The following is a 56644-nucleotide window of genomic DNA, read 5'->3' on the forward strand; positions in this document are numbered from 1 at the left end:
GGAAGTCCGCGCTCCAAAGCCCCCTTGACCTTCCAATGACTGGAAGGTTTACCTATCTAGGCAATGACCTGGAAAGGGATTGCCCCATGTCTCCAACTTTGAGTTCTCCAACTTTGAGCCCCGCAACTTTCGACATCGCCATCGAGGGCATGACCTGCGCGTCCTGCGTTCGCCGCGTGGAGAAGGCCATCGCCGCGACGCCCGGCGTCGTGCAGGCCGCCGTCAATCTCGCCACCGAGCGGGCCCAGGTCGCCTTCGAAGGGCCGGTCAATTTGCCGCCCGTGCTGGCCGCCATCGCCAAGGCGGGTTATGGCGCCCATGTCATCGAGGAAGACCATGCGGAAGATCCCGAGCGCACGGCCCGCAAGGCCGAGATCGCCACGCTCCGCCGGGATCTCGCGCTTGCCGCCCTGCTGACCATACCGGTCTTTCTGGTCGAGATGGGCGGACATTTGATACCCGCTCTCCACCATGCCGTTCAGATGAATCTGGGCCGCTGGAACTGGTATGCCCAATTCGTGCTGATCAGCCTCGTCCTGTTCGGCCCGGGACTGCGCTTCTTCGTCAAGGGCATTCCCGCCCTGCTGCGCGGGGCTCCGGACATGAACGCGCTGGTCTCCCTCGGCGCCGGCGCCGCCTGGCTGTTCTCGGTGGTTGCGACCTTCCTGCCCGCGGCCCTGCCGGAGGGAACGGCCTATGTCTATTTTGAGGCCGCCGGCGTGATCGTCACGCTGATCCTGCTCGGCCGCTATCTCGAGGCACGCGCCAAGGGAGAGACCAGCGAAGCGATCCGCAAACTGGCTGGCCTGCAGGCCAAGACGGCCCTGCGGCTGCGCGATGGCTCGGAGACCGAAGTACCGATCGCCGAGCTCCGGCCGGGGGACATCATCCGGGTTCGCCCCGGCGAAAAGATCGCCGTCGACGGTGAGATCGTCGAAGGCTCCTCCTTCGTGGACGAGTCGATGATCTCCGGCGAGGCGATACCGGTTACCAAGGGTGTCGGTGCCGAGGTCATCGGCGGGACCATCAACAAAACAGGCAGCTTCTCTTTTCGGGCGACCAATGTGGGCTCGCAGACCCTCCTCGCCCAGATCATCCGCATGGTCGAGGCAGCCCAAGGCGCCAAGCTGCCGATCCAGGCGCTGGTCGACAAGGTCACGGCCTGGTTCGTGCCCGCCGTCATCGCCATCGCGACGTTGACCTTCATCGCCTGGCTGCTGTTCGGCCCGAGCCCCGCCCTTACCTTCGCTCTCGTCAATGCGGTTGCCGTGCTGATCATCGCCTGCCCCTGTGCCATGGGCCTGGCTACCCCCACCTCGATCATGGTGGCGACGGGCCGCGCGGCCGAACTCGGCGTGCTGTTCCGGCGTGGCGACGCCCTGCAGAGCCTGCGCGACGTCGAGATCGTCGCCTTCGACAAGACAGGCACCCTCACCCAGGGTGAGCCAGCGGTCACCGACATCGAGACCGCCCCCGGCTTTTCGGAAAATGAGGTTCTCGCTTTGCTGGCCTCGGTGGAGGCGCGTTCGGAGCATCCGCTGGCTACCGCCATCGTCAAGGCCGCCCGCGAGCGCAGCCTCGACATCCCCCCGGCCGCCGCTTTCGAGGCGATCCCGGGGCGCGGCGCTTCTGCCGTCGTCGATGGCCGGAAGGTCGCGATCGGCTCGGCCCGCTGGATGGTGGAGCAGGGCATCGATGCCGGAGCGCTCGCCGCCCGCGCGGAGGTCCTCGGCGAACAGGCCAAGACCCCGCTTTTCGCTGCCGTCGACGGCAGGATCGCCGCCGTCATCGCCGTCGCCGATCCAATCAAGCCCACCGCCAAGGCCGCCGTCGCAGCCCTCAAGGCGCTCGGCCTCGAGGTCGCCATGGTGACGGGTGATACCCGCCGGACGGCGCAAGCGATTGCGGCAAGGCTCGGGATCGAGACCGTCGAGGCCGAAATCCTGCCCGACGGCAAGGCCCAGATCGTGCAGCGGCTTGCGGCAAGAGTTGGCAAGATCGCCTTTGTCGGCGACGGCATCAACGATGCGCCCGCCCTCGCCACTGCCGATGTCGGTATCGCCATCGGCACGGGTACGGACGTCGCCATAGAGAGCGCGGCCGTGGTGCTGATGGCGGGCGATCCCAACGGCGTCGTCCGGGCCATCGGCCTGTCGCGGGCGACCATGCGCAATATCGGCCAGAACCTGTTCTGGGCCTTCGCCTACAACATTGCGCTGATCCCCGTTGCCGCCGGCGCCCTCTATGCCATCAACGGCACCTTGCTCTCGCCGATGCTGGCCGCCGGCGCCATGGCGCTCTCCAGTGTCTTCGTGGTGACCAACGCCCTCAGGCTCAAGGGCTACCAGCCCACAGCTTCAACCATGTCGACGATGGGCGCGCAGGTCTTGAATTCGTCTAATTGATTCAAGGTAATATCGAAGAAAGCTCATCACGATTCGAGAATCGTGATGAGCTCTTCGCAGTGAGGACGAACAGGAAGAACCGTCATGAATATCGGTGAAGCATCCGCCGCCTCCGGCGTTTCGGCCAAGATGATCCGCTACTACGAATCCATCGGACTGATGCCGAGCGCGGCCCGCACCGAAGCGGGTTATCGCGTCTATGCCGACAGCGACATCCACACGCTGCGCTTCATCCGGCGCAGTCGCGATCTCGGCTTTTCCGTCGAGCAGATGGAAACCCTGCTCGCCTTGTGGAGCGATCGCAGCCGGGCGAGTGCCGACGTCAAGAGCATCGCTGCGGCCCATATCACCGAACTCGAACGCAAGGCGCGCGAGATCGAGGGGATGGCCAAGACCTTGCGTCACCTCGTCAACAATTGCCATGGCGACAACAGGCCCAACTGTCCGATCCTGGAGGATCTCTCCCATGGCGAGGAAGCCGCGCCCCCCAAGCCCAAGCCGAAACGTCGCCAAGCGTGATGATGCCGACGAGATGAGCTAGAGGCTGTTATGGACCATGGAAAGGGTTTTGACGTGAGCGATTTTGCTTGAGGAGAAGGCGTTCGAGGACGCAAACCTTACGGTTTGCTACGAAGAAGGACGTACTCGTCGAGCAAAAGCGCCACGCCCTTTCGGGGTGAGGTGAAGACTGGCCATCTGCAGCGTCGCTTCGCTTGCCAAGACACAAGTCTTGGCAGCGCTTGCTCCTCCCATCTCGCCAGTATTGACCTCATCAAAACCCTATCCATGGTCCATAACAGCCTCTAGCCTCCCACGATGTCTGTCCGACCGATTCTGCGCTTTCCCGATCCATGCTTGCGCCAGGCGGCAAATCCTGTGACCGAATTCGGGCCCGGGCTTGCCGCCCTAGTCCAGGATCTGCTTGACACCATGCGCGCCGCGCCCGGCATCGGCATTACTGCACCGCATCTGGGCATTCTCGAAAGACTGACGGTGATCGAGCTGCCGGATGAGAAACGAGTGCGGGTCTATGTCAATCCAGCCATCGTCTGGTCTTCGCAGGATAAGCGAGAGCACGTCGAAGGCAGCGTCTCCATGCCTGGAGTGACCGAAACGGTCGAACGCCCGGCGCGCGTGCGCGTGACCTTCCAGACACTCGAAGGAACGCAGGAAACGGAAGAAGCCGATGGCCTGCTCGCCGTCTGCCTGCAACACGAAATCGACCAACTCGACGGCATCTTCTGGATCCAGCGTCTGTCGCGCCTGAAACGCGAGCGGGTCATCAAACGTTTTCAAAAGCGATCCTGACGCCGCCCCCCCTGCCGACGACAAAATCTCGCCAGGGCTGTCGGCCCGGCAGGATGTCGAACGTCCTTGGGAGATCGAAGCAGGAGGAAGCTGAAATGACCTATGTCGACGGTTTCGTTGTCGCCGTGCCCAAGCAAAACCTCGAGGCCTATGAGGAAATGGCCCGTCTCGGCGGCCAGGTCTGGATGGAACATGGCGCACTCAGCTATGTCGAATGCGTCGCCGACGATGTGCCTTATGGCGAGGTGACGTCCTTTCCGCGCGCTGTCCAGGCCAAGGAGGACGAGATAGTCATCTTCTCCTGGGTGACCTATCGCTCGCGCGAGGAGCGTGACGCCGTCATGGCCAAGGTGATGGCCGATCCCCGGCTGGAGGGCAGCATGGCAAACGCGCCCTTCGACGGCAAACGCATGATCTTTGGCGGTTTCACCAGCCTGATCGAGATGTAGGGCGCCGAAATCGCGCTGATGACCCGACTATCCGGGAGCCGGCCAAAGGGACTGGATTGCCGGGTCAAGCCCGGCAACGACAAAGCTCGTGCAAATTCGAAAGCGCCTTCAGCATCGTTTTTGCCGAAAACCGGCGTCCACTTTTCGGCGCGATGCTCTAGGCCAACTGCATTGGCACTCAGGCCAGGGCTGCGGCGTAGTTGTCGGGCTTGAAGCCGACGAGCAGCTTGCCGTTGCCGAGATCGAGGACGGGCCGCTTGATCATGGTCGGCTCGGCCAGCATGAGGTCGATCGCCTTGGCCCGGTCGATGCCCTGCTTGTCGCCCTCGGGCAAGGCGCGGAAGGTCGTGCTGGTCTTGTTCAGCAGGACTTCCCAGCCGACCTTGTCCGCCCAGGCATCGAGATGCGCGCGATCGATGCCCTCGGCCCGATAATCGTGGAAGGCATAGGCCTTGCCATGGGTCTCGAGCCAGGTACGCGCCTTCTTCATGGTATCGCAGGTCTTGATGCCGTAGATCGTCACACTCATGTCAGGTCCTGATTCCCGGGCTAACTGAAGCCCTCTTTTCCGTCGAGAAATAGAGCAGGGCAAGCACCGGCAGGGCAAAACCGAGCCAGGACGTCGCCGTCCAGCCGCCATGGGCATAGACCCAGCCGCCCAGGGCCGAGCCGAGGGCGCCGCCTGCGAAGAAGGTCGCCATATAGACACCATTGAGGCGACTGCGATATTCCGCCCCGAGATTGTAGAGCAGACGCTGGCCGAGCACGACATTGGCCGAGACGCCGAAATCGAGCGCAATCGCGGCGAACACCAAAAGGCCGAGCGACAGGCCGGATCCCGGCTCGGCGAGATGGGTGAGCAGGAAGCTGACGGCGCCGAGCGTCATGGCGAAGGCCGAGGCCGGACGGACCCAGCCGCGGTCGGCGACACGTCCGGCGATCGGGGCCGCCACCGCGCCTGCCGCCCCGGCCAGGGCGAACAGCGCAATGCCCGATTGCGTCATGCCGAAGGCTGGGCTTGCCAGCAGCAACGGGGTACAGGTCCAGAACACGCTGAAGGCACCGAACATGCAGGCCTGATAGAGGGCCCGCCGGCGCAGGATCGGCATGGTGCGCATCATGGTCGCCATCGAGAGCAGCAGCCGGCCATAGGTCGGGCCCGGCGGCGGCTGGCGCTTGGGCAGGGCGCGGGCCAGCACCACGCCCAACACCAGCATGGCAAGGATGGAGACGAGGAACACCACGTGCCAGGAGCTGAAATAGGTGATCAGGCTCGATACCGGGCGGGCCAGCATGATGCCGACCATCAGCCCGCTCATCACATTGCCGACCACCCTGCCCCGCCGCGCTTCCGGTGCCAGATGCGCGGCAAAGGGCACGAGAATCTGCACGGCCACGGAACCGAGCCCGATCAGCAAGGCCGAGACCAGGAACTGCAGGCTGCTGCGGGCCAGCATGGCCCCCGCCAGAGCGATGACGGCCAGTCCCATCACCCAGAGGATGAGCTTGCGATTTTCGATGAGATCGCCGAGCGGCACCAGGAACAGCAGGCCGGCGCCGTAGCCGATCTGGGTCATCGTCACGATCAGCCCGGCCGCGCCGGGCGTCATGCCGAGTTCAGCGCTGATCAGGCCGACCAGCGGCTGAGCATAATAGATATTCGCGGCGATGAGACCACAGGCCGCTGCGATCAGCAGGGTAATCCAGCCGGAGGCCACGGGCTCATGCGTGGCCTCGCCCGTCGTTGCAATGCGGGACATCCAATCTCACAAAAGAAAGGGCATGCAGCTACCCCGGCGGGGGAAGGCGTCATGCGGAGCTGAAAGGAATTCAGCTCCTCTTTTGTCATGGGTGATGCCGCCTTGGCCAGCCCTTGTCCGACGAAAACCCCGCGTATCAGGCCAATCTGATGCGCTCCCCGCTTGCCGGGTCGAACAGGCGCAGATCGCCGGGAGCGATGGCCAGCTTCACGACCTCGCCTGCCTTCAAGGCAGGACGCTCGGTGGTGAACAGCTTCAGCCCCTGTCCGCCGATTTCCAGATGGGCCACCGTGCCGAGACCTGTGGGCTCGACCAGATCGACGCGGGCCGGCACATTGCCTTCCGAGGAGAGTGTTGCGCGCTCCGGACGAATGCCAACCACGACCTTCTCGGGCAAGCGCTGGCTCGCCAGGACGGCAAGCACCGTATCGCCGACTCGCAGGGTCGTACCACCCTCTCCCGGCTGTGCCTGCGCGTCGAGAAAGTTCATCGCGGGCGAGCCGATGAAGCCGGCCACGAACATATTGGCGGGATCGTCATAGAGTTCGAGCGGCGCGCCGACCTGCTGGATCACGCCCCCGTTCATGGCGACGATGCGATCGGCCATGGTCATCGCCTCGATCTGGTCATGGGTGACATAGACCGAGGTCGCCCCGAGATCCCGGTGCAGCTTGCGGATCTCGAACCGCATCTGCTCGCGCAGGCGGGCATCGAGATTGGACAGGGGCTCGTCGAACAGGAAGGCCTTGGGATTGCGCACGATGGCGCGGCCCATGGCGACGCGCTGGCGTTGCCCGCCCGACAATTGGCGCGGCTTGCGGTCCTGCAGGGCCTCCAGGCCGAGTTTGGCACCGGCCTTGGTTACCGCGCTCGAGATGAAATCGGCGGCTTTCTTCCGCAGCTTGAGGGCATAGCTCATATTGTCCCGCACGCTCATATGCGGATAGAGCGCGTAGGACTGGAACACCATGGCGATGTCGCGATCCCTAGGCGGCAGGTCGTTCACCGTGGCGCCGTCGATCAGGATCTGCCCCTGGCTGGTGTCCTCCAGCCCGGCGATGAGGCGCAGCAGGGTCGACTTGCCGCAGCCAGAGGGGCCGACCAGCACCACGAATTCGCCCGACGCGATGGAGAGGTCGATACCCTTCAGGATGGGCAGCGCGCCGTAATTTTTGCGGACGGCTTTCACTTCGATATTGGCCATCGGAATAATCCTTTCAGCCCTTCACGGCGCCGGCCGTGAGGCCCTGGACCAGGTAGCGCTGGATCAGGAAGAAGAAGATGCAGACGGGGATGAGCGCGAGCACGCCGGCCGCCATCATCTGCCCGAAATCCACCGCGAACTTCGAGACGAAGTTGAGCAGCCCCACCGGGAAGGTGATGACGCTGTCCTTGGTGTTGAGCATCAGCGCGAAGAGCAGCTCGCTCCAGGCTGCGGTGAAGACGAAACCGAGGGTGGCGGCGATGCCCGGCATGGTCAGCGGCAGGATGATCTGGCGCAGCGCCCCGAAGCGTGTGGCGCCGTCGATCATCGCCGCCTCCTCCAGATCCTTCGGAATGCCGTCGAAGAAGGACTGCATCAGGAAGGCTGCGAACGGCACGTTATAGGCGGTATAGATGATGATCAGGCCGGTCAGGCTGTTGTTGAGCCCGAGCGGCTGGAACAGCTTGAAGATCGGCGCGATGATCATTACCAGCGGGAACATCTGGGTGATCAGCATCAACCCGACCAGCCAGAATTTGCCGCGGTAGACGAAGCGCGAGAAGCTGTAGCCGGCGCCGGCCGCCAGCAGCGTGGTGAACAGCGCGGTAAAACCCGAGATGATCACGCTGTTGCGGAAGAACAGCGGGAAATCGGTATGGCTGATCACCGAGACATAGTGATCGAAGCCGAAGCGCGACGGCCACAACTTCACGCCTTCGCTATAGAGCAGATCATTGGGCGTGACCGAGACCTTGAACACCCAGTAGAGCGGGAACAGGGCAAAGGCCAGGAACAGGGCGATCAGGGCGTAGTGCATGACCCAATAGGCCGAACGACGGGTGGAACGGCGCATGGTCAGGCCCTCCGGATCAGCATCTGCCGCAACGCGATCAGCGTGGCGGCATAGGCGAGCAGCAGCACCAGCAGCACCATCGAGATCGCCGAGGCATAGCCGAAATCGAGGCGCATATAGGCCTGCGTATAGATGTAGCTGGCGATGATCTGGGTCGAGTCGGCCGGGCCTCCGCGAGTCATCACCACGATGAGGTCGGCGGAATTGGCGATCCAGACCGCGCGCAGCAGCACGGTGATGGCGATCGTCGGCGCCAGGAACGGCACCGTGATCGAGGTAAAGCGCTTGAGCGCCCCGGCACCGTCGATCTCGGCCGCCTCATAGATGTCCTGCGGGATCGATTGCAGGGCAGCGAGCAGCGTGATGGCGAAGAACGGAAAGCCCCACCAGACATTGGCGACGATCGGCCCCCAGATGGCATGGGTCGGGCTGGAGAGAATGTTGTCGGGCGCCGCCATCAGGCCGAGGCCGGAGAGCCAGTGCGGCACCGGACCGACGATGGGATTGAACATCCAGGCCCAGTTGAGGCCGGAGAGAAAGCTCGGTACGGCCCAGGGCAGGAACACCAGCGCCTGCACCACGCCGCGTCCCGGGAAGGGCCGGTTGAGCAGGAGGGCCAGGATCAGGCCGAGAATGAACTGCAGGGCGACCGAGACCACCGTCCACAGCACGGTATTGGAAAGTGCATTCCAGAAATTGGCATCGCCCCACATGGTGCTGAAATGCTCGAGCCCGACATAGCCGCCGCCGAAGGGCTTCAGGAGCTGGATGTCGCGAAAGGCGTAGGACATGCCGATGGCCAGGGGTACCAGCATGATCGCCACGATCAGGATGACCGAAGGCGCGGCATAGAGCCAGGGTTCGAACGCCAGCCAGGCGCTTCGGCCGCGCCGCCTGGTCGGGATGGAAAGTTCTGCCAAAGCCATTCGGTATCCGATCGGGAATGGGCTGGGGACATCACGTCATCCCGCACGCATCGCGGCACGCAGTGATGCGATGCAGATGCGGGATCGCGTCGAAATTGCGCAGAATGGTCGTGCGGTCCCGGATCTGCGAAGCGGCACCACGCGCCGCATCGCGTCCGGGATGACGCAGTTGTGGCGCCCGACTACTTCTTCTTCGCCAGGAACTTCTGCTGGGCCTTGGTCAGATAGTCGGCCCATTGCCCGGCGAGCTGTTCGGGGGTGAGCTGGCCCAGCAGGGCCTGCTGCGTCGTCTTCACCGCGATGGAGTCGGCGAAGAACGCGAACTCCTCCAGATAGGTCGGCATCACCAGCGGCGAGACATTGGAGTCGCCGAGTTCGGCGAACCAGCCCTTGAACTTGGGGTCTGCATAGAAGGGATCGTTCGCGGCGGATTTGTAAATCGGCAGTGCGCCCGTCTTCTTGTTCCAGGCGATATTGCCTTCCGGACCGTCGAGGGCAGCGATCAGCTTCCAGGCCAGTTCTTTGTTCTCGGAATTGGCGAACATCGACCAGGAGGCATAGCCGATGGTCGGGAAGGTCTTGCCAGCCGGCCCCTTCGGCATGGGGGCGATGTCGTAATCGTCCTTGTTCATCTTGTCGGCCACGGCGATCAGGGCATCGGGATCCTGGTCGAGCATGGCGCAGGTGCCGGAATAGAAGCCGGTGACGATCTCGTTGAAGCCCCAGTTCACGCTGTCCTTGGGCGCATAGCCATTCTTGTAGAGATCGACCAGCACGGTGACGCCCTTGATCCAGCCGGGATCGGCCATGGTCGAGGTGCCGTCAGGCTTGAAGAAGGTGCCGTCTCCGGCCATGTTGGCGCCCATCATCATCCAGCCATTGAGGCCGCCGGGCCCGCCACGCAGGCAATAACCGAACTTGCCGGGAAGGGCGGAAACCTTCTTGGCCGCCTCGACGAACTCGTCCATCGTCTTGGGTGGACCGTCGACACCTGCTTCCTTGAACAGCTTCTTGTTGTAGAACATCGCCCGCAGATAGAAGCCATAGGGCAGCGCATAGGCGGTGTTGTTGACATAGCGCCCCATCTCGAGCGCGCGGTCGTTCAGCTCCTTGGTGTGCTCCCACTTGGCGAGATAGGGCTCGAGATTTTCGAGCATGCCGTTGTTGGCATAGAGCGACTGCCAGCGATCGGGCATCTCGACCACATCAGGCGTATCGCCGGCCGAGACCATGGTGGCGAACTTCTCGAAGGCCTGGCCCCAGGGCAGCGAGGTGATCTCCACCTTGACGCCCGGATTGGCGTCCTCGAACTTCTTGACGATCTCCTTGAGCGTCTGGGTGCGCTCAGGACTGGTGATGACTTCCGTCAGCTTGAGCGTGGTGTCGGCTAAAGCCGGCAAGGCCAGCGCCAACGAGGCCGTCGCGGCCAGCAGCAGTTTCTTGAACATTGAGATTCCCCTCTCTTGTTATTTGCACCCTACGTCCCAACCAGCGCCCGAACGCTCGTCCGGTGGACGGCGTCCGCACGCCGGCTATCTCTTGGCAGCGGTCAGCGCCTGCGTGATATCGGCCCATAGCGCGTCCACGCCTTCCAGGCCGACATGGAGGCGCACGATGCGCTCCGAAACCCCGAAATCCAGCGCCGAATTGGGGCCGGCATTCTGTCCGCGCGTGACCAGAGCCGGCACCACCAGACTCTCGTGGCCGCCCCAGCTCACCCCGATCTTGAACAGCTTGAGGGCGTTGCAGAAGACGGGAATGTCGATGCTGCCATCGAATTCGAAAGAGAACAGGCCGGAAGTGCCGCTGAGCCCGGGCGGCAGGCTGTTGCCGAGGCCCGGATGGTACACGGCGACCACTTCGGGTCGTTCGCCGAGCTTGCGCGCCACGGCGAGCCCCGCCGCCTCATGCGCCTTCATGCGCGTCGGCAAAGTGCGCAGCCCCCTGAGCAGCAGCCAAGCTTCGAACGGCGCCAGTTTCGCACCGAGATAGGGCGTGATGGTGCGGCGGATGACGTCGACGAGTTCCTTGCGGCCCGCCACCACGCCGGCAACCACGTCCGAATGGCCGCCGATATATTTGGAAGCCGAATGCACCACGAGGTCGACGCCGAGGCGCACCGGTTGCTGGAACACCGGTGAGGCCCAGCTGTTGTCGAGGATGGTGATGACGCCATGCCGGCGCGCCAAGGCCGTGAGCGCGGGAATGTCCTGCGTTTCCATCATCCAGCTGTTCGGGCTCTCCATGTAGAAGAGCTTGGCGCCCGGCAGTGCCGCTGCCACCGCGTCGGCATCACGACCGTCGACGTAGACGGTCTCGACCTTCCAGCGTTTCAGCAGCGTCTCGAACAGGCGATAGGCGTCGGGATAGACGTGGCGTACGCAGACGATGCGATCGCCGGGCTCGACGAAAGCCAGCACGCTGGAGGAGATCGCGCCCATTCCGCTGGCAAAGCCGATGGCATCCTCGGTGCGTTCGAGTTCGGCAATCTTCTCTTCGAACAGGCGCGTGGTCGGATTGCCGACGCGCGAATAGACCGGGCGGACCTGTTCGCCGCGATAGGTCGCAGCCATATCCTCGAAGCTCGAGAAGGTGAACAGCGACGTCTGCACGATCGGCGGCACCACGGCCTCGAAGGCGTGGGCATCGTCATGGGCGACGACGAGGCTGGCATAGTCGAGATCATCCGATGCCTGCGTCATCCGGTGGTCGGTCATTTGGACATGTCCTTGATGTCTTCTTCGACAATTTCGAGAATGGCGAGTGTCTTTTCCCGCGCCGTCTGCGGATCGCGCCGGACGATGGCGTCGAAGAGCTCGCGGTGGAAACGGAAGGAACGGCGGGCGAAATCCGGGCGGTCGAAAGGCTCATCGAAGAAGCTTTCGAAAGCCTCCCGCATCCTCTCCAGAAGTTGGCCGAACAGCGGATTGTGGCTGGCGTCATAGATGGCGAGATGGAAGGCGAGGTCCTCAGGGCCGGAGGTCCCCTTTTCCAGATGCACCGCCTCCATGATGTCGAGCTTGGCCTCGATGACGGCGATGTCCTCGGGCGTCGCCCGGAGGGCCGCGAGCGCGCTCACCTCGGTTTCGAGCCCGCGCCGCACCTCCAGTGTCTGCAGCAGGCGGTCACGCAGCAAGGCGGCATCGATCACCAGCGGCATGTGGATGGCGTCGGCCGAGAATGCCCGCTTGAGATAGGTGCCGCTGCCCTTGCGGGATTCCACCACGCCCAGGGCCTGCAGCTTGCGGATGACCTCCCGCACCGTGGAACGGCCGACCGCGAGGGTCTGCATCAGCTGCCGCTCGGTCGGCAGGCGTTCGCCCGGCTTGATGCCGGAGGTGGCGATGAAGGTACCGATCGCACGCATCACGTCATCCGCCCGGTCGGCGGATGGCAACGGAGCAAGTCCCTGGAGCGACGGCGTGCCCAACGATGGTTTCCGGATGATGAATTAGAATTGGTCTGACATCTGACTATTTTTCGAAACACGGCTCGCTGTCAAGAAAGAAGTCAGACCAATTTTGGAGGGTCGATCTCCTCAGTTCCATCGAGTGATGGAGCGGGATCGACCAACTGGCTGGCACTGCGCCTCGAAGAGGGTCGATCCGAATATCGACCCTCCAAAACACACTCCGCAATTGCATTCCGACCCATCTTGGCGCAAAGACACGCGTTTCATGAGGCAGACGGAAAGAAAGCGGACATGGCGGTGATCGAAGCAGCCCAAGAGACGGCGGAGGGCAAGACGGCCCCGACGGTCTCCTATGTCTCGCTGGGTTGCCCCAAGGCCCTGGTCGATTCCGAGCGCATCCTCACCCAGTTGAGGGCCGAGGGCTACGGTATCACCCGCAACCACAAGGGCGCCGACCTCGTCATCGTCAACACCTGCGGCTTCCTCGATTCAGCCAAGGCGGAGTCCCTCGGCGCCATCGGCGATGCCATGGCCGAGAATGGCAAGGTGATCGTCACCGGCTGCATGGGGGCCGAACCCGATCCGATTCTGGAAAAATTCCCGAACGTCTTCGCCGTCACCGGCCCGCAGCAATATGAGACAGTGGTCGAAGCGGTGCACAAGGCTGCACCGCCGGCCCATGACCCTTTCACCGACCTGGTGCCGCCACAGGGTCTCAAGCTCACGCCGCGCCACTATGCTTACTTAAAGATTTCAGAAGGTTGCAACAATCGCTGCAGCTTCTGCATCATCCCCAAGCTGCGCGGCGACCTCGTCTCCCGCCCGGCCGCCGACGTGATGCGCGAGGCCGAAAAGCTGGTGAAGGCGGGCGTCAAGGAATTGCTGGTGATCAGCCAGGACACCTCGGCCTATGGCGTCGATATCCGCTATGCCGAGAGCCCCTGGCAGGGCGAGCCCCTGAAGGCGAAATTCTACGATCTCTCCAAGGCTCTCGGTGAGCTCGGGGTCTGGGTGCGCATGCACTATGTCTACCCCTACCCGCATGTCGACGACGTCATCCCGCTGATGGCGGAACGCAAGATCCTGCCTTACCTCGACATCCCTTTCCAGCATGCCTCCCCGACGGTGCTGAAGGCGATGCGCCGTCCCGGCAACCAGGAGAAGGTGCTGGAACGCATCCATAGATGGCGCGAGATCTGCCCCGACATCACCCTGCGCTCGACCTTCATCGTCGGCTTCCCGGGCGAGACCGACGAGGATTTCGAGCTCCTGCTCGACTGGCTGCGTGAAGCCCAGCTCGATCGCGTCGGCTGCTTCGAATATGAGCCCGTGGCCGGCGCCACCGCCAATGACCTCGGCCTGATGCCGGTGCCGGACGAGGTGAAGAAGCAGCGCCATCGCCGCTTCATGGAAACCCAGCAGCAGATCTCGATCCGCAAGCTGAAGAACAAGGTGGGCAAGCGTCTGTCCGTCATCATCGACGAGACAGGACCGACCGTCGCCAGGGGACGCTCCATGGCCGATGCGCCGGAGATCGACGGTGCGGTCTATGTCGCCAGCCGCCGACCGCTGCGCGTGGGCGACATCGTCACCGTGAAGATCGAGCGCTCGGATGCCTACGACCTGCACGGCATCGCGGTCTGAGAACTGACGGTCCGCACGCCGCGCCCCAACCGACCGGACACCACGGATTTGGCGACGCTGCTCGCCGGGGGCCCTGCATGCCCCTGGGTCGATCCGCGACAGCTGAGGTCGCGCTCTCTTGCATCCACCGGATCGGTCTCATCCCGGCGTTTTCTGCGGCATGGGACGCCTGGGTTTTAGTCGCAATCCCAAGAGGGAAACTTATATCCAACGCTCAATCAGGCCACGATGACGCGTAACGCCGTCCCAAGGCCAAGATTTTCTCATACCAAATCCAACTATTCATCGTTTGGCACCGACCGGATTTGCTCCTATCCGGAGCCCAGCGGGCAGATGATCGACGGCGCAGGCAAGCGCCGACGATCCGGGCCTCTTCCGGGACAACAATCCGAAAATGGAGTTGGGAATGAATTCGTCGTTGTCGCACAGGCGGTTTGTCGCCGCGTCCATATTTGCAACGTCCATGCTCGTCGCTGCGTCGGCATGGGCTCAGACATCCTCCGAGCAGGAACGCCTCCAACATGTCGTCGATGGCACGATCAAGCCTCTGATGGAACGCAATGCCATTCCCGGCATGGCCGTCGCCGTCATCGCCGATGGCAAGCAATTCGTCTTCAATTATGGGCTTGCCTCGAAGGAAAGCGGACAGAAGGTCACGGATTCAACGCTCTTCGAGATGGGCTCGATCAGCAAGACCTTCACCGCCACCCTCGCGGCCTATGGCGTGGCTCGCGGCGCCTTTTCGCTCTCCGACAAGGCGGGACAGAGATTGCCGGCCCTTGCCGGCAGCAGCCTCGAAAATGTCAGCCTGCTCGACCTTGCCACCTACACGGCCGGCGGTCTGCCCCTGCAGTTTCCGGACGAGATCACCGACGATGCCGAGATGATCGCCTATTACAAGGCATGGCGTCCGGCCTTCCCGCCCGGCTCTCACAGGCTCTATTCCAATCCGAGCATCGGCCTGTTCGGCTATCTCGCCGCCCAGGCCATGGGCAAGCCCTTCGACGATCTCATGCAGACGGATTTGCTGCCCTTGCTTGGCCTCTCCAATACCTATGTCCGGGTGCCGCAGGAGCGGATGGCCGACTATGCCTGGGGCATTGCCAAGGACGGCAGGCCTATCCGGGTGTCGCCAGGCCCCATGGATTCGGAGGCCTATGGCATCAAGACGACGGCGACCGATCTCATCCGCTTCGTCGAGGCCAATATCAACGGATCCCGGCTCGATGAAACGCTCCAGCGCGCCATCGCCACCACCCATGCCGGCTACTACAAGGTAGGCGTCATGCAGCAGGGCCTGGGATGGGAAATGTACAGCTATCCAACCACGCTGGAGCGCCTGCTCGCCGGAAACTCGGCCAAGATGGCCTTCGAACCGCATGAGGCACACAAGCTCGTGCCACCGCAGCCGCCTCGGCGCGACATGCTGTTCAACAAAACCGGTTCCACCAACGGTTTCGGCGGCTATGTCGCCTATGTGCCGGCCAGGGGCATCGGCATCGCGATCCTGGCCAACAAGAACTATCCCATCCCGGATCGAGTCAAGGCGGCCTGGCAGATCTTCAGCGCGCTCGACGGCCAGGAAAAGCCGGCGCCCAAGCCCTGAGACGTATCCGTCATTCCTGCGACAACTCGACAGCGCCCTGCACCTCCACGGTGCAGGGCTTTTTTCATGCCGTTTGCCCCTGCCGAAACCGGGGCGCCGTCCGCCGTGGGCCGACATCCATCTTGACACCCCTGGATACCGTTAATACCATAACTATGCCTAATATAACATAATAATGAAATACCACATCCAGACAACGGGGAGTACAGCACTATGGAAGACTTCGCCGAAACCAGACGGAATCTGGTCAAGGGCGGCCTGCTCGGCGGCCTGGCCCTGGCAAGCGTCGTAGGCTCCGCCCGGCAGGCAGCAGCGCAGGCCTCGTCCGACAGCCTGCTCCGCACCATACTCGATCGCGGCCACCTGATCGTCGGCACCGGCTCGACCAATGCCCCCTGGCATTTCGAAGATGAGAAGGGCGAACTCACCGGCATGGACATCGCCATGGCGAAGATCCTCGCCAAGGGCCTGTTCGACGACGCCAGCAAGATCGAGTTCGTGCGGCAGGACGCGGCCCAGCGCGTTCCCAACATCAACACCGGCAAGGTCGACGTCGTCATCCAGTTCATGACGATTTCGCCCGCCCGGGCCCAGCTCGTCGCCTATTCGCGCCCCTATTATGTCGAAGGCGTCGCCTTGCTGACGCGGCCCGACAGAGACAAGAAGACCTTCGACGACCTTCTGAAGGCCGGATCCTCCGCGCGCATTTCCATCCTGCAGAACGTCGATGCCGAGGAGACGGTCAAGAAGGTGCTGCCCGAGGCGACGGTGATGCAGCTCGACAGCCAGCCCAACGTGGTGCTCGCCCTGGATTCCAAGCGCGTGGACGCCGCTGCCGTCGATCTTTCCAATGTCTGGTGGCTCGCCAAACGCCATCCCGACAAATATTTCGACGCCGGCAAATCCTGGAACGCCATGCTATATGGCGCCGCGGTACGCCAGGGCGATCCGGACTGGCTGCATTTCGTCAACACGACCTTCGGCGTGGCGATCCATGGCCACCAGAACGAGATCTATGATGCGGCGCTGCGAGACTATTTCGGCCTGACGCCGCCGGCCCGCAAACCCGGCCTGCCGACCTTCTAGGCTCCGGCTCGTCCCGCAAATCCTCGACAGCATCGCCGGTGCACCTTGGTGCAGGTCCTGCCGGCGATGCCAGGGCTCCGTCGCGCACGATGGCTGGATCTCCGGCATGATGAACTATCATTTCAACTTCGCCATCGTCTGGCGCTATTCGGCCAAGCTCTTCGAAGGGCTGCTGCTGAGCATCGAGCTCGCGGCCGCGACCATCGCGATCGGCATGCTGATCGGGCTGCTGCTCGCACTGGTCCAGATCGACGGGCCGCGCTGGGCCCGTCCCCTGATCCGGGGCTATGTCGAATTCGTCCGCAACGTGCCGCTGCTGCTGCTGGTCTATCTGGTGTTTTACGGCATTCCCAGCGCCATCGACCTGCAATATGGGGCGACGACTTCCTTCGTCGCCACGCTCGCCGTCTATTCGGGTGCCTATCTCGTCGAGGTGCTACGGGCAGGCCTGGAAGCCGTACCGAAAGGGTTGATCGAGGCGGGCAAGAGTATCGGCCTGACGCCCTTCGGCGTGCTCTGGCATATTCGCCTGCCGACGGCGCTGCGCATCGCCCTGCCTTCGCTGTCGAACACCTATGTCTCGCTGTTCAAGGACACCTCGATCGCTTCCGCCATCGCCGTGCCCGAGCTCGCCTATGGCATGCGCTGGATCGAGACGCAGACCTTCCGCACCGTCGAAGTCTATCTGCTCGCAACGCCGATCTATCTGGTGACCAGCTACGCCATCCTGCTGCTGCTGAGGCTGGCCGAGCGGCGCTATGCCATCAGCCGGTGACGCCATGTCCATGATCTTCGAAACGCTTCCCTTCCTGCTCGGCGGCCTGTGGACCACACTCTTCGTCTCCATGGCCGTGGTCGTGATTTCACTGCTGATCGGCATCCCGCTCGGCTGTGCGCTGGTCTTCGGGCCCGCCTGGGCACGGCTGCCGATCCGGCTCTATGCCGATTTCGTCCGCGGCGTGCCGATCCTGGTCCTGCTCTATTTCATCTATTACGGCCTGCCGGCGCTACGCATCAATCTGCCCAGTCTGCTGGCCGCGATCGTGGCCCTCACCGCCTTCAAATCGGCCCAGATCGTCGAGATCACACGCGGTGCCTTCCAGGCCGTTCCGAAGGGGCAGACCGAGGCCGCCCAGTCGATCGGGCTCGGTCTTTTCGATCGCTTCGTCTATGTTCTTGCGCCCCAAGCCGTCAGGCGCTTCCTGCCGCCCTTCATCAACAGCGTGGTCGATACGGTGAAGGGTTCCTCGCTCGTGTCCCTGCTCGGCATCGTCGACCTCCTGCTCTCGCTTCAGCAGGTGATCGGCCGCACACATGTCGCCCTGCCCCTCTATGTGCTCGGCGCCTTGATGTATTTCGCCATCAACTTCCCGCTCTCCGCCCTGAGCCGCCGGCTCGAAAAGCGCTTCGTCTGATCGGAAGAACCGCCATGTCCAACGCCGCCCCCCAGCCGGTGATCGAGATTGCCAATCTCACCAAGTCCTTCGGAGCCCTGCAGGTCCTGAAAGGCGTCGACCTGTCGGTCGAGAAGGGCCAGGTCATTGCCATCATCGGCCCGTCCGGCAGCGGCAAGACCACCCTGCTGCGCTGCATCAACTTCCTGGAGGAATATGACGGGGGTTCCGTCCGCATCGACGGGGTCGAGGTCGGCTTCAGCGAGGCGAACGGCAAGCGCCGGCGGCGCACCGAACGCGAACTCGCACATATTCGCGTCGACGCCGCCATGGTTTTCCAGCAGTTCAACCTGTTTCCGCATCTGACGGCGGCCCAGAACATCATGCTGGGCCTGATCAAGTCGCGCGGCAAGAGCAAGGCCGAAGCCCGGAGCATTGCCGAGAGATGGCTGGCCCGCGTCGGGCTGTCGGCGAAGATCGATGCGATGCCGGGACAGCTATCGGGCGGCCAGCAGCAGCGCGTCGGCATTGCCCGGGCGGTAGCGATGGAACCCAAGGTGCTGCTGCTCGACGAGATCACCTCCGCCCTAGATCCCGAGCTCGTCGGCGAAGTCCTCGGCGTCGTGCGCGAGTTGGCGGCTGAGGGCCGCACCATGATCCTGGTGACCCATGAAATGGCCTTCGCGCGTGAAGTGGCCGACCGCGTTGTGTTTACAGACCAGGGCAAGATCATGATCGATGCACCGCCCGCGCTGGTGTTCGGCGAACAGCCCAACGAGCGACTGCGCGCCTTCCTCGCGCGCTTCGCCGGCCTGCAATTGCCGACCCCTACTCCCGCGCGCTGATGACGGCGCCGGCACTGGCGATCATCACCAGCGCGATACCGCCGACCTGCTGCAGGCTGAGCGGTTCATTGAGGACGAGATAGCCGGCCAGTGCGCCGATGCCGGGCTCCGCGCTCATCAAGATCCCGAAGGTGGCCGAGGACAGGCGCCGCAGCGCCATCATTTCGAGAGCATAGGGCAGAAGCGGTGTCAGCACGGCTAGGCCTATCGTCTGCGCGGCAAGGCCGCCGGGAAGCGCGAAGCCGGTTTCGTACAGGCCGAAAGGTGTCGATATCAACGCGGCCGCCGCGAAGGAGATCGCCAGCCCCTCCAGCCCCTTGAAGACCTTGCCGATGCGCTTGCTGAGAAGGATGTAGGCGGCCCAGCCGGTTCCCGCTGCAATCGCGAACAGGAAACCGAGCATATCGACGCTCCAGCCAGCCTGGTTTCGCACCAGCAGGAGCACGCCGGCAAAGGCCAGCACCAGCCAGATCAGGCGCCAGCTGCGGGCAAAGCCGAGAGCCGCGACACCCAGCGGCCCCAGGAACTCGATGGCAACCACCAGCCCCAGCGGCACGCGGGTGATCGCCACGAAGAAAAAGAGCGTCATCATGGCGATGGTCGCTCCCAGCGCCAGGGCAGCCAGGATCTCGCGGCGGTGATAGCGGCGGATGTCGGGGCGGACGATGGCGCCCAGGATGATCGCGGCCCAGGCCAGCCGGCCCCAGGTGGTGGCGAAGGGGCCATATTCGGCCATGGTAGGGTGAGCCAGGGCTGCGCCGAGCTGCACCGAAACCATCGAACATGTAAGCATGAGCAGGGCCAGGCCCGTCTGCGACGTCGATGGGGCGGCCCCTGCTGCCGCGTTGCTTGAATTGTCCTGCAAAGTCCCCTCCCAGGGCTGTGCTTCTACACCATCGAAACGGCAAAACAGAGAGTGGCTGGACGATGATTGCAGGCCTTACCAAAAGCCGGCCGATCCATGTCCACAACCCTTCAGCCCTTCTCGCCCATATCGTCGAGCTTCGGAAAGATGGCATCATTCTATTTGGGCATGAGACCGGCATATATAGCCGATGTAAGGCAAAGAAATCCGAATCTCTAATTTTGAAAGGGCATTTTGGCCTTTTCATATGACCCGGCAGTACCCCTCAATTCTTCGCCGACTCCTGCAGGGGGTCGAACTTCTCGATAAAATCGATCAGGGCCATCACGGCCAGTCCCATGTCGCGAATGGAGGTGAATTCTGCAGGATTGTGGCTGATGCCGCCGCGGCAGCGTACGAACAGCATGCCGATCGGACAGAGGGCAGCCAGCGACTGGGCGTCATGCCCCGCTCCCGACGGCAAATGAATTGCCTTGCCGCCCTGGGCAGCGATCGCTGCCGCAAATCCGGCCTGAAGCGCGGGATCGCAGGGCTCCGCCTTGGCCTCATAGGTCTGCTCGATCCAGGTCGAAACGCCGCGTCGTTCGGCGATGGCGAGGAACTCCGCGCGCAAGGCGCTCATCGCTTCCACACGCCTGGCATCGCTCTGGGAGCGCAGATCGACCGTAAATACGATACGGGCCGGAATGACATTGGAGGCACCGGGCGACAGGCTCAGCTTGCCGATGGTGCCGACCATGAAATCATCGGCATGGCTTGCGACAAGGCGTTCGAGCGCAAGCGCCATTTCGGCGCAAGCCGAAAAGGCGTCCCGCCGCAGCGCCATCGGGACCGTACCGGCATGGCCGGCTTCGCCCACGACCGTCACCGAATAGCGTATCTGGCTGGCGATCGCCGTCACGACACCGAGCCCCTCGCCGGCCTCCTCCAACACCGGGCCCTGCTCGATATGAACCTCGACATAGGCCGCCGCCTCGCCGGGCTCATAAGCGGCCGAGGGAATGGCGTCCGGATCCTTGCCATAGAGCCGCAGGGCATCCGCCAGCTTGACGCCGTCGCTGGATTCGATCTGCAGGACTGCCGGATCGAAGCGCCCTGCCACGGCCTCGGAGCCGAGCAACGTCGTCGCGAAGCGAGAGCTCTCCTCGTCGCCGAAGGCGAGGACGTCGATGCCGAAGGGCATGGCGCCATGCTTGCGGACCATCTCGCGGGTTGCCAGGATACCGGCGATGACGCCGAATGTACCATCATAGGCGCCGGCATCGATCACCGTGTCGATATGCGAGCCGATCAGCAGCCGCTGCACGGCATTGCGCGTTCCCGATGACGGCGCCAGCCGGCCCCGAACCGTGCCGAGCGCATCCTCGCTGACCTCCAGTCCCGTTTCCGTCATCCAGCGAGCCACGAGGTCCGCCGCTTGCCGGTGCTCGGGAGTGAGGTAGAGACGCGTCAGGCGCCCATCCTCGGCACTGATCATCGCCAGGGTACGGATCATGCCTTCGGCCTCGCGGCCCAACGCCATCGCCCGTTCGATCATCGCATCGGCTCCCCTGTCTGCCGGAGGTTCAGGAGATAGGGGATGGCATCGAGCCTGGCACGGTCAAACGGCATGGGATGGGTCGGCCTCGTCAGCAGGGCATTCCGATAGGTCAGCTTGTGACTAACAGAAAAAGCCGCTCGGGTCCCACTGCGGTTCGCCGATGCAGGAACCGCTCAGATTTTTCATAGCCAGGCTCGCCCCGGCTATCCAGAAGCCGCCCCGACAACCGGCCGGGAAGCTGGATTGCCGGGTCAAGCCCGGCAATGACAAAGGTCATGCAAACTCGAAGACGCTTGAGTGAACCGCATTGCGCTCCGGGTTCCCTTTTTGGGCGCGGGGACCGGACAGGTCGTGGATCAATGCGCGCGCAAGCGTCGATGCCTGCGCACGCAATGGCCAATCAGTTCGGGAACTTGTCGTCGATGCCCTTGACGTACCAGTTCATGCCGAGGATCTGCGAGGCATCGAGCTTGTCGCCCCCCTTGCATTCCACCGTCTCGCCCTGCTGGTTCACCACCGGGCAAGTAAAGGGATGGATCTTGCCGGATTTGAGCCCAGCTTCGGTTTCTTCTGCCAGCTTCTTCACATCGTCGGGCATGTTGGTGTAGGGCGCCATCTTGACCATGCCCTTGTCGAGGCCTTCCCAGGTGTCTTCCGACTTCCAGGTCCCGTCCAGCACCGCCTTGGTGCGCTCGATGTAATAGTCGTCCCAGTGATTGATGATGGCGGTGAGCTGGGTCTTCGGGCCGAAGGCGATCATGTCCGAGTCCTGGCCGAAGGAATTGATGCCCTTCTCGGCCGCGGCCTGGGTGGCGGCGGGGCTGTCGGTATGGGTCGCCAGGATGTCGGCGCCCTGCGCGATCAATGCCTTGGAAGCATCCGCTTCCTTGCCGGGATCATACCAGCTCGAGGTCCAGACGATCTTGATCTTCATGTCCGGACGTACGGACTGGGCGCCGCGCATGAAGGAATTGATACCCGAGATCACTTCGGGAATCGGGAACGGCGCGACATAGCCGACGATGCCGCTCTTGGACATTTTGCCGGCGATCACGCCCTCCACATAACGCCCTTCATAGAAGCGCCCGGCATAGGTCGAGACATTCTCGGCCCGCTTGAAGCCGGTGGCGTGCTCGAACTTTACATCCGGAAAGTTCTTGGCGGCCTTGATGGTGGGGTCCATATAGCCGAAAGAGGTGGTGAAGATCAGCTTGTGGCCGGAGTCGGCGAGGTTCTCGATGGCGCGCTGGGCATCCGGCCCTTCCTGGACGCTCTCGACATAAGTGGTCTCGACCTTGTCGCCGAGGGCCTTCACCAGCGCCTTGCGCCCGACATCGTGCTGGTAGGACCAGCCGAAATCACCAACCGGGCCGACATAGATGAAGCCCACCTTGAGCTTCTCCTCGGCGCTGGCCGAGGTCGCCCCGGCACCGGCCATGAGGCCGCAAACGGCCAGGGCTGCCAATATCGTTTTTTTCATCGAGTTTCCCCTCATGGCGGGCCATACGGATCGAAACGCCGGGCCATGGCCCATGCCCGGCGGAAGTGGAAATCAGCGATCGGGCACGAAAGCGGTGCCCAGCGAACCCGGCGCCACGCCGCGCCGCCCCTTGCCGGCCGAGATCATCACCAGCACGATCACCGTCGCAAGATAGGGCAAGCCCGTCCAGAATTGCGGCGGCCAGACCAGCCAGTGCGGCAGCGAGCCGCCCAGCGCCTGCATGTGCAGATTGCCGATCCAGATCGCCCCGAAGAAATAGGCGCCCAGTAGCAGCCGCCAGGGGCGCCAGGACGCGAACACCACCAGCGCCAGGGCGATCCAGCCGCGGCCGGCCGTCATGCCCGTCCCCCAGAAAGGCGTGTCGGCCAAAGAGAGATAGGCGCCGCCCAGGCCGGCACAGGCCCCGCCGAACAGCACCGCCCCGAACCGGATGAGCCGGACGGGATAGCCCAGCGCATGGGCCGAGACGTGGTTCTCGCCGACGGCCCGCAGGATCAGGCCGCCGCGGCTGCGATAGAGGAACCACCAGACGGCGGCGACCAGCGCGATCGACAGGTAGACCAGGGCGTCCTGGCCGAACACGACAGGCCCGATCACCGGGATGTCGCTCAGGCCGGGTATGTCGAGCGAGGGGATCTTGGCGCGGTTGAGCCCGACGAAGCCGGTACCGAGGAGATCGGAGAGGCCCAGGCCGAGAATGGTCAAAGCGAGGCCCGAGGCGACCTGGTTGGCGGCGAGCCCCAGGGTCATGAAGGCGAAGAGCGCCGCAAAGACCATGCCGGCGATGATCGCCGCAAGGAAGCCGAGCGGGGCGCTGCCGGTCATGTAGGCAATGGCAAAGCCCGAGACCGTGCCCATGATCATCATGCCCTCGACCCCGAGATTGAGCACGCCGGAGCGCTCCACCACCAGTTCGCCGATGCCGGCGAGCACGAAGGGGGTCGAGGAGGTGATGATGGTGAGGATGATCGCTTCGGTGAGATTCATCAGGCCACCTTGACTGCGCCGCGCACGAAACGGATGCGGTAGAGGATGAGCGTGTCGCAGGCGAGCACGTAGAACAGCAGCAGGCCCTGGATCACGCTGGTGATGCCGATCGGTACCTTGAGTGCGATCTGGGCCGCCTCGCCGCCGAGATAGGACAGTGCCAGCAACAGGCCTGACAACAGGATGCCCACCGGATTGAGCCGGCCAAGAAAGGCGACGATGATGGCGCTAAAGCCGTAGCCGCTGGCGAAGGGAAGCTGCAGGAGGCCCATCGTCCCATCGGCCACGCTGATGCCGGCAAGGCCGGCAAGGCCGCCCGACACCGCAAAGACGAACAAAGTCATGCGCTTGGGCGAGAAGCCGGCGAACAGGGCGGCGCGCGGCGCCTGGCCGAGCAGGCGGATCTCGAAGCCCTTGAGGCCGCGCCACAACAGCAGGGCGGCAGCCGCCACCACCACCAGCGCGAAGATGGAATCGAGATGGATCGGGCTGCGCCGGAACAGCGCCGGCAGCGTATTGTCGAAATTGGCCGTGAGCGGGAAGTTCAGCCCAGCCGGGTCGCGCCAGGGACCGCGCACGCAATAATCGAGAATCTTGTCCGCAATATAGACCAGCATCAGGCTGGTCAGGATCTCGTTGGTGTTGAAGCGCGTCTTCAGCACCGCCGGGATCAGGGCCCACAGCGCACCACCGGCGATGCCGCCGACGAGGATGAGCGGCACCGCATAGAAGGGCGTCTGGCCCTGGAACAGCAGGGCGATGCCGCCGCCCACCGTGGCGCCAATGATGTACTGGCCTTCGGCGCCGATGTTCCAGTTGTTGGAGATGTAGCAGAGCGACAGGCCGACGGCGATCATCACCAGGGGCGTCGCGCGCACCACGAGTTCCTGAGCGGTGCGCAGGCCGGTCAGCGGCTTGATGAAATAGACATAGAGCGCCTCGCCGGGTGCCTTGCCATAGAGCGCGAAGATGATGGCCGCCGAAACCACCGTGAGCAGGATGGCAATGAGAGGCGAGACCAAGGCCATGCTTATGGAGCGCTCGGCCCGCTTTTCGAGTTCAATCCGCATGATCGGCGCCCCCCATCAGTAACCCGATCCTCTCCAGACTCATGGCCGATACGGGCTCCGGTGCGGACAGCCGGCCGTGATGCATCACCGCGATATGATCGGCCACCTCGAAGATCTCGTCGAGGTCCTGGCTGATCACCACCACCGCCGCACCGCGCCGCGACAGATCGATCAGGGCCTGTCGGATCAACGCGGCCGCACCGGCATCCACGCCCCAGGTCGGCTGGTTCACCACCAGCACGCCGGGTTCGCGCAGCATCTCGCGGCCGACCACGAATTTCTGCAGATTGCCGCCGGAGAGCGAGCCGGCCTCGGGATCCGGCTTGCCCTTGCGCACGTCGAACGTGCCGGAGATCCTGGTTGCCTCGGCCGAGGCCTTGCGCATGTCGACCATGCCGTAGGACACCAGCCCACTGGCGGCATGGCCGGTCAGCAGCGCATTCTGGGAGAGGGTCATGCGTGGCGCCGCCGCATGGCCGAGCCGTTCTTCCGGCACGAAGGCGGCGCGCAAGCGCCGGCGTTCGGTGACGCCGAGCGCACCGACGGGCTTGCCGTCGACAGCCACCGCCTCGGGGGCCACCGTCCTCTCGCCGGAGATGGCCGCGAAGAGTTCGCTCTGGCCATTGCCTGCCACACCGGCAATGGCGAGTATCTCGCCGCCCCGGGCATTCAGCGTAATCTCCTTCAGCGTCGTGCCATGCAGGTCCTCGGCCTGAAGATTCAGCCCCTTCAGCGCCAGGCGCACGGGGCCGTTACGGTTGGCCAGGCGGCCATGCTCGACCATGGCGACGTCGGCGCCCACCATCATGCGTGCCAGGCTGGCGGCGGTTTCCCTGCGCGGGTCGCAAGTCGCCACCAATTTGCCATGGCGCAGCACGGTCGCCGTCTGGCACAGGCGCTTCACCTCCTCCAGCCGGTGGGAAATGTAGAGCACCGCCCTCCCCTCGCCGGTGATGCGTTCGAGGGTGAGAAAGAGCTGGTCGGCCTCCTGCGGCGTCAGCACCGAGGTCGGCTCGTCGAGAATGAGCAGCTTGGGGTTCTGCATCAGGCAGCGTACGATCTCGATGCGCTGCCGCTCCCCCACCGAAAGCGTATGCACCGGCCGGCGCGGTTCGAGCGGCAGGCCATAGGCCGCCGATACCGCCGCGATGCCTTCCTCGACATCCCGCAATTTCGTGCCCGGGGGCTGGGCCAGGGCAACATTCTCGGCGACGCTGAGATTGTCGAACAGCGAGAAATGCTGAAACACCATGCCGATGCCCACGGCGCGAGCCGCCGCCGGGCGCGGCAACTGGATCGGCTGTCCCTGCCAGAAGAGCTGCCCCTCGTTGGGCTGGAGCAGGCCATAGAGAATCTTGACGAAGGTCGACTTGCCGGCACCGTTCTCGCCCAGCAAAGCATGAATCTCATGCGGCATGATCTTCAGATCGATGCCGTCATTCGCTCTCAGCGCGCCGAAGATCTTGACGATACCCCTCGCTTCGATCAGGGGCGTGTGAGCGTCTGCCATTGCTGCCACATTCATGGACGTGCCCAATTCATAGGCGCAAATAAGGCAGATGCGAAGAGTTCAGGCATGGTAACGCAGCTTTTCCCCAACTCAGCGGCGTACCGGGACTAGCCGAGACGCCGATGGCCTTTCAGGACCGACATCCGGCTGCCGGCCTGACGGGGTAATTGCAAGATCTGGGCCACGACGGAAGCCGCGATCACCGCCGGCTCCTTGCCTTCGATGCCGGGTATTCCGAGCGGGCAGATCATGCCTTCGATCAGTCGTTCTGCCAGGCCCGCCTGCCGCAATTGCGAGACGAAGCGAGCCCGCTTGGTCTGTGAGCCGATCACGCCGACATAGGCGAAGCGATCCGCCGCCAGAGCCGACGAAACGATGGCAAGATCGAGCGCGTGGCTATGCGTCATCACCACGATACGCGCATGGTCAGGCGCACCGACCAGGATATGCTCGGGCTCGGCATCGCGGCGGAGCACGACATGCTGCGGCACATGGCTCGGGAAGGCGTCGGGCCGGGCATCGCACCAGACCACGTCGATCGGCAGAGGCGCCAGCGCCAGGATCAGAGCCCGGCCGACATGACCGGCGCCGAACAGATAGACAGACGGATTTGTGGGATCCAGCCTTTCGAGCAGGCGCCCGTCCGGCAGGAAGCGGCTGGCCGTTTCGGCGGGTAGCGCCTGTGCCTCGGCATCGCTGGCCCGGCGACGGATGAAGCCGCCTCGCTCATGCGGCATGCCGATGCTGATGGAGGTTCCGCCCGCCGGCGTCGCAAGCTCGTTCAGCCAGGCGAGATCGTCCCGCTCCAGACGCTCCAGCATCAGGCTGACCCGGCCGCCGCAGCATTGGCCGAGGTCCGGTCCCAGGGCCTTGTCCAGGGAGCGCATGCGGCGTCCCTCCCGAGCCGAAAGCAGCGCCTGCGCTTCGGCGAGCACCTGCCATTCCAGCGTGCCACCGCCGATCGTGCCGGAAAAGGCGCCGTCTGCCCGCACGGCCATACGCGTGCCTGCTTCGCGTGGGCTTGACCCGCGCACGTCCATGATGGTGACGAGCACGGCGCGCCCGTCCCGCTCGACCATGGCCTTCAGCGTCGCGAAGATCCCCATCGCTCTGCCCGCATGCATGCCGGTTTTGGCACAGGCATGATAACGCTTCGGGATGATCGCGCCAAAGCCCATTTGTGGGCTGGTCTTCAAGACCAGCCCAGGCTCCTCCGGGAGGTACGGTACTTCCAGGCTGGTCTAAAGCCCCCCGATTACAGGGCCTTGTCGAGGGCCTGCGCAAAGTCGGCGATCAGGTCGTCGGCGCTCTCTATGCCGGCGGAGAAACGCAGCATGCCCTGGCGGATGCCCATGCCCAGGCGCGCATCTTCCTCGAAGCGCTGATGGGTGGTGGTCGAGGGATGGGTGATCAGGCTCTTGGTGTCGCCGAGATTGTTGGAAATGCGGGTGATCTTCAAGGCGTTGGCAACCTTGAACGCCGCCGCCTTGCCGCCCTTAACCTCGAAGGTCACCAGCGTGCCGCCGGCCTTCATCTGGCGGCGGGCGAGTTCGGCCTGGGGATGGTCGTCGCGGAAGGGATAGATCACGCGCTCGACGGCCGCGTGGCCAGCGAGGGCATCGGCAACCTTGACCGCATTGGCGATCTGGCGTTCGACGCGCAGTTCCAGTGTCTCCAGGCCCTTGAGCATCACCCAGGCATTGAAGGGCGAGATCGAGGGGCCGGTCTGGCGCAGATAGGTATGGATGTGGTCGTTGATGAACTTTTCCGACGCCAGGATCACACCGGCAAGGCACCGGCCCTGCCCGTCGATGTGCTTGGTGGCCGAATAGACCACGCAATCGGCGCCGAGCTTAAGCGGGCTCTGCAGCAGCGGCGTGGCGAACACATTGTCCACCACCAGCGTGGCACCGGCGCTCTTGGCGATCTTGGCGATGGCCTCGATGTCGAGGATCTCGAGTGTCGGATTGGTCGGGCTTTCCAGGAAGAACACCTTGGTTTCCGGCCGAACCGCCGCCTGCCACTGGGCCAGCTCGGTGCCATCAACCAGGGTCGAGGTCACGCCGAAGCGCGGCAGCAGTTCCTCGATGACATAGCGGCAGGAGCCGAACAGGGCCTTGGCGGCGACGACGTGGTCGCCGGCCTTGAGCTGGCCGATCAGGGTCGCGGTAACGGCCGCCATGCCGGAGGCGGTGGCGCGGGCAGCTTCGGCTCCCTCCAGTTCCGCCATGCGCTGCTCGAACATCGCCACGGTGGGATTGGAGAAGCGGCTATAGATGAAGCCGGCATCCTCACCCTTGAAACGGGCCTCCGCCTGCTCGGCGCTTTCGTAGACGAATCCCTGGGTGAGGAACAACGCCTCCGAGGTCTCGGCATATTGCGAGCGCAGCGTGCCGGCATGCACGAGCCGGGTGGCCGGCTGCAATTCCCGGGTGGAAGGTGCTGAAGTCAAAGGCTTGGTCATCTGCGGCAATCCTGAATAGCCGCAAGTCGAGCGCCAGCGCTCTTTCCCACGGCCCTTTAGCGAGTTGTTTTACGTGGCTGCAAGCCGGCCGGCCCAAATCCACCACGACGAAGACTGTTGAGTAGACCTACTCCCCGATGGCGTCAATGCATGGTTTCGTCTAGCAAGACCAAGATACGCCAAAACTGGCAGCAAAAAGCGAGAGCCATGCCGTCCGCGAACATCCTGCATTCTCAAGGCATCCTGCATAGCCATGGCATTCTGCCCTCCCAGGCGATTGCCGGGCTGGTCGAGGCGGGCGCCGTCCGCATCGAGCAGCCCTTGGCCACGGACCAGATCCAGCCGGCCAGCCTCGACCTGCGCCTGGGCGCCAGGGCCTACCGCATGCGGGCGAGCTTCCTACCGGGGCCACGCAGCACCGTGGCCGAGCGCATTGCCGACCTCGCCTTGCACGAGATCGACCTGACCAAAGGCGCCGTGCTGGAAACGGGCTGCGTCTATATCGTGCCCCTGCTGGAAAGCCTGAAGATGCCGGATGGCGTTCTCGCCTCCACCAATCCGAAGAGTTCGACCGGCCGCCTCGATGTCTTCACCCGCGTGATCACTGACCATGCCCGCGCCTTCGACCAGGTCGAGGCCGGTTATGACGGCCCGCTCTATGCCGAGATCGGCCCCCGCACCTTCCCGGTGCTGGTCAGGACGGGATCGCGCCTCAGCCAGATCCGTTTCCGCCGCGGCGAAGCCCGCATCGACGATGCCGCCTTGCGCGAATTGCAGCGCCGCATGGGCCTGGTCTCCTCGCCCGATCCGGACATTGCCGGCGGCGTCGCCGTCTCCGTCGACCTCACCGGCTTCGGCGACGGCATCATCGGCTATCGCGCCAAGCGCCATACCGCCGTGATCGATGTCGACAAGCGCGCGGCCTGCGATCTCCTCGACTTCTGGGAGCCGATCCCGCATCGCGGCAAGAACGACATGATCCTCGACCCGGACGAGTTCTACATCCTGGCCTCCAAGGAAGCCGTGCATGTGCCGCCGGAATTCGCCGCCGAAATGGTGCCGTTCGACCCGCTGGTGGGCGAATTCCGGGTGCATTACGCCGGCTTCTTCGATCCAGGCTTTGGCTACTCGCCCGACGGCATGGAGGCAGCGCGGGCCGTGCTCGAAGTGCGCTCGCGTGAAGTCCCCTTCATCGTCGAGGACGGCCAGATCGTCGGACGCCTGATCTATGAGCGCATGCTCGAGCGCCCGCAGATCCTCTACGGCGCCGGCCTCAACTCCAACTATCAGGGCCAGGCGCTGAAGCTGTCGAAGCATTTCCGGTAAGCCACGACGCCGGCGCAAGGGTGGTGCCATGAAGAACTCTGTCGTCGCGACCACCGCCGCACTTTGTGTCTTGCTGTTCCCGCTTGCGCAGGCGCGAGCGATGGAGTGCTTCGGTGGCTTCAGTTGCGAGGAAATCGGCGCTGCTGCCTTCTCCTTTCGGATCGTTCGGGATTGTCCCGCTCAATTTCAGATCCGGCCTGACAAAAGGGCCAAGTTCGAGCGGGCGATGGTTGCCCTGCGCAACCGCCCGCTCGCCAATGTCACGGGTAACGAGCAGTTCTCCTCGACCCCGCAGACTTATGGACCCGGTGTCTGCGAGGGCGCCGCGCGAAAGTTCAAGAGCGGCACGGCGAAGGTCGAATTCCTTGCCGAGAGGCCGCAAGCCAAGCGTAGGTGAAGGTCGGCACAGGCACCTGAGGCATCCGGCAAACAGCCAAGAAAAAGGGCGGCTCGCCGGGCCGCCCTTCACGAGTTTCCGGCTCTGGGAGGACTCAGGCCGGCTTCGAGCGCCGTTCGAAGGACGCAACGAATTTCACGATCAGCAGGAAGGTGGCCGCCTCGACCACTGCGACGATCCACAGGCCGTTCGATATGGCACCGGCATCCTTGAGATAGCCCATCAGATAGGGAGCGCCGAAGCCGGCGAGATTGGCCACCGAATTGATCAGGGCGATACCGACGGCGGCAGCCGAACCAGCCAGGAAGTGGTTGGGCATCTGCCAGAACACCGGGATCGCCGACATGGTGCCGACCACGGCCAACCCCAGGGCCAGCAAGGCGATCGGCGCGCTGCCGGGCACCACGAAGCCGAGGACGGTGAGCCCGACTGCGCCGGCCAGAGCCGCCAGGCCGCAATGGTAGCGCACTTCATTGGCACGGTCGGAATGGATGCCGTTGGAGATCATGCCGGCGGCGCCGCAGGCATAGATCGCCGCCATGATCCAGCCCACCGTGGCCGGATTTGTAAAGCCGACTTCCCGCACGATGGTGGGGCCGAAGAAGGTCAGCGCGGAATTGGCCATGATGATGCAGAAGAAGATGGCAATGAACTTCCACACGATCAGGTTCTTCAGCGACTGCAACACGCCGTGCTCGCGATGGCCGAGCGCCTGGCGGTCACGCTCGAGATCGCCGATCAGCAGCTGGCGCTCGTCGGCGCTCAGCCAATGGGCATGCTCGGGCTTGTCGGTCAGATAATAGAGGGTCGCCAGGCCGGCCAGGATGGACGGAATGCCTTCCAGCAGGAACACCCACTGCCAGCCTGCCCAGCCGTTCACGCCGCCGAGCTGGGTCATGATGGTGCCAGCCACCGGACCGCCCAGGACACCGGCCAGGGCGGAGGCCGACATGAACAGGCCGAAGACCTTGGCGCGGCGCAGCGACGGGAACCAATAAGTCAGATAGAGGATGACGCCGGGGTAGAAGCCGGCCTCGAACACGCCGAGCAGGAAGCGCAGGCTATAGAACTGCCAGGGCTTGGTGACGAACATCATCAAGACGCAGATGATGCCCCAGCCGATGGTGATGCGAGCCAGCGTCCGCTTGGCGCCGATCCGCTCGAGCAGCATGTTGCTCGGCACTTCGAAGAAGAAATAGCCAAGGAAGAACACACCAGCGCCGAGGCCATAGACCGTCTCGCTGAACTGCAGGTCCTGGAGCATGGTCAGCTTGGCAAAGCCGACATTGACGCGGTCGATCCACGCCAGCACCCACAGGAACATCAGGAAGGGAAGCAGGCGCCAGATCACCTTCTTGTAGAGCGCCTCCACCTGCGGAGAGGTAGCTTCCGTGATCGCGCCTCCCGGCTCGATCATCGCATTCGCGGTCATGGTTTTCTCCCAGATATCTTATTGATTGACCGGCTTTGCGACGGCGATCTTCGATCCGCCGCCACCGATATTCAACGCACCACCTCGAAGCCGGCAGCAGCACGCCCGTCGGGCCCGTCCAAGGACGGCACCTTTCGTCGTCAGGCGGCGGGCGCTACGGCCTGCATGGCTTCGCGATGGAACAAGGCATCCAACCGATAGCGGCTGATGAAGCCGATCTGCCGCAGCGCCTCGCGCCGCTCGTCGTCGCTGCGGCGCGCGATGCGATGGCGGAACTCGGCAAAAATCCCGACTTTGGTGTAGTGCCGCACGCAGACGATGAACGGGAAGCCATGGCGAGCGCGATATTTGCGATTCAACTCGTCCATCTCGGTGACTTCCGAAGCACTGAGCCGGTCGAGCCCTGCCGTTCCCTGCTCTTCCACCGATTCCGCCGTCATCGTGCCCTGCTTGGCCTCGCGACCGGCGAGATCGGGATGCGCGTTGAGGAAGGCTGCGATGCTGGCCTCGTCCTGGCCGAGCACAACCGCCATCATCGCAGCATGCAGGTTCTCGATGGTGTCGAACGGCCTGCGCGACCACACGGCTTCAGCCACCCAGCGGGAATTCTCGAAAACCGGTCCCAGCCGGGTGGTGAACGCCTCGCGGCTCGCCGCATTCAGGCTCATCAGATCGATCAAGGCGCCGCTCCACGGGATTCATCGTTGTTCTTTGGCGAGATTTCCGAATTCCCATGAGAAAAAGCATGCGCCTTGACAGATATTAGGTCAATTTGATGAGATGAATGATCAATATTAGAAAAATCGAATAATAGTAGGCCGACATCGACGAGGCGAACCCGGGATGCCAACCCTGAACGGGGAACGATGAATGAAAAAAGATGCGTTGGTTGATCTCAGCCTGCTTCGCGTCTTCTGCATCCTGATGAGCGAACGCAGTGTATCGCGTACCGCCGTGCGCCTGGAGATGTCGCAACCCGCGGTCAGCCTCGTCCTGGGCCGGCTGCGCGAGCATTTCGGCGACCAGTTGCTCATGCGCGGACGCGGCGGAATGGTGCCGACCGACCGTGCTCTGACGATCCTGCCCCGTATCCAGGCGCTGCTGATGGACGCCGAAGCCCTGGCGGAGGATACCGCGCCTTTCGACATATCGGCGAGCAATCACAGCTTTACCATTGCATCCCCCGATTACCTCGCTCCCATCTTTCTGGGGGATGTCATCGCAGCGGCCCGACGCGAGGCGCCGAATGTGCGGCTCGTCATCCGGGCGCTGGGCCCCGATTTCGACTTCGAGAGCGCCCTGGCCAAGGGAGAGATCGACACGGTGATCGGCAACTGGCCGTCACCGCCGAACTATCTGCGCCGATCCGTCCTGCTCGAGGACGAGGTCGTCTGCGTCATGGGCGCCCAGCACCGGCTGGCCCATGGCCCGATCACCCAGGCCGACTATCTTGCCGCGGCCCATATCGTGCCGGTGTCCTATTCGGTCGCCCATCGCGGTCTGGTCGAAACTCATCTGAGTCGCCTGCGCCTCGTTCGCGAGCGAACCGTGGCCCTGTCCTATTTCGGCATGGCACCTTATCTGCTGCTTGAATCCGATCTCATCTTCACGACGAGCCGCCATTTCGCGCGTTATTTCTCGGCATTCCTTCCCCTGGCGATCCGCAACTCACCGATCCGCTTTCCGGCGATGACCTTCTATCAATTGTGGCATGAGCGGTCGCATCACGCTCCGGCCCATCGCTGGCTGCGCGACCTCATGGCCCGCTCGCGCAGCAGCATCGACGCCACCCGCCCCACCAGGTCGGAGCCGCAGGCCTAGGCTATGCCCGTCGGCCGGCGGGTTTACGCAAGGCAGCCGCTCGCCAGGCCGACGCAGCGGCGAAAATCTGCACCAGCCCGCCCATGGTCATGGCGCCGGCCAATCCGGCCGCCCCACCGCCGAGAACGGCATAGAGCGAGCCGAGGACGGCAACGCCGACCGTCGCCCCCACCATGCGCGCCACGTTGATGATCGCCGAAGCCATGCCGGCCCGCGCCGATGCGACCGCGCCCACCGCCTCCCCCATCAGGGGCCCGGTCGCCATCCCCATGCCGAGGCCGGTGAAGGCCAGACCAATTTCGGCCGGCAGGATCGAGACATGATGGGCGCCTGCCGCGATCGACAACAGGCCGCAACCGATGATGGCCACTCCGCCGCCGGTCATCATGCGCGTACCGATCCTTCGGCCCAGAAAGCCGGAGAAGGGCGAAACCAGGACAAACACCGCGGCCATCGGCATCAAAGCAAGGCCCGCCATCGCCGGGCTGAGCCGTCCTGCTTCTTGCCAGAACAGCGGCAGCAGGAAGAGGGTCCATAAATGCCGAAGGTCATGCCGGCAGTTGCCGTGACGATACCTTGAAAGATTGTGTTTTCGAAAATATCAAGTGGAACCATTGCCCTATGGCCATATCTTCGCTCGATGGTTATAAAAGAAAATAGGGAAACCATGGCGAGAAAGGCGGCTATCAGGGCGACTGGTGGCGTCTCGCGCATTGCGATGGCAGCGAAGGCAAAACCGCCGAGGGCCGCCGCACCGAAAGCCTGTGCACCCCCGTCGAAATACCGCTCCTGCGGATCAGCTGATTCAGGGATGACCAGGGCGGCAAGGACCAGGGCGGCCAGGCCGATCGGCACGACGACAAGGAAGATGCTTGGCCAGCCGAAGGCATGCAGCAGGGCGCCGCCAAGGGTCGGGCCGATCGCCATCGCGACACCGTTGCAGGCTGCCCAGATCCCCAAGGCCCGTCCCCGCTCGGCCTGATCGGGCCACATGACGCGCAGGATCGCCAATGACGACGGCATCAGCAGCGCCGCCCCGAGGCCGGCTGTCGCCCGCGCCGCAATCAGCACGCCGATCATGGGGGAGAAAGCGCATAGAAGCGATGCTGCGGTGAAAATTGCGGCACCGGCCATGAAGATCAGGCGGCGCCCCTTGAGATCGGCCAGCAAACCACCCGTCAGCAGCATGACCGCATAAACCAGATTATAGCCGTCCACGACCCATTGCAGCGCGTCGAGTCCGGATGAGAAGGCTTGCCCGATCCGGCGGACTGCAAGGTTCACGACAGCCGTATCCACCTGGGCAATCAGCACGGCCAAGCACAATGTCACCAGAGCCAGGTTCCGATGGCGCAGGCGCAAGTGCGATGGGTTCGACGCGTGCATGCATTCCATGCCGGGCAATCTCCATAGGCTGGAGGCCCTTCTTACCGCCATGTTTGCATCGAATGCTTCGGCCGGTATCGAAGCATGCCATATCGGATTGGTGCATAGTCACTCCAGAATGAGGACGCCATGCCTGAGATCCCCGATTTTGCCGCCACTGCCTCGCTGATCGCCGATCCCGCCCGTGCGCTGATGCTGACCGCCCTGCTCGATGGCCGCGCCCTGCCGGCTGGCGAACTGGCCTATGCCGCCCGCATCGCGCCGCAGACGGCGAGTTCCCATCTGGCCAAGCTGCTTGCCGGTGGCCTCCTCGCCGTCGAGACGGAAGGGCGCCATCGCTATTATCGTCTGGCGGGTGGCGACGTCGCCGAGGCACTGGAACACCTTTCCGTGCTCGGACCGGAGCAGCCAATCCGCCGCAAGGCGATGAGTGACAAAGCGCGCGAATTGCGGCATTGCCGGTGTTGCTACGATCATCTGGCTGGACAGGTTGGTGTGGCAGTAACCCAGGGCCTAGTCGAGCACGGCTATCTCGTTCCGGCCGCCGACAAGCAGTTTCGCATCACGGCCAGCGGCAACGCCTGGTTCGGTTCGATCGGCCTCGATGTCGCAACGCTGAAACCCACCGCACGGGGACTCGCGCGCCAATGTCTCGATTGGACCGAGCGCAGCCATCACCTTGCCGGCCCCCTCGGTGTCCATCTGCTGAGCACGATGTGCAAGCTGGGATGGCTGCGCCGCAGCAGGGAATCACGGGCGGTGCAGGTCACGCCCAGAGGCTGGATCGAGCTCAGGCGACAGCTCGGCATCGATCCCGTGTCGAGCCTGGCAGCGTAGGGCTTCCTGTCACGGAACATGGATGCCTGTCTTTGGGCCATGTGGTCAGGCCACCTAGCCACTTGAATGTTGAGCTGCCGGTGATAGGTTCGAAGCGAACAGAATGACCGGCGAGGCAAGACCATGCCGTTTCAGGCCGTGGCGTCGCAGAGACTGTTTCAACAGGTTGCCGAGCAGGTCGTCGGGCTCATCCGCTCGGGCGAATTGCCGCCGGGCACGCGCCTTCCTGCCGAGCGGGACCTCGCCCGCAAGCTGGGTGTCAGCCGGCCCGTGGTGCGCGAAGCGATGATCGCGCTGGAGATTTCCGGCTTCGTCGAGGTGAAGACGGGTACGGGCAGCTATGTCTCCGACGGGTCGCCGCGCGCCGGCGAACTCGGCGATGCCGGCCCAAGCGCCTTCGATCTGCTCGCGGCGCGCCGCATCATCGAGGGCGAGATCGCAGCCACCGCCGCCGAGATGGCCAGGCCGGCGGACATCGAGCGTCTCGACCAGGCCCTAGCCTGGTACCGGCAGGAATCCCTGAAGGGCGAAGACTCTTTCGAAGCCGATCGCGCCTTCCATCTGGGCATTGCCGAAGCCACGGGCAATCCGGTTCTCACCCGGACGATGGAGCTCCTGTGGGGCGACATGCGCGGGCGCATTTTCGACCGGCTGGGCGAATTGACCAAGAACTCCACCAAGCTGCGGACCAACATGGCCGATCACCAGGCCATTCGAGACGCCATCACCGCGGGTGATGGTCCCGGCGCGCGCCAGGCCATGCAGGCCCATATCGCCAATGTCGAAACCTATTTCCTGATGGATGCCGCGGAAGACGGCACGACGACACACACGAGGAACGCCACTGGCGGCACGACCCGCCGCTGAAAATCAAGAATGGGAGGATGTCATGACTGCTCGGATAACCCGCCGCCAGGCACTCGGCGCCGGTATCGGCTTTGCGGCCCTCGGCATTGCCGGCGCCAAGGCGGAAACCCCGGCCCTGCCGAAATCGCCCGTCACGCTCAACGTCGTCGATGTCGCCGGCAATCTCGCCCTCACCCAGAAGGCCATCCAGAACTACGCCAAGGCCAAGCCGGAACTGGTGTCGAAGATCAGCTTCACCAAGGCTCCGGCACCGGATCTTCCCGGCAAGCTCAAGGCCCAGCAAGATGCCGGCCGGGTCGACATCGATCTCGTCCTCACCGGCACGGACGCGCTGTCCGCCGGTCTCGACCAGAAGATCTGGGTGCCGCTCCTGCCGGATCTCGCTTCGGCGCTGCCCAAGCTCGATGACGTCCTGCTCGCCCCGGCCGCCCGCATGCAGGGGCTGGCCAACGGGGCCGGCGTCGTGGTCTCCTACTATCCATCCGGCCCGCTGCTCGAATATGCACCCGAGCGCGTCTCGCAGCCGCCGAACACGGCGGAGGAATTGCTGGCCTATGCCAAGGTCAACCCGAACCGCTTCATCTATGCCCGCCCCGCCAATTCCGGGCCGGGGCGCACCTTCCTGATGGGCCTGCCTTACATCCTCGGCGACAAGGATCCGAAGGATCCCGTCAATGGCTGGGAGAAGACCTGGGCCTATCTGAAGGAATTGGGGGAGGCCATCGAATATTATCCCACCGGCACGGGCGCGACCATGAAGGAGTTCGGCGAGGGCTCACGCGACATGACGGTGTCTACCACCGGTTGGGACATCAATCCGCGTGTGCTCGGCGTGGTGCCCAAGAGTGCCGCGATCTCGACCCTGAAGGGCTTCCACTGGGTCACCGATGCACATTATGCCTGCATTCCCACGGGCCTCGCTCCGGAAAAGGTTGCAGTGCTGCTCGACCTCATCAGTTTCATGCTGAAGCCGGAGCAGCAGGCCTACACCTATGACGAGGGCTATTTCTATCCGGGGCCGGCCGTGAAGAACGTCACGCTGTCCATGGCACCCGAGGAGAGCCAGGCTGCCATCGCCGAGTTCGGCAGGCCGGAATATGAAAAGCTGATTACCGATATTCCCACCGAACTCCCGCTGGATCCCGCCAAGATGGTGGTGGCGTTCAACATGTGGGACAAGCAGATCGGTGCTGCCAAAACCAAGTGAAATCCGGACCAAGTGAAATCCGGACCAAGTGAGATTCGAGCCGAGAAGGACTCGGCTTCGCTCTTTGCGGGGAAGGTCTACGATCCTCATCGAGGACCTGGCCTGGCCTCCCCGCTTTCACCCCACTCGGTACAGCGGCAGGTTCGATGTCAGCCCTGAGCAATTTCAGCCATTTGAAACTCGACAAGGTCGGGCGTGACTTCGGCGCCATGAACGCCTTGAAGGACCTGTCCTTTACGGTTCAACGCGGCGAATTCATCGCCCTGCTCGGCCCTTCGGGCTGCGGCAAGTCGACCGCGCTCAACTGCATCGCTGGCCTGCTCCCGACCACGCGCGGCTCGATCTGGCTCGACGACAGGCGCATCGATACGCTCGGTCCGGAAGATCGCGGCTTCGGCATGGTGTTCCAGAACTACGCCTTGTTTCCGCATATGAGCGTCAGGGAGAATGTCGGCTTCGGCCTGCGCATGCGCGGCGTGCCGCGCGGGCCGGCCTCGGCGCGCATCGGCGAGGCGCTCGCAACGGTCAGGCTCACCGACCAGGCCGCCAAGCTGCCAGGCCAGTTGTCGGGCGGGCAGCAGCAGCGCGTTGCCATCGCCCGCGCTATCGCGGTCGAACCGCCCCTCGTGCTGATGGACGAGCCGCTTTCCAATCTCGACGCCAAGCTCCGGCTTGAAATGCGCCAGGAAATCCGCCGCATCCATGCCGGCCTCGGTTCGATCACCCTCTATGTCACCCACGACCAGGACGAGGCGCTTTCGCTGGCCGACCGCATCATCGTGCTGCGCGACGGCGAGATCCGCCAGATCGGCACGCCGGAGGATCTCTACCAACGACCGGCGACGCTGGATGTCGCGGAGTTCATGGGGTTCCGCAACCGCCTGCCGGGTTCGATCGTCTCGTCCTCCCCTGACGAGGTGACGCTGGAGATCGCCGGCGAACGGATCGAGGGCATTGCCCGCGAAGAGCTGGCCGGACCGAGCGCGATCGCGGCCATTCGCCCGGACGATCTGATTGCCGGCGAACAGGGGATCCCCGCCCTGGTGGAGATCTGCGAATATCGTGGCCACGCCTTCTTCGGGGCGGCCAGGGGACCGGCCGGAAACGAGCTCTTCTTCAGGGCGCGTCAGCGCATGCGGCCGGGCGAGCAGGTTCATCTGAAGGCCGATCCGTCACGCGTGCTGATCTTCAACGAGGCGGCGCGATGAGCGCCCTGCCTGCCCCCAACCTGAAGGCACGCCTCGCCGCACGCGGCATCGACGGCGTGACGCTGCTCGCCCTGCCGGCCGTGCTGTTCCTGCTGGCCCTGTTCATCTATCCCTTCTTCTATGGGCTGTGGCTGTCGTTCCAGCCCAAGGATGGCTCGACCTTCGGCAATTACATTACCTTCTTCAGCGATCCCGCGCTCTACGGTACCATCGCCACTACCCTGTGGATCGCGGTACCGGCCACTCTGTTCAACCTGCTTGCCGCCATACCGGTGGCCTTCCGGGTCCGCCTGCTCGACAATCAGCGCCTGCTCACCACCATCCTGGTGCTGCCGATCACACTCGGCACGGTGCTGGTGGCCGAGGGGCTGCTCAACTATCTCGGGCCGCAGGGCTGGTTCAACCGGGCCCTCATCCTGGTGGGTATTGGCCCGGTCAAGCTGGTCCACAATTACTGGGGCGTGTTCCTGTCGCTGGTGATCACCGGCTTTCCGTTCACCTTCCTGCTGACGCTCTCCTATGTCACCGGCATCGACCCGGCCCTGGAGAATGCGGCGGCAACGCTGGGCGCCAGACCGGCCGCGCGCTTTCGCCATATCTTCCTGCCGCTGTTGCTGCCCGGCCTCGCCGTGACCTTCTGCCTGAGCTTCGTGCAGGCCTTCTCGGTCTATCCCTCGGCCGTGATGCTCGGTGCCCCGGCAGGGCCGACCCGGGTCATCACCATTCCGGCCTATCAGGCCGCCACCGAGCTCTACGACTATTCGATGGCCTCGGCGATCGCCATGATCATGGGTGCGATCCTGCTGGTCGTCATCGCCATCGTGCTCGGCCTTCGCTCCCTGGCCTATCGCGGGCCCGCCGGCGGCGGCAAAGGCTAGGAGACAGGGTCATGGTCCGTCGAATTTCCCGCCCGCTTTCCGAACGCCTGTGGTCCACGGCCGTATGGGCGCTGACCATCTTCTTCGTGATCAATCTTCTTGCCGTGATCGCAGCGGTGATCGTCAGTTCCTTCTCGACGCGCTGGCTGGGCACCTGGCTGCCGCAGGGCTGGACCGCGCGCTGGTACGATTCGGCCTGGGAGGAGTTCCAGCTTGGCGGCGTGCTCCTCGTCACCTTCCAGGTCGTCTTCGGCGTGGTGATGCTATCCGCCGTGATCGGCATTCCCGCCGCCTATGCCCTGGCGCGACGCGATTTTCCCGGCAAGAAACTGGCGACCTTGCTGTTCCTGTTGCCCTTGCTGGTGCCCCCCGTCACCTATGGCATTCCGCTGACGACGGTTCTCTACAAGGCAGGGCTCGGCAGTACCCTGGCCGGCGTGATCATCGCCAACCTCGTGCCTGCCCTGCCCTTCGTCATCCTGGTGATGATTCCCTTTGTCGAGCAGATCGATTCGCGCCTAGAAGCGGCAGCGCGGGTCTTCGGCGCCCGCACCGGCTCGGTGTTCCGGCATGTGCTGATCCCGCTGCTGCTGCCGGGAGCGCTCGCGGCCCTGCTCCTGGTGCTGGTGCGCACCATCGCGATGTTCGAGCTGACCTTCCTGATCGCCGGCTCCGACAGCCAGACGCTGGTCGTCTCGCTCTATGCCGCCGTGACGGCGTCCGGGGTCAGGGCGCCGCAATCCGTGGATGCCATGGCCGTCATCTACATGCTGAGCACGCTGGTCTGGCTGGTCATCGCCCTTCGCTTCATCAACCCGACCCAGATGGTGACGCGGGTAAAGAAAGCCCCTGCCCGCTGAGGCCTACAGTTTCTTGACCAGCCTCAAGGCTTCGGTGGCAAAACCGTTCTTTTCATAGAAAAGCCGGCCGCGATGATTGCTGGCAAAGACGTCGAGGGACAAGGCGGCATAGCCCTGTTGCCGTGCCCAGTCCTCTGCTGCAGCGAGCAATTGCCTGGCCGCGCCCATGCCCTCGGCCGCCTCGGTGACGGCCAGAAGGGCCACATAGCCGATCTCCCGGCCGGTTATGCCGTCAGTCCCCGGCAGGGCATGCAGGAATCCGAGACCGACACCGACGGCATCCTCGGCGATCAGGCTCAGGCTTCCTGCCGCTGGCTCCCTGAGATTGGCAGCGGAAAAGGCATCCTGGAACGCCCGAATGTCGGTCTGTTCATGCAACTCGGTTTCGATGACAGCCGCAAGGCGGTGTCCGAGACCGAGCATGAAGCTCAAATCCCGCTCCCCCTCCGCCTTGCGGATGCGGATGTTCGTCAACGATAGGCGGAGGCGATGCCGAGAAAATCCTCGGCCTTGAGCGAGGCACCGCCCACGAGCGCGCCATCGACATTGTCGACGCCCATCAGTTCGGCTGCATTGGAGGGCTTGACCGAGCCGCCATAGAGCACGCGCACGCCATTGCCTTCTTCACCGAGGGCTTCCACCAAGCGCGCGCGGATGAAATCATGCACCTGCTTCACATCAGCCGCCGTGGGCGTCAGGCCAGTGCCGATCGCCCAGACGGGCTCGTAGGCGATCACGGTATTGGCAGCATTGGCACCCGCCGGCAGGGAGCCCGCAAGCTGGCTGCCCACCACATCCAGGGCCTTGCCCGATTCGCGTTCCGCACGGGTCTCGCCGATGCAGACGATGGCAACCAGGCCGGCGCGCAGAGCCGCCCCGGCCTTGGCCTTGACCGTCGCATCCGTCTCACCGTGATCGGTGCGACGCTCGGAATGGCCGACGATGACATAGGTCGCGCCGGCATCCTTCAGCATCTCGGCGGAGATGTCGCCGGTATGGGCGCCCGAAGGCTTGGCGTGGCAATCCTGCGCCCCGATCTTGATATGCTGCCCTGCTGCCTGCGCCGCAAAGCGGGACACCAGCGTAAAGGGCGGGCAGACCAGCACCTCGGCGGCACCGGCTTCGCCGGCTGCGACACCGGTCGCGATGGCATCGAGCTCGGTGACCCCCTTGGTGAGGCCGTTCATCTTCCAATTGCCAGCGACGAGCGGGCGCGGCCGGTTTGCTGTCATCTTGCTGATCCTCTTTCTGTCAAACAGGATTGCCGAGACTGCTCGGCAGGGCGGGCTCGGAAATCCTGTCGCCTGTCGAGGCCTGCGCCGGGAAACTCTGCTTGGGCCGCCCTCGATGCGCCGACTTCATCTGGCGTGCTTAGCAACCTCGTTCCCATGGAGCAAGGCGTGGGTGTCGCAAGAAACCCATGGCCGCGCCATTGCGACGCCACGTGCTCGTCCCTATGATGCGCCGCTTTTCGTGCGCCGTGCCCTTACCGGAGCGTTCATGCGGCCCCGAAGCAGCGTAGAAACGATGCGTGGTTTCCCGGGTTCTCCGAGACGGACCTGGAAAATCTCTTTGCCTTGATGGAACCAAGACACCGATGCTGAGCTCATTCCGCGAAGTTATGACCAAGGGACCCGCCAAGATCATCACGGCGGGGGTCATGTTCCTCCTGAGCGGCAGCTTCGCCTTATGGGGTGTCGAAGGCTGGCTGCAGGGGCGCAGCAATTCCGATGTCGCCACGGTTGGCGGATCTGCCATTTCCGCCAACACCTATAGCGAAGCCTATCGCTCGCGGACCTTGCAGATCACCAGAGCCACCGGCAAGGCGGTCACCCCCGACATCGCCCGCACCTTCGGCATCGACAAGCAGGTTCTCAACGGCTTGATCTCGGAAAAGGCCATGGACGTTCAGGCCGCCAAGCTTGGGCTCGGCCTCGACCCTCAAGCCATGGTTCGGACCGTGATGAACGATCCCGACTTCCAAGTCTCCGTTCCCGGCAAGCCGCCCGTCTTCGACGCCAATGCCTTTCGCCAGATGCTCGAAAACAACGGCATGAACGAGGAGATGTTCTTTGCGCGTCAGCGCGAGGTCTATGTCCGCGGCCAGATCGACCAGGGCCTGACGGCCGGCGGCCCAGTCCCGCAAGCTCTGCTGCAGGCTGCCGCCCGCTACGAGCAGGAAAAGCGCAATACGTCCTATTTCGTACTGCCGCAGAGCAGCGTGGGTGACATTGCTCCGCCCGACGCCGCCAAGCTGCAGGCCTATTACGACGAGAACAAGGCTGCCTTCCGCACCAAGGAACTGCGCAGCCTGAGCTACATACTCGTGACGCCGGCCGAGCTGAGCGGCCGGGCCACCGTCACCGATGCCGATGTCCAGGCCGCCGTCGACAAGGACAAGGCCGGCTCGGCGGCGCTGGAGCAGCGCACCGTCGAACAGATCGCCTTCCCTTCGCTGGATGAGGCCAGGGCCGCTGCCGCCCGCATCGCTTCCGGCCAGATCACCTTCGAGGGCCTTGTCACCGAGCGCAAGCTCAAGCCCGAGGACATCGATCTGGGCACCGTGTCCAAGCGCCAGCTCAGCGACCAGAAGATCGCGGACGCCGCCTTCGCGCTGAAGGAAGGCGGCACGTCGGACGCCGTGCAGGGCAATCTCGCCAACGTGATCGTCAAGGTGACCAAGATCATCGACGCCAAGATCGTCCTGCGCGGCGAACTGGAACGTCAACGCGCATCGGAGGCCGCCAAGAATCTGCGCGACGCCATCGAAGACGAGCGCATGGGCGGCGCCCCGCTCAAGGATATCGCCACCAAGCTCAAGCTGAAGGCCGTGACGCTACCGCCGGTCGATGCCCAGGGCCGTGACGCCGAGGGCAAGCCGGTTGCCGTCCCGCTCGCCACCCAGGTCCTGCCTGCTCTCTTCACGGCCGAACCGGGTTCCGATCCCGAAGCCGTCGACGGCCGTGACGAAGGCCTGATGTGGTTCTCGCTGGACAGCGTAGTTCCGGCCCGCGACCGCACGCTCGACGAAGCCAAGAACGAGGTGATCACTTCCTGGACCGCCGATCAGAAAGTTGCCAAGCTCAAGGAGAAGGCCGACGAGCTCGTGACCCAGTTACAGGGCGGCAAGTCGCTCGAGGACATAGCCAAGAGCCTGAACCTGCAGGTCACCCCTGCCTGGGATCTCACCCGCAACGGCCAGAGCCAGCCCGTGCCCCCGGCGGTCGTCACGGCCGTGTTCGCCACCCCGCTCAAGGGGTTCGGAACGGCGCTTGCCGCCAACGGCACCGATCGAATCATCTTCCATGTCGAGGACAACGTGATCCCCGAGCTCGATGCCAAGGCTCCGCAGACCGAGGCGCTGTCCAAGCAGCTCGCGACCGGCATCAGCCAGGACCTGATGACGGAATATGTCAAGAAGGTCGAAGACCAGCTCGGCGTGGCCATCAACCAGACCAATGTCGACCGTGTCGTCGGCACCGGCAGCCTCTGAGTCGCCACCATGCTTCTCGAACCTTCCTTCGAAGCCTTCTCGGCCGCCTACGCAGCCGGCAAGGCGCAGATCCTGACGCTGACGCTGGTGGGCGACCTGGAAACCCCGGTTTCCGCCTTCATGAAGCTGGCGGGCGACAGGCCCAATGCCTTCCTCCTGGAATCGGTGGAAGGCGGTGCTACGCGCGGGCGCTATTCCATGATCGGCCTGGAGCCCGACCTGATCTGGCGCTGCCAGGACGGCCAGGCCTCGATCAACCGCCATTTGCCGGACCAGGCCTTCGAGACGTTGGACGGCCATCCGTTCGATACGCTGCGGGCTCTGATCGCGGAAAGCCGGATCGAGCTGCCCGAAGGTGCACCGCCGATGGCGGCCGGCCTGTTCGGCTATCTCGGCTATGACATGGTGCGACTGGTGGAGGAGCTTCCCGCCGCCAAGCCGGATCCCATCGGCGTTCCCGACGCCATCTTGATGCGCCCCACCCTGATGGTGGTGTTCGACGCGGTGCGCGACGCCATCACGGCCGTGACGCCGGTGCGCCCACAAGCCGATGTCACGGCCAAGCAGGCCTATCTGCGCGCCGAACAGCGGCTGATGACCATCGTCGACGGCCTGGACCGCCCGACACCCAAGCTTGCCGAGACCGTCGATCTCGACGCCCTGCACGCCCAGCAGGTTTCCAACACCGCCGAAGCCGACTATCTGGCCATGGTGGCCCGCGCCAAGGAGTACATCAAGGCCGGCGACATCTTCCAGGTCGTGCTGTCTCAGCGCTTCAGCGCGCCGTTCCAGTTGCCACCCTTCTCGCTCTATCGGGCCTTGCGCCGCATCAACCCGGCTCCCTTCCTGGTCTACCTGCAGCTCGACGGGTTTTCGGTGGTCTGCTCCAGCCCGGAGATTCTGGTCCGGCTGCGTGAGGGCAAGGTGACGGTCCGGCCCATCGCCGGCACGCGCCCACGCGGCAAGACCAAGACCGAGGACGATGCGCTGGCCGAATCGCTGCTCAACGATCCCAAGGAGTTGGCCGAACATCTCATGCTGCTCGACCTCGGCCGCAACGATGTCGGCCATGTCTCGGCCGTCGGCAGCGTCACGGTAACCGATCGCTTCTTCATCGAGCGCTACAGCCATGTGATGCACATCGTCTCGAATGTCGAGGGCAGCATCGGCCCGGGCCACGACGCGCTCGATGCGCTGGCAGCGGGCTTTCCGGCCGGTACTGTCTCGGGCGCGCCCAAGGTCCGCGCCATGCAGATCATCGACGAGCTCGAAAGGGACAAGCGCGGCCTCTATGCCGGCGCCATCGGTTATTTCGGTGCGGATGGCCAGATGGATACCTGCATCGTGCTGCGCACGGCCCTGGTCAAGGACGCCACCATGCATGTCCAGTCCGGCGCCGGCATCGTCTACGACAGCGTGCCCGCGAGCGAGCATGCCGAATGCGTCAACAAGGCCAAGGCGCTGTTCCGCGCTGCCGAAGAAGCCGTCCGCTTCGCCGGCCAGCCCGGACGGGGACAGTAAGGCAGGCGGACGACATCCATGGCTAAGTGGCCCGGCGCCCGGCGATCGGCCCTGCTGACCTTCGGGGCCGCCTATGTCGTGCTCTTCGCCGACTTCTATCTCTACCTCTATCCAGGCGGCTTGCAGGCCATCGCCTTGATGCTGGCGATCGCCCTGCCTGCCTTGGGCGCCGCCTATGGCATCTTCTTCTTCCATTGGCTCTTCGAGAGCGAGCGCTCTGCCCCCTATGCCGATTACGGTTTCGGTATCTGGCTGATCTCCTCGCTCGCCTCGCTGATCTACATGGCCGTCTTCGCCGGTCTGGGCGCGCTCCTGCCCTATGGCCTGGAGAGGCTGGAGCTGTTCGGGAACACCGTGCAGATGATCGCCTCGCGCATGACCTTGGCCTCGGACTATTTCGAGCCCGTCGTAGGCCGCAATCTCGCGCTTTTCATCCTGCTGGAGGTGTTCGCCTGCGCCTATGGCAAGAAACACGGCATGCGCGTCCGCAGCAACGGGCCGGTCATCTGAGCATTGGCACGTCTCGCTCCCGTCAGTCGCTCGACGTGGCCGAGGGCTAGCCTCCTTCGGTTCGAACCCCCAAACGACGCCTGCACCCATTCTGCACGAGAAGACCATTGTACATCGCCATCCCCTGCCTGCATCACGATAATGCCCGGAGGAGAGAAATCAATGAATGTCGACGGGGCTCGCCGCAAGATCTTGTGGGAGGTGCGAATCATTGGCGCGTGCTGCGCGCTGATGCTGTCGGGCCTTGCCGATTATGCTGTGTTTCGCGAGTCCCCGCTGTCGCTGCGCCCTCTCATCCTCATGGGAGGTTCGGCGCTTTGCATACTGGTCCTGCCCGACCGGTTCTTCTGGTCGCGAGGACACGTCTCCATCGCTCGTACCATCCTCACCGCGGGCCTAGCGCCCAACTTCTGTGGTTTTTTCAGCGGTGTCCCCATGGCAATTGCCGGCCTCATCACGTCCAAACCGGTCCCTGGTCTTCCTTCCATCGCGCCGTCGCTGGGAGATCTGCTCGGACAGCCTATCTTTCTAGCGATTTTTCCGTCCGTGCTTACGGCGGGCATGCTCAACTTCGTGAGCGTTCTCGTCGGCCTCGCCGTAGGCAGTTGGGCAAGTTGGCGCCACATGCGGCTTCTCTTGGGCACCAGCGCTTGACCCGCTGCCTCCTGACGCCTAGTCGTGATGGCTCCAAAGGAGGCTAGAGCCGTGACGACAGACCGTTCCATGACCGTGACGCTGATCGACAATTATGACAGCTTCACCTGGAACCTCTGGCATTATCTCGGCCAGCTGGGTTGCACCGTCACGGTCCATCGCAACGACAAGGTCAGCGCTGACGAGGTGATTGCCGCCGCGCCCGATGCGATCGTGCTCTCGCCCGGCCCCTGCACACCCACAGAGGCCGGCATCTGCTGCGAGTTGATCGAAAAGGCCAAGGACAAGATCCCGCTCTTCGGCGTCTGCCTCGGCCACCAGGCCATCGGCCAGGTTTTCGGCGGCGACATCGTGCGCCTCGCCATTCCCATGCATGGCAAGATCTCCTCGATCGACCATCGCGGCCGCGGCGTCTTTCGGGGTCTGAACGGACCGTTCATGGGCACGCGCTATCACTCGCTCGTGGTCAGGCGCGACAGCCTGCCGACCGATCTGGAAGTCACCGCCGAGACGGATGACGGTGTCATCATGGGCCTGCAGCACAAGAGCGCGCCGCTGCATGGCGTGCAGTTCCATCCGGAGTCGATCATGTCGGACCATGGCCACCGCATCCTCCAGAACTTCCTGGAGCTGGCGGTGGAATGGAACGCCAAGCATCGGGCCCAGGAAAACCGGAACGAAAGCGAGCATGCGTGATGGACGGTTTCAAGCCCTATATCGGCAAGGCTGCCGCCGGTTCGCTCACGCGCGAAGAAGCGGCTGAAGCCTTCGACCTTCTGCTCTCCGGGCAAGCGACGCCCTCGCAGATCGGTGGCTTCCTGATGGCGCTCAGGGTCCGCGGCGAGACGCCGGACGAGATGGCCGGCGCCGTCAGCGCCATGCGCGCCAAGATGCTGACGGTGGAGGCCCCCGAGGACGCCGTCGACATCGTCGGCACCGGTGGCGACGCCTCCGGCTCCTATAATGTCTCGACGGCCGCTTCCCTGATCGTGGCCGGCGCGGGCGTGAAGGTTGCCAAGCATGGCAATCGCGCCCTCTCCTCCAAATCCGGTGCCGCGGACGTGCTGACTGCGCTCGGCGTCAACATCGAGCTGAAGCCCGAGGGTATCGCCCGCTGCATCACGCTGGCGGGCGTCGGTTTCATGTTCGCGCCAGCCCATCACGGCGCCATGAAGCATGTCGGCCCCACCCGCGTCGAACTCGGCACGCGCACGATCTTCAACCTGCTCGGCCCCCTGTCCAACCCCGCCGGCGTCAAGCGGCAATTGCTCGGTGTCTATGCCCGCCAATGGTTGCAGCCCATGGTCGAGGTGCTCAAGACCCTGGGATCGACGCGCATCATCGCCGTGCATGGCAGCGACGGGCTCGACGAAATCACCACCACCGGCCCCACCGAGATCGTTTCCCTGGAGAACGGCGAGATCAGCCACGGCGTCATCACGCCCGAAGAGGTTGGGCTGCGCGTTGCGACACCCGAGGATCTCAAGGGCGGCGACGCCGCCCACAACGCGTTGGCGTTGCGGGCCGTGCTCGAAGGCGAAAAAACTCCCTATCGGGACATCGCCCTCCTGAATGCCGGCGCTGCCCTGCTCGTGGCGGGACGCGTGCCGAGCCTGGCGGATGGGGTAACCCTCGCCCGCGAATCCGTCGATAAGGGCAAGGCCCTAGCAACGCTCAACCGTTTGGTTGAAATTTCCAACGCGTGAGTGCCATGGCCACCATTCTCCAGAAGATCGAAGCCTATAAGCGCCGCGAGATCGAGGCAGCGAAGGCGTCATGCCCGCTGCCTGAGCTGATCAAGTTGGCGGACCGGGCCAGCCCCGTACGCGGCTTCCAGAGGGCCCTCCAAGCCAAGCTCGACGCCGGCGATACTGCTTTGATTGCCGAGATCAAGAAGGCGAGTCCGTCCAAAGGCCTGATCCGCGCCGATTTCGACCCTCCGACACTTGCCCGCGCCTATGAAGCCGGCGGAGCAGCCTGTCTTTCCGTGCTGACCGACGAGCCCTCCTTCCAGGGGCGGCCCGAGTTCCTCACCGCGGCACGTGCGGCGGTATCGCTGCCCGCCTTGCGCAAGGACTTCCTCTACGATCCCTACCAGGTGGTGGAAGCAAGAGCCTGGGGTGCCGACTGCATCCTGGTGATCATGGCCAGCGTCACCGACGCCGAAGCCCGTGCGCTGATCGCGGCCGCCAAGGACTGGTCCCTCGACGTGCTGTGCGAGATCCACAATCACGACGAGCTCGAGCGGTCCCTCACGCTCGATGTCGGCATGATCGGCATCAACAATCGCGATCTCAACGACTTTGTCACCCGCCTGGAGACGACCGAGACACTGGCGCCGCTGGTACCCGGCGATCGTCTCCTGGTCGGCGAAAGCGGCATCTTCACACCCGGCGACGTCCAGCGCCTGCAGAAGGCTGATGTCAACACCTTCCTGGTCGGCGAGAGCCTGATGCGCCAGGCCGACGTCGCCGCCGCCACGCGTGCCCTGCTGTCTGTGGACCAGGCGGCATGAGCCGGCAAAATACGAATCCTGGCCTTACCCATCTCGACGCCTCCGGCGAGGCGAACATGGTCGATGTTTCGCAAAAGGCCGTGACGAGCCGCACCGCAGTCGCCGAAGGGCGGGTGGTGATGCAGCGCGAGACGCTCGACCTCGTGTTGTCGGGCGATGCCAAGAAAGGTGATGTTCGCGCCACGGCCCGCATCGCCGGTATCATGGCCGCCAAGAAAACCCATGAACTCATTCCGCTCTGCCACCCGCTGCTCCTCAGCAAGGTCGCCGTCGAGATCGAGCCCGACACCGCTCTGCCCGGTCTGACGGTGCGGGCGACAGCCAAGGTCGCGGGTCAGACCGGCGTGGAGATGGAAGCGCTGACCGCTGTTTCCGTCGCCTGCCTGACCATCTATGACATGGTCAAAGCCGCCGACCGGGGCATGCGCATCGAGGCGATCAGGCTCGTAGAGAAGTCCGGCGGCAAATCCGGCGATTGGCATGCGGAGGAAAATCCATGAGCCTGCTTCCCGTCGCGGACGCGCTGGCCAAGGTGGTTGCCGGCGTCACCCCGCTTCCTGTCGAAACCGTGCCACTGCACGCCACGCGCGGACGCGTGCTTGCTTCCGCCATCACCGCGCTGAGAACCCAGCCCGGCTTCAACGCCTCGGCCATGGACGGTTATGCAGTACGCGTGGATGACGCCAAGCAGGGAGCCAGCCTCGAATTGATCGGCGAGTCTGCCGCCGGGCATGGCTATGCCGGTCGGGTCGGCGAGAACCAGGCCGTGCGCATCTTTACGGGCGCGCCCGTACCTGACGGCGCCGACACCGTGGTGATCCAGGAACAGACCCGGCGCGACGGCAATCGCGTCATCCTGGAGGCCACGGCCAAGCCCGGCCAGCATATCCGGGGCCGCGGACTGGATTTTGCCGAAGGCCGTGAGGCCCTGAGGCCTGGAACCGTCATCGGCCCCCGCGATATCGCCCTCGCCGCCGCAATGAACCACCCTGGTCTGCCGGTCCACCGCCGCCCCAAGGTCGCCATCCTCGCCACCGGCGACGAACTGGTATTGCCCGGCCAGGCCATCGGCGAAAACCAGATCGTTGCCTCCAACAATTTCGCCATCCGCGCCCTTGTCGAGGCCGAAGGCGGCGAAGTGCTCGACCTCGGCATCGCCAGCGACGACTTCCCGGCCCTGGAAGCCGCCATCAAGCGAGCTCGCGCCGAAAAGGCCGATGTGCTCGTCACCATCGGTGGCGCCTCCGTCGGCGATCACGATCTGATACAGACCGCGTTGACCCGCGAAGGCATGCGGCTCGGCTTCTGGAAAATCGCGATGCGGCCAGGCAAGCCGCTGCTGCATGGGCGGCTCGGCGCCATGCACATCCTCGGACTGCCGGGCAATCCGGTCTCCTCCGTGGTTTGCGGCGTCCTCTTCCTGGTGCCGCTGCTGCGCGCGTTGCTTGGCCGTTCCGACGCCGGCCCGCCACGCCGCAAGGCCGTCTTTGCCCGCTCCTGGCCGGCCAACGATGTCCGCGAGGACTATATACGGGCCCGCTTCCTGCTTGACGATACGTCAGACATCCTCAAGGTGGAGCCATTGGCACTGCAGGATTCGTCGCTCGTCAGCGTGATGCAGCATGCCGACTGCCTGGTGATCCGGCCGCCCTTCGCACCCGAAGCAAAGGCGGGTGAGACCTGCGAGATCATCGATCTTCGTGCGGCCGGCTATTGACCACGTCTTTAACCTGAACTTCATTGTTGCAGAACACAGTAGGAACATGTAGCACTGTTCTTGTTTTGTTTACACCTTCACCGTGATTCGCGGCCGCCACGACGGGATAGCCATGCTGACCAAGAAACAACATGAATTGCTTCGGTTCATTCATGAGCGCCTGAAGGAACAGGGTGTGCCTCCTTCCTTCGATGAGATGAAGGAAGCACTGGACCTCAGGTCTAAGTCCGGCATTCACCGCCTGATCATGGCGCTGGAGGAGCGTGGCTTCATTCGGCGCCTGCCCAACCGCGCCCGTGCGCTGGAAGTGGTGCGCCTGCCCGAATCGGCGGTGCCGAGCGGTGGCGGCCTGTCGCTCGCCTCTTCCCAGCGTGGTTTCCGCCCCAATGTAATCGAGGGCAATCTCGGCAAGGTTCGCCCCGTCAGGCCTGAAATTGACGACGAGGTCGGCCGGCCGGTCCTCGTCCCGGTGATGGGGCGTATCGCCGCCGGCACGCCGGTCTCCGCCATCCAGTCCAAGAGCCACACCATCAGCGTCACGCCGGAAATGTTGTCCTCCGGCGATCATTTCGCCCTGGAAGTGCGCGGCGATTCCATGATCGAAGCCGGTATCTTCGACAATGACACCGTGCTTATCCGCCGCCAGGACCACGCCGATACCGGCGACATCGTCGTGGCACTGATCGACGACGAGGAGGCGACACTCAAGCGCCTGCGCAAGCGCGGAGCCTCCATCGCACTGGAGGCCGCCAATCCGGCCTATGAAACCCGTATCTTCGGGCCCGACCGGGTGCAGATCCAGGGCAAGCTGGTCGGTTTGTTCCGTCGCTATTGAGCGTGGCCGACATCGTGGCTTGCCGGCTATGAACGCGCTTCGCGCGATCGCGAACTGCAGCTTGCGGCGCCGCGATGTCGAAAACCTGCTCGCGACGAAGCTTCCCCATTCCCTCGTCGATTGCGAGATGGAGGAGTGCGATCTTTCGCGTCTCGATCTCTCTCATTGGGCCTTCGAGCGCTGCAGGCTCAGAAACGCCAAGCTGGTCGGCGCCAGGCTTGCCAATACACTCTGGCGCAACTGCAAGGCGAGCGGCGCCGATTTCCGTGGCACGGACCTAGAGGAAGCGGCGTTCCGCACCGGTGATTACAGCAATACCAGCTTCCGGCGCGCCAAGGCGGCCTCGACGGCTTTTACCGGTTGCAAGCTGACCGGGGCGGACCTCTCCGAAACCTCGGGGCTGGGGCTGGTTTTCGAGGAAGTTCTGCTGATGTCGGCCAAGCTGCCGGCCTTTTCCTTCCGAAAGAGCGTGCTGCGTCGCCTCGACTTCACCCAGGCCGATTTGCGCCAATGTGATTTTCGCGAGGCGATCTTCGAGGAATGCAGTCTGCGTGATGCCAATCTTGTCGATGCTCGCTTCGAGGGTGCCGACTTGCGCGGTGCCGATCTCGGCGGGCTGAAGCTGGCAGACACCCGTTATTTCAAGGGCGCCACGATCTCGAAAGGCCAGGCCGGCCAATTGCTGGCCGAACTGGGCTTGCGGATTGCCTGAGAGAGCCTTCGGAATTCGCAGGCTAATCCGCTCGACACCAGGCAACCAGGAGTGCTCGAACCACTATTCGCCCGAGCACCGCCGAAGGTCGTCATGAACCGGGAAGACAGGTCAGTCGACAGCAATCATGACGTCTGAGGCCTTGATGACGGCATAGGCATTCTGGCCGGGCTTGAGATTGAGGTCGTCGACGGCCTCATTGGTGATCGACGCGGTAATGATGGTGCCGTTGACCTCGAGCTGGATGTGGGAGGTCGTCTGCCCCTTCGTCACGCTCTTGATCGTGCCCTTGATCTGGTTGCGGGCGCTGATTTTCATGAAACTTCCCTTGGCGACGCGAAAGACGCGATCATCATCATTCCTGAAGCAATGTCCACCGGCAAATACTGGTGAAATTAGCGTGGTGGTGGCCCCTTCCAGACGGCGGGTACGATCGGGGTAACCGCCTCAAAACGCGCGATCGTTACCCCGAAAATTGCGGGCGGAGGCCCATGGGGCCGCCACCTTCTCGCTCAGACGCGATGTAGCCAACGCTCAGGTGAGGCCGATGATGTCGCTGCTTTGCAAATTGACCGTGCCCTGGATCGCGATCTGAAAATCCGCCTTCTTGTCACCATTTATATCGCCCTGCAGCATGGTCTGCCCACCCTGGAAGATATAACGCAGTTCACCCGACGAGCCGGTGAAATCGCTATTGGCGATCAGGCTGTGGAACTCCTGAAAACTGAGGTCGATTTTGTCCTCGCCTTGGGTGAAGTCCATGATCGTGTCGGTTGCCGCACGGGTCAATCCGCTGTCCTTGACGCCCAGCAGTTTGAAGATGTCGTTGCCGCCCTCCCCCCAAAGGATGTCGGCTCCAACGCCGCCGGCGATGACGTCGTTGCCGTCATTGCCGTGCAGTGTTTCCGCTATCGCTCCGCCGACGATGGTGTCGTTGCCGGCCGTGCCCCACACGATCTCGAAGCCCTTCACATTCTCGCTGCCGCCGGACGTGCCGAAGGTTGCGGTCTGAGCATTCAGGCCGAGAGCCGCCGTGGTGCCCAGATTGATATTGAGCGGGTCGGTCGTAGCGGGATCGACAGTGAAGACGTCGATCCCGGTGCTGCCATCCACCTTGTCGGTACCGCCATCGTTCGAGGCAAAATAGACGTCATTGCCCGCGCCGAGGCCATAGATGTCGTTGCCGGCCTGATCGTGGACATATTCGACACTGGCGCCACCGACAAAGGTATCGTTGCCCGCCCCCAGATAGAAGTCGCCGGTCACCAGACCGGCACCGGACTCGGTGAACTTGTCGTTGCCAGCTCCGGTCTGGACATTGCCGTAGATGGTACCGCTGTTGGTGATGGTATTACCGCCATCGCCACCATAGACACCCCTATAGATCGTCTTGCTGTTGGTGAGGGTGTTGACCCCCTCGCCCAGATCGATGCCGTCGACGCTGCCCGAATTGGTGATCTTGTCGTTGCCGTTGCCAGCCGAGATGAAACCATAGATCACGCCGCTATTGGTCGCCGTATCATCTCCCGTACCCAGCCAGACGGCGCCATCGATCTCCTTGCCGTTGGTAAGGCTGTCATTGCCGGCACCGAGGTCCAACGCGCCTTGGAAGTACTGGTCGCTTCCAGTGTCGTAGCCATAGGCCGTGTCGCCGACGATCAACCCCGTATTGCTGATGACGTCGGCTCCCAAACTTCCAAGTATCGTCCCGTACAACTTTCCTGAGTTCTTGATGGTACTGTTGCCTTGCCAAAGGCCTATCGAAACCTGGACATCCCGCTGAGTATCGTCTGCGAAAGTCAGGAGCTGATCATTGCCGATTACAATGCCCGAGTTCGTAACGACATTCTTGCCTTCGTTGATCAGGATCGAACCATCGATCTCTCCGGTATTGGTGACGGTATTGCCGGCGGTCGGGACTCCCAGGGAATTCAGCGGAGCCCCGCCAAAGAGACCGATGTCGCCTTGAATCAGCTTGCTGTTGGTAATGCTGCCAAGCCCGCCGGACCGAATGGCATAACCGCTATCCGTAGAGATCGTCCCGGCGTTCGTCACCGTCAATGTCGCAGCGCTGTTATTATAGATTCCGAAATCGCCACCAGAAATGGTCGCGCCTGCCAGATTCTTTACGGAGATTTTTGCGTTGGAATAGAGATTGCTGCCTGAATCGCCGACGTAATAGATGGCCCCCGCATCCCCTCGGATAATTCCTGAATTCGCGACATCCAAGGCCGCATTTGTCCCGATGCCGTAGAGGGAACCGTAGATGGAGCCTTCCGTTCCCACATTGACCTTTGTCGTTACAAGGGTGCTCGTGGGCGGCGCGTTCACGGCAAGGCCGTCTCCTTGCAGGCCGCTAACCCCGCCATTGATCGTTACAGTCCAGGGGCCGCCGTCGAGCTGGAGCCCCAGACTGTCGGCGGAAATAATGTAGGAATCCAAATTTACCTTGTAGGTGCTTCCTGCTGCACCCGTCGCGAAAACGCTGTCATGGGTGATACCGGTTGGAAGTACAATGTTGCTCATGGAGAATTCCTGGCCTGCGCTCAGTTAGCGATGGAATACCTGACATCCAAGCCACTTCACCTTATCGGCTTGGCAGTGAGAACGATCGCGAGCATACATGACGTCTGGTATCCATGCGATGGCTTTACTCGATCTCCATGAAAATATTTTCAAGCCAGAGCAATATTCGCCCCAAAAACAAAACACGATTTTTATAATAGAAATTTACGCTGGATATTTAGTCTAATTTATCAAAATTTTTCCTTGAAAAGATTTTCACAATCATATTTAAAACTAAAATTTATTATAAAAATATTATAGAACATTGAAATTCATTGCAAAAACGCCCAAACCCTTATTTGTCATTTATACAGACCTGCCTGCCAATTAATGATTTGGTCCTTTAACGATCTTTCTTTGTAATGTACTGTAAAATCGTCGCACTGTCGCAACGGCGGCGTTGTCAGTTGGTCGTAAGATTAAATCCGGGTTGAATTAATGATGGTCGGTTAGTTTGCGTTCCTTGCCACTGCGAGCACTTGCGACTAGGTCGCCCGAGGTCTTCCACTCATGAACGAAATATCACAGAGCACGGGAGAGCCAGAGAAACTCGACTCCGGCCTCGCTGCGCTATGCGGTGTGGCAAACTATTTCCGAATTGCAGCCGATCCCATGCATATGCGCCGGGAGCTTGCGCTGGGAAACAGAGAGAGCACCAATGTCGATCTGGTTCGAGCCGCAGCCATCGTCGGTCTCAAGGCTCGCACCATCAATGCGGCCAAGGCCAAACGCCTGCAGTCCATTCCGGTGCCGGCCATCGTCAAGCTGCGGGAGGGGGCCCATGCCATCTATGGAGGCTTGATGGCCTCCGGAGACTATCGGTTGGTCGATCCTGTCACGCGCGTGGCACGCGGCGTGTCGGTGGAAGACCTGCTCGATCAGATCGAGCCGGAGGTCATCTTGGTCGCCCGCCGTCTCAAGGGCCCTGGCATCGATCCAAAAGCCTTCAGCCTACGCTGGTTCTTGCCCTCGATCTGGCGCTACCGCAAGCCACTGGCCCATGTCCTGGTCGCATCGATCTTCGTGCAGATCTTCGCGCTGATCACGCCGCTCTTCTTCCAGGTGATCGTCGAC

54 protein-coding genes, 1 pseudogene and 1 riboswitch (1 of these 56 cut by a window edge) are annotated in these 56644 nt (G+C 63.4%); of the genes and pseudogenes, 31 read left to right on the plus strand and 24 right to left on the minus strand.

The genetic code is table 11. The features are described from left to right. Positions 1–131: 131 nt before the first annotated feature. The 4 genes and pseudogenes from ACTJKX_RS24540 to ACTJKX_RS24555 form a co-directional block, all read left to right on the plus strand. A pseudogene (locus ACTJKX_RS24540) lies at positions 132–2405 on the plus strand (heavy metal translocating P-type ATPase); the annotation flags it as partial. A gap of 84 nt (positions 2406–2489) precedes the next feature. Beyond that, positions 2490–2924 carry a Cu(I)-responsive transcriptional regulator gene (gene cueR, locus ACTJKX_RS24545; protein WP_311934922.1) on the plus strand — a complete coding sequence of 145 codons (435 nt, stop codon included), beginning with the start codon at positions 2490–2492 and terminating at the stop codon, positions 2922–2924. Between the two features lie 297 nt (positions 2925–3221). Then, positions 3222–3713, plus strand: coding sequence for a peptide deformylase (locus tag ACTJKX_RS24550; protein WP_394308529.1), 492 nt, complete (start codon positions 3222–3224; stop codon positions 3711–3713). A 95-nt stretch (positions 3714–3808) separates the two neighbouring features. Then, the gene (locus ACTJKX_RS24555) at positions 3809–4162 is read left to right on the plus strand and encodes a DUF1428 domain-containing protein (RefSeq protein WP_394308528.1); all 354 of its coding nucleotides are present in this window, start codon (positions 3809–3811) and stop codon (positions 4160–4162) included. A 178-nt stretch (positions 4163–4340) separates the two neighbouring features. On the opposite strand, the gene ACTJKX_RS24560 is transcribed toward ACTJKX_RS24555, so the two are convergent. The 8 genes from ACTJKX_RS24560 to ACTJKX_RS24595 all read right to left on the minus strand — a co-directional run bounded on the left by ACTJKX_RS24560 (position 4341) and on the right by ACTJKX_RS24595 (position 12272). Beyond that, positions 4341–4691, minus strand: coding sequence for an ArsC family reductase (locus tag ACTJKX_RS24560; protein WP_311934928.1), 351 nt, complete (start codon positions 4689–4691; stop codon positions 4341–4343). A 1-nt stretch (position 4692) separates the two neighbouring features. Further along, complete coding sequence (locus ACTJKX_RS24565; RefSeq protein WP_440726840.1) at positions 4693–5922, minus strand: MFS transporter; 1230 nt, start codon at positions 5920–5922, stop codon at positions 4693–4695. A 136-nt stretch (positions 5923–6058) separates the two neighbouring features. Then, complete coding sequence (locus ACTJKX_RS24570; RefSeq protein WP_440726841.1) at positions 6059–7126, minus strand: ABC transporter ATP-binding protein; 1068 nt, start codon at positions 7124–7126, stop codon at positions 6059–6061. A 13-nt stretch (positions 7127–7139) separates the two neighbouring features. Continuing rightward, positions 7140–7979, minus strand: coding sequence for a carbohydrate ABC transporter permease (locus ACTJKX_RS24575; protein ID WP_311934934.1), 840 nt, complete (start codon positions 7977–7979; stop codon positions 7140–7142). A 2-nt stretch (positions 7980–7981) separates the two neighbouring features. Beyond that, on the minus strand, positions 7982–8905 hold the full coding sequence (locus tag ACTJKX_RS24580) for a carbohydrate ABC transporter permease (RefSeq protein ID WP_311934936.1): 924 nt from the start codon (positions 8903–8905) through the stop codon (positions 7982–7984). 182 nt (positions 8906–9087) lie between these two features. Next, on the minus strand, positions 9088–10353 hold the full coding sequence (locus ACTJKX_RS24585; RefSeq protein WP_440726842.1) for an ABC transporter substrate-binding protein: 1266 nt from the start codon (positions 10351–10353) through the stop codon (positions 9088–9090). 84 nt (positions 10354–10437) lie between these two features. Further along, complete coding sequence (locus ACTJKX_RS24590) at positions 10438–11607, minus strand: PLP-dependent transferase (protein WP_394309440.1); 1170 nt, start codon at positions 11605–11607, stop codon at positions 10438–10440. 11 nt (positions 11608–11618) lie between these two features. Continuing rightward, positions 11619–12272 (minus strand): FadR/GntR family transcriptional regulator, encoded by a 654-nt coding sequence (locus ACTJKX_RS24595; RefSeq protein ID WP_311934938.1) that lies wholly within the window; start codon positions 12270–12272, stop codon positions 11619–11621. A 336-nt stretch (positions 12273–12608) separates the two neighbouring features. Here ACTJKX_RS24595 and rimO point away from each other — a divergent pair, with 336 nt between their 5' ends. The 6 genes from rimO to ACTJKX_RS24625 all read left to right on the plus strand — a co-directional run bounded on the left by rimO (position 12609) and on the right by ACTJKX_RS24625 (position 18892). Continuing rightward, positions 12609–13961 carry a 30S ribosomal protein S12 methylthiotransferase RimO gene (gene rimO, locus ACTJKX_RS24600; protein WP_440726843.1) on the plus strand — a complete coding sequence of 451 codons (1353 nt, stop codon included), beginning with the start codon at positions 12609–12611 and terminating at the stop codon, positions 13959–13961. A 463-nt stretch (positions 13962–14424) separates the two neighbouring features. Then, positions 14425–15567, plus strand: a complete 1143-nt coding sequence (ampC, locus tag ACTJKX_RS24605; protein WP_440726844.1) for a class C beta-lactamase — start codon at positions 14425–14427, stop codon at positions 15565–15567. 213 nt (positions 15568–15780) lie between these two features. Beyond that, the gene (locus ACTJKX_RS24610) at positions 15781–16653 is read left to right on the plus strand and encodes a transporter substrate-binding domain-containing protein (protein ID WP_440726845.1); all 873 of its coding nucleotides are present in this window, start codon (positions 15781–15783) and stop codon (positions 16651–16653) included. A 106-nt stretch (positions 16654–16759) separates the two neighbouring features. After that, positions 16760–17428 carry an amino acid ABC transporter permease gene (locus tag ACTJKX_RS24615; RefSeq protein WP_394308520.1) on the plus strand — a complete coding sequence of 223 codons (669 nt, stop codon included), beginning with the start codon at positions 16760–16762 and terminating at the stop codon, positions 17426–17428. Positions 17429–17432: 4 nt separating this feature from the next. Then, a complete protein-coding gene (locus ACTJKX_RS24620) occupies positions 17433–18068 on the plus strand; it encodes an amino acid ABC transporter permease (protein WP_394308518.1) in 636 nt (211 codons plus the stop codon). Between the two features lie 14 nt (positions 18069–18082). Then, a complete protein-coding gene (locus ACTJKX_RS24625) occupies positions 18083–18892 on the plus strand; it encodes an amino acid ABC transporter ATP-binding protein (RefSeq protein WP_440726846.1) in 810 nt (269 codons plus the stop codon). On the opposite strand, the gene ACTJKX_RS24630 is transcribed toward ACTJKX_RS24625, so the two are convergent. The 8 genes from ACTJKX_RS24630 to ACTJKX_RS24665 all read right to left on the minus strand — a co-directional run bounded on the left by ACTJKX_RS24630 (position 18876) and on the right by ACTJKX_RS24665 (position 28829). Continuing rightward, positions 18876–19685, minus strand: coding sequence for an EamA family transporter (locus tag ACTJKX_RS24630; protein WP_440726847.1), 810 nt, complete (start codon positions 19683–19685; stop codon positions 18876–18878). The two genes, ACTJKX_RS24625 and ACTJKX_RS24630, sit on opposite strands and share 17 nt — an antisense overlap. A 337-nt stretch (positions 19686–20022) precedes the next feature. Continuing rightward, positions 20023–21294 (minus strand): M20 family metallo-hydrolase, encoded by a 1272-nt coding sequence (locus ACTJKX_RS24635; RefSeq protein ID WP_440726848.1) that lies wholly within the window; start codon positions 21292–21294, stop codon positions 20023–20025. Between the two features lie 403 nt (positions 21295–21697). Next, positions 21698–22777: a BMP family ABC transporter substrate-binding protein gene (locus ACTJKX_RS24640; RefSeq protein WP_311934958.1), complete on the minus strand. Its 1080-nt coding sequence runs from the start codon at positions 22775–22777 to the stop codon at positions 21698–21700. 72 nt (positions 22778–22849) lie between these two features. Continuing rightward, positions 22850–23785, minus strand: a complete 936-nt coding sequence (locus ACTJKX_RS24645) for an ABC transporter permease (protein WP_394308515.1) — start codon at positions 23783–23785, stop codon at positions 22850–22852. Next, the gene (locus tag ACTJKX_RS24650) at positions 23785–24855 is read right to left on the minus strand and encodes an ABC transporter permease (RefSeq protein WP_440726849.1); all 1071 of its coding nucleotides are present in this window, start codon (positions 24853–24855) and stop codon (positions 23785–23787) included. Before ACTJKX_RS24650 ends, ACTJKX_RS24645 begins: the two co-directional genes overlap by 1 nt. After that, positions 24845–26365: an ABC transporter ATP-binding protein gene (locus ACTJKX_RS24655; protein ID WP_440726850.1), complete on the minus strand. Its 1521-nt coding sequence runs from the start codon at positions 26363–26365 to the stop codon at positions 24845–24847. Before ACTJKX_RS24655 ends, ACTJKX_RS24650 begins: the two co-directional genes overlap by 11 nt. A 107-nt stretch (positions 26366–26472) precedes the next feature. Next, positions 26473–27561, minus strand: coding sequence for a xanthine dehydrogenase accessory protein XdhC (gene xdhC / locus ACTJKX_RS24660; protein WP_440726851.1), 1089 nt, complete (start codon positions 27559–27561; stop codon positions 26473–26475). Positions 27562–27620: 59 nt separating this feature from the next. Then, entirely contained in the window at positions 27621–28829 is a 1209-nt protein-coding gene (locus ACTJKX_RS24665) for an O-succinylhomoserine sulfhydrylase (RefSeq protein ID WP_311934968.1), read from the minus strand. A 36-nt stretch (positions 28830–28865) separates the two neighbouring features. After that, a riboswitch (SAM riboswitch) is annotated at positions 28866–28945 on the minus strand. Between the two features lie 91 nt (positions 28946–29036). Between ACTJKX_RS24665 and ACTJKX_RS24670 the strand changes: the two genes are divergently transcribed. Together ACTJKX_RS24670 and ACTJKX_RS24675 are read left to right on the plus strand one after the other, a co-directional pair. After that, positions 29037–30155 carry a 2'-deoxycytidine 5'-triphosphate deaminase gene (locus tag ACTJKX_RS24670; protein WP_440726852.1) on the plus strand — a complete coding sequence of 373 codons (1119 nt, stop codon included), beginning with the start codon at positions 29037–29039 and terminating at the stop codon, positions 30153–30155. Between the two features lie 28 nt (positions 30156–30183). Next, positions 30184–30552 (plus strand): hypothetical protein, encoded by a 369-nt coding sequence (locus ACTJKX_RS24675; protein WP_440726853.1) that lies wholly within the window; start codon positions 30184–30186, stop codon positions 30550–30552. Positions 30553–30646: 94 nt separating this feature from the next. On the opposite strand, the gene ACTJKX_RS24680 is transcribed toward ACTJKX_RS24675, so the two are convergent. Together ACTJKX_RS24680 and uraD are read right to left on the minus strand one after the other, a co-directional pair. After that, positions 30647–31984, minus strand: a complete 1338-nt coding sequence (locus ACTJKX_RS24680; protein WP_440726854.1) for an MFS transporter — start codon at positions 31982–31984, stop codon at positions 30647–30649. A 140-nt stretch (positions 31985–32124) separates the two neighbouring features. Further along, positions 32125–32664, minus strand: coding sequence for a 2-oxo-4-hydroxy-4-carboxy-5-ureidoimidazoline decarboxylase (gene uraD, locus ACTJKX_RS24685; protein WP_311934976.1), 540 nt, complete (start codon positions 32662–32664; stop codon positions 32125–32127). Positions 32665–32854: 190 nt separating this feature from the next. Between uraD and ACTJKX_RS24690 the strand changes: the two genes are divergently transcribed. Next, complete coding sequence (locus ACTJKX_RS24690) at positions 32855–33805, plus strand: LysR family transcriptional regulator (RefSeq protein ID WP_311934978.1); 951 nt, start codon at positions 32855–32857, stop codon at positions 33803–33805. A 1-nt stretch (position 33806) separates the two neighbouring features. On the opposite strand, the gene ACTJKX_RS24695 is transcribed toward ACTJKX_RS24690, so the two are convergent. Next, on the minus strand, positions 33807–34283 hold the full coding sequence (locus ACTJKX_RS24695) for a hypothetical protein (RefSeq protein ID WP_440726855.1): 477 nt from the start codon (positions 34281–34283) through the stop codon (positions 33807–33809). Next, a complete protein-coding gene (locus ACTJKX_RS24700; protein WP_440726894.1) occupies positions 34265–35200 on the minus strand; it encodes an MFS transporter in 936 nt (311 codons plus the stop codon). The genes ACTJKX_RS24695 and ACTJKX_RS24700 overlap by 19 nt, the downstream gene beginning before the upstream one ends. A 120-nt stretch (positions 35201–35320) precedes the next feature. On the opposite strand from ACTJKX_RS24700, the gene ACTJKX_RS24705 reads away from it, so the two are divergent. The 6 genes from ACTJKX_RS24705 (at position 35321) to ACTJKX_RS24730 (ending at position 41048) form a co-directional block, all read left to right on the plus strand. Continuing rightward, positions 35321–36028, plus strand: a complete 708-nt coding sequence (locus tag ACTJKX_RS24705; protein ID WP_440726856.1) for an ArsR/SmtB family transcription factor — start codon at positions 35321–35323, stop codon at positions 36026–36028. Positions 36029–36151: 123 nt separating this feature from the next. Further along, entirely contained in the window at positions 36152–36895 is a 744-nt protein-coding gene (locus tag ACTJKX_RS24710) for a FadR/GntR family transcriptional regulator (protein ID WP_415083992.1), read from the plus strand. Positions 36896–36917: 22 nt separating this feature from the next. Next, complete coding sequence (locus ACTJKX_RS24715; protein WP_311934986.1) at positions 36918–38102, plus strand: extracellular solute-binding protein; 1185 nt, start codon at positions 36918–36920, stop codon at positions 38100–38102. 146 nt (positions 38103–38248) lie between these two features. After that, positions 38249–39310 (plus strand): ABC transporter ATP-binding protein, encoded by a 1062-nt coding sequence (locus ACTJKX_RS24720; RefSeq protein WP_440726857.1) that lies wholly within the window; start codon positions 38249–38251, stop codon positions 39308–39310. After that, complete coding sequence (locus ACTJKX_RS24725) at positions 39307–40188, plus strand: ABC transporter permease (protein WP_440726858.1); 882 nt, start codon at positions 39307–39309, stop codon at positions 40186–40188. Before ACTJKX_RS24720 ends, ACTJKX_RS24725 begins: the two co-directional genes overlap by 4 nt. A gap of 11 nt (positions 40189–40199) precedes the next feature. After that, complete coding sequence (locus ACTJKX_RS24730; protein WP_440726859.1) at positions 40200–41048, plus strand: ABC transporter permease; 849 nt, start codon at positions 40200–40202, stop codon at positions 41046–41048. Between the two features lie 3 nt (positions 41049–41051). Here the strand turns inward: ACTJKX_RS24730 and ACTJKX_RS24735 are convergent, their stop codons facing one another. Both ACTJKX_RS24735 and tpiA read right to left on the minus strand, forming a co-directional pair. Beyond that, positions 41052–41471 carry a GNAT family N-acetyltransferase gene (locus tag ACTJKX_RS24735; protein WP_440726860.1) on the minus strand — a complete coding sequence of 140 codons (420 nt, stop codon included), beginning with the start codon at positions 41469–41471 and terminating at the stop codon, positions 41052–41054. 47 nt (positions 41472–41518) lie between these two features. Continuing rightward, positions 41519–42280: a triose-phosphate isomerase gene (gene tpiA / locus ACTJKX_RS24740; RefSeq protein WP_311934995.1), complete on the minus strand. Its 762-nt coding sequence runs from the start codon at positions 42278–42280 to the stop codon at positions 41519–41521. A 365-nt stretch (positions 42281–42645) separates the two neighbouring features. On the opposite strand from tpiA, the gene ACTJKX_RS24745 reads away from it, so the two are divergent. From ACTJKX_RS24745 to ACTJKX_RS24795, 11 genes are all read left to right on the plus strand, one after another. Beyond that, the gene (locus ACTJKX_RS24745) at positions 42646–44541 is read left to right on the plus strand and encodes a SurA N-terminal domain-containing protein (protein WP_440726861.1); all 1896 of its coding nucleotides are present in this window, start codon (positions 42646–42648) and stop codon (positions 44539–44541) included. Positions 44542–44550: 9 nt separating this feature from the next. Continuing rightward, positions 44551–46062, plus strand: coding sequence for an anthranilate synthase component I (gene trpE / locus ACTJKX_RS24750; protein ID WP_367622988.1), 1512 nt, complete (start codon positions 44551–44553; stop codon positions 46060–46062). An 18-nt stretch (positions 46063–46080) separates the two neighbouring features. After that, positions 46081–46572: a hypothetical protein gene (locus ACTJKX_RS24755; RefSeq protein WP_440726862.1), complete on the plus strand. Its 492-nt coding sequence runs from the start codon at positions 46081–46083 to the stop codon at positions 46570–46572. 162 nt (positions 46573–46734) lie between these two features. Next, positions 46735–47226: a hypothetical protein gene (locus ACTJKX_RS24760; protein ID WP_440726863.1), complete on the plus strand. Its 492-nt coding sequence runs from the start codon at positions 46735–46737 to the stop codon at positions 47224–47226. A 69-nt stretch (positions 47227–47295) separates the two neighbouring features. Beyond that, positions 47296–47922 (plus strand): anthranilate synthase component II, encoded by a 627-nt coding sequence (locus ACTJKX_RS24765; protein ID WP_440726895.1) that lies wholly within the window; start codon positions 47296–47298, stop codon positions 47920–47922. Beyond that, entirely contained in the window at positions 47922–48932 is a 1011-nt protein-coding gene (trpD, locus tag ACTJKX_RS24770; RefSeq protein WP_311935008.1) for an anthranilate phosphoribosyltransferase, read from the plus strand. The genes ACTJKX_RS24765 and trpD overlap by 1 nt, the downstream gene beginning before the upstream one ends. A 5-nt stretch (positions 48933–48937) precedes the next feature. Next, the gene (gene trpC, locus ACTJKX_RS24775) at positions 48938–49741 is read left to right on the plus strand and encodes an indole-3-glycerol phosphate synthase TrpC (protein WP_440726864.1); all 804 of its coding nucleotides are present in this window, start codon (positions 48938–48940) and stop codon (positions 49739–49741) included. Then, positions 49738–50241, plus strand: a complete 504-nt coding sequence (moaC, locus tag ACTJKX_RS24780) for a cyclic pyranopterin monophosphate synthase MoaC (protein WP_440726865.1) — start codon at positions 49738–49740, stop codon at positions 50239–50241. Before trpC ends, moaC begins: the two co-directional genes overlap by 4 nt. Next, positions 50238–51458, plus strand: coding sequence for a molybdopterin molybdotransferase MoeA (locus tag ACTJKX_RS24785; protein WP_311935013.1), 1221 nt, complete (start codon positions 50238–50240; stop codon positions 51456–51458). Before moaC ends, ACTJKX_RS24785 begins: the two co-directional genes overlap by 4 nt. A gap of 112 nt (positions 51459–51570) precedes the next feature. Beyond that, complete coding sequence (gene lexA / locus ACTJKX_RS24790; protein ID WP_068296091.1) at positions 51571–52293, plus strand: transcriptional repressor LexA; 723 nt, start codon at positions 51571–51573, stop codon at positions 52291–52293. Positions 52294–52321: 28 nt separating this feature from the next. Further along, positions 52322–53005: a pentapeptide repeat-containing protein gene (locus tag ACTJKX_RS24795; RefSeq protein WP_440726866.1), complete on the plus strand. Its 684-nt coding sequence runs from the start codon at positions 52322–52324 to the stop codon at positions 53003–53005. Between the two features lie 111 nt (positions 53006–53116). Here ACTJKX_RS24795 and ACTJKX_RS24800 read toward each other — a convergent pair whose 3' ends face one another. Together ACTJKX_RS24800 and ACTJKX_RS24805 are read right to left on the minus strand one after the other, a co-directional pair. After that, a complete protein-coding gene (locus tag ACTJKX_RS24800; RefSeq protein ID WP_311935020.1) occupies positions 53117–53323 on the minus strand; it encodes a TOBE domain-containing protein in 207 nt (68 codons plus the stop codon). Positions 53324–53539: 216 nt separating this feature from the next. Next, positions 53540–55531 carry a hypothetical protein gene (locus ACTJKX_RS24805; RefSeq protein ID WP_440726867.1) on the minus strand — a complete coding sequence of 664 codons (1992 nt, stop codon included), beginning with the start codon at positions 55529–55531 and terminating at the stop codon, positions 53540–53542. Between the two features lie 549 nt (positions 55532–56080). Here ACTJKX_RS24805 and ACTJKX_RS24810 point away from each other — a divergent pair. Next, a protein-coding gene (locus ACTJKX_RS24810; RefSeq protein WP_367622991.1) for a type I secretion system permease/ATPase crosses the window boundary here: on the plus strand, positions 56081–56644 show its 5' portion. It continues 1611 nt past the right edge of the window; only the first 564 of its 2175 coding nucleotides appear in the window; its start codon is at positions 56081–56083; its stop codon lies off the right edge, out of view.

It is taken from the genome of Labrys sp. 22185 (genome assembly GCF_052045555.1).
Classification (GTDB): domain Bacteria; phylum Pseudomonadota; class Alphaproteobacteria; order Rhizobiales; family Labraceae; genus Labrys; species Labrys neptuniae.

Bases quoted from the DNA above. Each gene is read 5' to 3' on its own strand.
- cueR (WP_311934922.1), top strand. From the start codon at position 2,490: ATGAATATCGGTGAAGCATCCGCCGCCTCCGGCGTTTCGGCCAAGATG.
- ACTJKX_RS24550 (WP_394308529.1), top strand. From the start codon at position 3,222: ATGTCTGTCCGACCGATTCTGCGCTTTCCCGATCCATGCTTGCGCCAG.
- ACTJKX_RS24555 (WP_394308528.1), top strand. From the start codon at position 3,809: ATGACCTATGTCGACGGTTTCGTTGTCGCCGTGCCCAAGCAAAACCTC.
- ACTJKX_RS24560 (WP_311934928.1), bottom strand. From the start codon at position 4,691: ATGAGTGTGACGATCTACGGCATCAAGACCTGCGATACCATGAAGAAG.
- ACTJKX_RS24565 (WP_440726840.1), bottom strand. From the start codon at position 5,922: ATGTCCCGCATTGCAACGACGGGCGAGGCCACGCATGAGCCCGTGGCC.
- ACTJKX_RS24570 (WP_440726841.1), bottom strand. From the start codon at position 7,126: ATGGCCAATATCGAAGTGAAAGCCGTCCGCAAAAATTACGGCGCGCTG.
- ACTJKX_RS24575 (WP_311934934.1), bottom strand. From the start codon at position 7,979: ATGCGCCGTTCCACCCGTCGTTCGGCCTATTGGGTCATGCACTACGCC.
- ACTJKX_RS24580 (WP_311934936.1), bottom strand. From the start codon at position 8,905: ATGGCTTTGGCAGAACTTTCCATCCCGACCAGGCGGCGCGGCCGAAGC.
- ACTJKX_RS24585 (WP_440726842.1), bottom strand. From the start codon at position 10,353: ATGTTCAAGAAACTGCTGCTGGCCGCGACGGCCTCGTTGGCGCTGGCC.
- ACTJKX_RS24590 (WP_394309440.1), bottom strand. From the start codon at position 11,607: ATGACGCAGGCATCGGATGATCTCGACTATGCCAGCCTCGTCGTCGCC.
- ACTJKX_RS24595 (WP_311934938.1), bottom strand. From the start codon at position 12,272: ATGCGTGCGATCGGTACCTTCATCGCCACCTCCGGCATCAAGCCGGGC.
- rimO (WP_440726843.1), top strand. From the start codon at position 12,609: ATGGCGGTGATCGAAGCAGCCCAAGAGACGGCGGAGGGCAAGACGGCC.
- ampC (WP_440726844.1), top strand. From the start codon at position 14,425: ATGCTCGTCGCTGCGTCGGCATGGGCTCAGACATCCTCCGAGCAGGAA.
- ACTJKX_RS24610 (WP_440726845.1), top strand. From the start codon at position 15,781: ATGGAAGACTTCGCCGAAACCAGACGGAATCTGGTCAAGGGCGGCCTG.
- ACTJKX_RS24615 (WP_394308520.1), top strand. From the start codon at position 16,760: ATGATGAACTATCATTTCAACTTCGCCATCGTCTGGCGCTATTCGGCC.
- ACTJKX_RS24620 (WP_394308518.1), top strand. From the start codon at position 17,433: ATGTCCATGATCTTCGAAACGCTTCCCTTCCTGCTCGGCGGCCTGTGG.
- ACTJKX_RS24625 (WP_440726846.1), top strand. From the start codon at position 18,083: ATGTCCAACGCCGCCCCCCAGCCGGTGATCGAGATTGCCAATCTCACC.
- ACTJKX_RS24630 (WP_440726847.1), bottom strand. From the start codon at position 19,685: ATGCTTACATGTTCGATGGTTTCGGTGCAGCTCGGCGCAGCCCTGGCT.
- ACTJKX_RS24635 (WP_440726848.1), bottom strand. From the start codon at position 21,294: ATGATCGAACGGGCGATGGCGTTGGGCCGCGAGGCCGAAGGCATGATC.
- ACTJKX_RS24640 (WP_311934958.1), bottom strand. From the start codon at position 22,777: ATGAAAAAAACGATATTGGCAGCCCTGGCCGTTTGCGGCCTCATGGCC.
- ACTJKX_RS24645 (WP_394308515.1), bottom strand. From the start codon at position 23,785: ATGAATCTCACCGAAGCGATCATCCTCACCATCATCACCTCCTCGACC.
- ACTJKX_RS24650 (WP_440726849.1), bottom strand. From the start codon at position 24,855: ATGCGGATTGAACTCGAAAAGCGGGCCGAGCGCTCCATAAGCATGGCC.
- ACTJKX_RS24655 (WP_440726850.1), bottom strand. From the start codon at position 26,365: ATGGCAGACGCTCACACGCCCCTGATCGAAGCGAGGGGTATCGTCAAG.
- ACTJKX_RS24665 (WP_311934968.1), bottom strand. From the start codon at position 28,829: ATGACCAAGCCTTTGACTTCAGCACCTTCCACCCGGGAATTGCAGCCG.
- ACTJKX_RS24670 (WP_440726852.1), top strand. From the start codon at position 29,037: ATGCCGTCCGCGAACATCCTGCATTCTCAAGGCATCCTGCATAGCCAT.
- ACTJKX_RS24675 (WP_440726853.1), top strand. From the start codon at position 30,184: ATGAAGAACTCTGTCGTCGCGACCACCGCCGCACTTTGTGTCTTGCTG.
- ACTJKX_RS24680 (WP_440726854.1), bottom strand. From the start codon at position 31,984: ATGACCGCGAATGCGATGATCGAGCCGGGAGGCGCGATCACGGAAGCT.
- ACTJKX_RS24690 (WP_311934978.1), top strand. From the start codon at position 32,855: ATGAAAAAAGATGCGTTGGTTGATCTCAGCCTGCTTCGCGTCTTCTGC.
- ACTJKX_RS24695 (WP_440726855.1), bottom strand. From the start codon at position 34,283: ATGGCGGGCCTTGCTTTGATGCCGATGGCCGCGGTGTTTGTCCTGGTT.
- ACTJKX_RS24700 (WP_440726894.1), bottom strand. From the start codon at position 35,200: ATGGAATGCATGCACGCGTCGAACCCATCGCACTTGCGCCTGCGCCAT.
- ACTJKX_RS24705 (WP_440726856.1), top strand. From the start codon at position 35,321: ATGCCTGAGATCCCCGATTTTGCCGCCACTGCCTCGCTGATCGCCGAT.
- ACTJKX_RS24710 (WP_415083992.1), top strand. From the start codon at position 36,152: ATGCCGTTTCAGGCCGTGGCGTCGCAGAGACTGTTTCAACAGGTTGCC.
- ACTJKX_RS24715 (WP_311934986.1), top strand. From the start codon at position 36,918: ATGACTGCTCGGATAACCCGCCGCCAGGCACTCGGCGCCGGTATCGGC.
- ACTJKX_RS24720 (WP_440726857.1), top strand. From the start codon at position 38,249: ATGTCAGCCCTGAGCAATTTCAGCCATTTGAAACTCGACAAGGTCGGG.
- ACTJKX_RS24725 (WP_440726858.1), top strand. From the start codon at position 39,307: ATGAGCGCCCTGCCTGCCCCCAACCTGAAGGCACGCCTCGCCGCACGC.
- ACTJKX_RS24730 (WP_440726859.1), top strand. From the start codon at position 40,200: ATGGTCCGTCGAATTTCCCGCCCGCTTTCCGAACGCCTGTGGTCCACG.
- ACTJKX_RS24735 (WP_440726860.1), bottom strand. From the start codon at position 41,471: ATGCTCGGTCTCGGACACCGCCTTGCGGCTGTCATCGAAACCGAGTTG.
- tpiA (WP_311934995.1), bottom strand. From the start codon at position 42,280: ATGACAGCAAACCGGCCGCGCCCGCTCGTCGCTGGCAATTGGAAGATG.
- ACTJKX_RS24745 (WP_440726861.1), top strand. From the start codon at position 42,646: ATGCTGAGCTCATTCCGCGAAGTTATGACCAAGGGACCCGCCAAGATC.
- trpE (WP_367622988.1), top strand. From the start codon at position 44,551: ATGCTTCTCGAACCTTCCTTCGAAGCCTTCTCGGCCGCCTACGCAGCC.
- ACTJKX_RS24755 (WP_440726862.1), top strand. From the start codon at position 46,081: ATGGCTAAGTGGCCCGGCGCCCGGCGATCGGCCCTGCTGACCTTCGGG.
- ACTJKX_RS24760 (WP_440726863.1), top strand. From the start codon at position 46,735: ATGAATGTCGACGGGGCTCGCCGCAAGATCTTGTGGGAGGTGCGAATC.
- ACTJKX_RS24765 (WP_440726895.1), top strand. From the start codon at position 47,296: ATGACCGTGACGCTGATCGACAATTATGACAGCTTCACCTGGAACCTC.
- trpD (WP_311935008.1), top strand. From the start codon at position 47,922: ATGGACGGTTTCAAGCCCTATATCGGCAAGGCTGCCGCCGGTTCGCTC.
- trpC (WP_440726864.1), top strand. From the start codon at position 48,938: ATGGCCACCATTCTCCAGAAGATCGAAGCCTATAAGCGCCGCGAGATC.
- moaC (WP_440726865.1), top strand. From the start codon at position 49,738: ATGAGCCGGCAAAATACGAATCCTGGCCTTACCCATCTCGACGCCTCC.
- ACTJKX_RS24785 (WP_311935013.1), top strand. From the start codon at position 50,238: ATGAGCCTGCTTCCCGTCGCGGACGCGCTGGCCAAGGTGGTTGCCGGC.
- lexA (WP_068296091.1), top strand. From the start codon at position 51,571: ATGCTGACCAAGAAACAACATGAATTGCTTCGGTTCATTCATGAGCGC.
- ACTJKX_RS24795 (WP_440726866.1), top strand. From the start codon at position 52,322: ATGAACGCGCTTCGCGCGATCGCGAACTGCAGCTTGCGGCGCCGCGAT.
- ACTJKX_RS24800 (WP_311935020.1), bottom strand. From the start codon at position 53,323: ATGAAAATCAGCGCCCGCAACCAGATCAAGGGCACGATCAAGAGCGTG.
- ACTJKX_RS24805 (WP_440726867.1), bottom strand. From the start codon at position 55,531: ATGAGCAACATTGTACTTCCAACCGGTATCACCCATGACAGCGTTTTC.